50 protein-coding genes (3 of these 50 running past the window's edge) are annotated in these 57,671 nt (G+C 40.2%); 17 read left to right on the plus strand and 33 right to left on the minus strand.

The features are described from left to right. Positions 1-14: the start of a TonB family protein gene (locus tag AWN68_RS06330; protein ID WP_068412923.1), read on the minus strand. The gene continues 1,309 nt to the left of window position 1, outside the view; 14 of the gene's 1,323 nt are visible here — the first part of the coding sequence; it begins with the start codon at positions 12-14; the stop codon falls past the left edge of the window. Further along, positions 1-585 carry the 5' portion of an RNA polymerase sigma factor gene (locus AWN68_RS06335; protein WP_068412926.1) on the minus strand. 3 nt of this gene lie to the left of the window's left edge, so the window shows 585 of its 588 coding nt (coding positions 1-585); the start codon lies at positions 583-585; the stop codon falls past the left edge of the window. The genes AWN68_RS06330 and AWN68_RS06335 overlap by 17 nt, the downstream gene beginning before the upstream one ends. Before the next feature lie 95 nt (positions 586-680). On the opposite strand from AWN68_RS06335, the gene AWN68_RS06340 reads away from it, so the two are divergent. After that, positions 681-2,567, plus strand: coding sequence for a YfbK domain-containing protein (locus tag AWN68_RS06340; protein WP_068412928.1), 1,887 nt, complete (start codon positions 681-683; stop codon positions 2,565-2,567). 609 nt (positions 2,568-3,176) lie between these two features. Here the strand turns inward: AWN68_RS06340 and AWN68_RS06345 are convergent. Both AWN68_RS06345 and AWN68_RS06350 read right to left on the minus strand, forming a co-directional pair. Then, the gene (locus AWN68_RS06345; protein ID WP_157716109.1) at positions 3,177-3,728 is read right to left on the minus strand and encodes a DUF3347 domain-containing protein; all 552 of its coding nucleotides are present in this window, start codon (positions 3,726-3,728) and stop codon (positions 3,177-3,179) included. Between the two features lie 113 nt (positions 3,729-3,841). Continuing rightward, on the minus strand, positions 3,842-4,966 hold the full coding sequence (locus AWN68_RS06350) for a hypothetical protein (protein ID WP_157716110.1): 1,125 nt from the start codon (positions 4,964-4,966) through the stop codon (positions 3,842-3,844). Positions 4,967-6,207: 1,241 nt separating this feature from the next. Between AWN68_RS06350 and AWN68_RS06360 the strand changes: the two genes are divergently transcribed. Beyond that, positions 6,208-9,294 carry a VPS10 domain-containing protein gene (locus tag AWN68_RS06360; protein ID WP_084362787.1) on the plus strand — a complete coding sequence of 1,029 codons (3,087 nt, stop codon included), beginning with the start codon at positions 6,208-6,210 and terminating at the stop codon, positions 9,292-9,294. 108 nt (positions 9,295-9,402) lie between these two features. Here AWN68_RS06360 and AWN68_RS06365 read toward each other — a convergent pair whose 3' ends face one another. Together AWN68_RS06365 and AWN68_RS06370 are read right to left on the minus strand one after the other, a co-directional pair. Next, positions 9,403-9,792 (minus strand): hypothetical protein, encoded by a 390-nt coding sequence (locus AWN68_RS06365; protein ID WP_068412943.1) that lies wholly within the window; start codon positions 9,790-9,792, stop codon positions 9,403-9,405. A 622-nt stretch (positions 9,793-10,414) separates the two neighbouring features. Continuing rightward, on the minus strand, positions 10,415-12,868 hold the full coding sequence (locus AWN68_RS06370; RefSeq protein WP_068412946.1) for an ABC transporter permease: 2,454 nt from the start codon (positions 12,866-12,868) through the stop codon (positions 10,415-10,417). A gap of 472 nt (positions 12,869-13,340) precedes the next feature. Here AWN68_RS06370 and AWN68_RS06375 point away from each other — a divergent pair, with 472 nt between their 5' ends. Then, positions 13,341-14,138 carry an FKBP-type peptidyl-prolyl cis-trans isomerase gene (locus tag AWN68_RS06375; RefSeq protein WP_068412949.1) on the plus strand — a complete coding sequence of 266 codons (798 nt, stop codon included), beginning with the start codon at positions 13,341-13,343 and terminating at the stop codon, positions 14,136-14,138. Positions 14,139-14,258: 120 nt separating this feature from the next. Here AWN68_RS06375 and AWN68_RS06380 read toward each other — a convergent pair whose 3' ends face one another. After that, positions 14,259-14,783, minus strand: a complete 525-nt coding sequence (locus AWN68_RS06380) for a hypothetical protein (RefSeq protein WP_245657971.1) — start codon at positions 14,781-14,783, stop codon at positions 14,259-14,261. Between the two features lie 51 nt (positions 14,784-14,834). On the opposite strand from AWN68_RS06380, the gene AWN68_RS06385 reads away from it, so the two are divergent. Further along, the gene (locus AWN68_RS06385) at positions 14,835-15,311 is read left to right on the plus strand and encodes a DUF456 domain-containing protein (RefSeq protein WP_068412950.1); all 477 of its coding nucleotides are present in this window, start codon (positions 14,835-14,837) and stop codon (positions 15,309-15,311) included. A 52-nt stretch (positions 15,312-15,363) separates the two neighbouring features. On the opposite strand, the gene AWN68_RS06390 is transcribed toward AWN68_RS06385, so the two are convergent. The 23 genes from AWN68_RS06390 to AWN68_RS06500 form a co-directional block, all read right to left on the minus strand. Continuing rightward, positions 15,364-15,777, minus strand: coding sequence for a response regulator (locus tag AWN68_RS06390; protein WP_068412951.1), 414 nt, complete (start codon positions 15,775-15,777; stop codon positions 15,364-15,366). 38 nt (positions 15,778-15,815) lie between these two features. Further along, positions 15,816-19,676: a PAS domain S-box protein gene (locus AWN68_RS06395; RefSeq protein ID WP_068412955.1), complete on the minus strand. Its 3,861-nt coding sequence runs from the start codon at positions 19,674-19,676 to the stop codon at positions 15,816-15,818. Positions 19,677-20,129: 453 nt separating this feature from the next. Continuing rightward, on the minus strand, positions 20,130-22,043 hold the full coding sequence (locus AWN68_RS06400) for a M14 family metallopeptidase (protein ID WP_068412958.1): 1,914 nt from the start codon (positions 22,041-22,043) through the stop codon (positions 20,130-20,132). 80 nt (positions 22,044-22,123) lie between these two features. Further along, positions 22,124-22,420 carry a DNA-directed RNA polymerase subunit alpha C-terminal domain-containing protein gene (locus AWN68_RS06405; RefSeq protein ID WP_068412961.1) on the minus strand — a complete coding sequence of 99 codons (297 nt, stop codon included), beginning with the start codon at positions 22,418-22,420 and terminating at the stop codon, positions 22,124-22,126. 17 nt (positions 22,421-22,437) lie between these two features. Beyond that, positions 22,438-23,040 carry a hypothetical protein gene (locus AWN68_RS06410; protein ID WP_068412964.1) on the minus strand — a complete coding sequence of 201 codons (603 nt, stop codon included), beginning with the start codon at positions 23,038-23,040 and terminating at the stop codon, positions 22,438-22,440. Between the two features lie 11 nt (positions 23,041-23,051). Beyond that, positions 23,052-23,621 carry a hypothetical protein gene (locus AWN68_RS06415; protein WP_157716111.1) on the minus strand — a complete coding sequence of 190 codons (570 nt, stop codon included), beginning with the start codon at positions 23,619-23,621 and terminating at the stop codon, positions 23,052-23,054. 2 nt (positions 23,622-23,623) lie between these two features. Then, positions 23,624-26,407 carry a porin family protein gene (locus AWN68_RS06420; RefSeq protein WP_068412969.1) on the minus strand — a complete coding sequence of 928 codons (2,784 nt, stop codon included), beginning with the start codon at positions 26,405-26,407 and terminating at the stop codon, positions 23,624-23,626. A 42-nt stretch (positions 26,408-26,449) separates the two neighbouring features. Further along, positions 26,450-27,238 (minus strand): hypothetical protein, encoded by a 789-nt coding sequence (locus AWN68_RS06425; RefSeq protein WP_068412972.1) that lies wholly within the window; start codon positions 27,236-27,238, stop codon positions 26,450-26,452. A gap of 272 nt (positions 27,239-27,510) precedes the next feature. Then, positions 27,511-27,912 carry a response regulator gene (locus tag AWN68_RS06430; protein ID WP_068412975.1) on the minus strand — a complete coding sequence of 134 codons (402 nt, stop codon included), beginning with the start codon at positions 27,910-27,912 and terminating at the stop codon, positions 27,511-27,513. 21 nt (positions 27,913-27,933) lie between these two features. Then, on the minus strand, positions 27,934-29,574 hold the full coding sequence (locus tag AWN68_RS06435) for a PAS domain-containing sensor histidine kinase (protein WP_068412978.1): 1,641 nt from the start codon (positions 29,572-29,574) through the stop codon (positions 27,934-27,936). Positions 29,575-29,809: 235 nt separating this feature from the next. Next, complete coding sequence (locus AWN68_RS06440; protein ID WP_068412981.1) at positions 29,810-30,448, minus strand: hypothetical protein; 639 nt, start codon at positions 30,446-30,448, stop codon at positions 29,810-29,812. A 342-nt stretch (positions 30,449-30,790) separates the two neighbouring features. Next, a complete protein-coding gene (locus AWN68_RS06445) occupies positions 30,791-31,429 on the minus strand; it encodes a hypothetical protein (protein WP_068412984.1) in 639 nt (212 codons plus the stop codon). A gap of 258 nt (positions 31,430-31,687) precedes the next feature. Further along, complete coding sequence (locus AWN68_RS06450; RefSeq protein ID WP_068412987.1) at positions 31,688-32,410, minus strand: LytR/AlgR family response regulator transcription factor; 723 nt, start codon at positions 32,408-32,410, stop codon at positions 31,688-31,690. Further along, positions 32,407-32,739, minus strand: a complete 333-nt coding sequence (locus tag AWN68_RS06455; protein WP_068412989.1) for an Hpt domain-containing protein — start codon at positions 32,737-32,739, stop codon at positions 32,407-32,409. The genes AWN68_RS06450 and AWN68_RS06455 overlap by 4 nt, the downstream gene beginning before the upstream one ends. After that, entirely contained in the window at positions 32,732-33,898 is a 1,167-nt protein-coding gene (locus tag AWN68_RS06460) for an ATP-binding protein (RefSeq protein ID WP_068412992.1), read from the minus strand. The genes AWN68_RS06455 and AWN68_RS06460 overlap by 8 nt, the downstream gene beginning before the upstream one ends. Positions 33,899-33,903: 5 nt before the next feature. Continuing rightward, positions 33,904-35,001 (minus strand): FIST signal transduction protein, encoded by a 1,098-nt coding sequence (locus AWN68_RS06465; protein WP_068412995.1) that lies wholly within the window; start codon positions 34,999-35,001, stop codon positions 33,904-33,906. 11 nt (positions 35,002-35,012) lie between these two features. Beyond that, positions 35,013-36,980 (minus strand): PAS domain-containing sensor histidine kinase, encoded by a 1,968-nt coding sequence (locus AWN68_RS06470; protein ID WP_068412997.1) that lies wholly within the window; start codon positions 36,978-36,980, stop codon positions 35,013-35,015. Further along, positions 36,973-37,515, minus strand: a complete 543-nt coding sequence (locus tag AWN68_RS06475) for a heme NO-binding domain-containing protein (protein ID WP_068413000.1) — start codon at positions 37,513-37,515, stop codon at positions 36,973-36,975. Before AWN68_RS06475 ends, AWN68_RS06470 begins: the two co-directional genes overlap by 8 nt. Before the next feature lies 1 nt (position 37,516). After that, a complete protein-coding gene (locus AWN68_RS06480) occupies positions 37,517-37,936 on the minus strand; it encodes a response regulator (RefSeq protein WP_068413002.1) in 420 nt (139 codons plus the stop codon). Between the two features lie 139 nt (positions 37,937-38,075). Then, on the minus strand, positions 38,076-39,401 hold the full coding sequence (locus AWN68_RS06485) for an OmpA family protein (protein ID WP_068413005.1): 1,326 nt from the start codon (positions 39,399-39,401) through the stop codon (positions 38,076-38,078). Between the two features lie 283 nt (positions 39,402-39,684). After that, positions 39,685-40,086: a response regulator gene (locus AWN68_RS06490; protein ID WP_068413008.1), complete on the minus strand. Its 402-nt coding sequence runs from the start codon at positions 40,084-40,086 to the stop codon at positions 39,685-39,687. Between the two features lie 278 nt (positions 40,087-40,364). Beyond that, complete coding sequence (locus AWN68_RS06495) at positions 40,365-40,736, minus strand: VOC family protein (RefSeq protein WP_068413011.1); 372 nt, start codon at positions 40,734-40,736, stop codon at positions 40,365-40,367. A 145-nt stretch (positions 40,737-40,881) separates the two neighbouring features. Then, positions 40,882-43,401 (minus strand): cation-translocating P-type ATPase, encoded by a 2,520-nt coding sequence (locus AWN68_RS06500; RefSeq protein WP_068413013.1) that lies wholly within the window; start codon positions 43,399-43,401, stop codon positions 40,882-40,884. A gap of 241 nt (positions 43,402-43,642) precedes the next feature. On the opposite strand from AWN68_RS06500, the gene AWN68_RS06505 reads away from it, so the two are divergent. From AWN68_RS06505 to AWN68_RS06565, 13 genes are all read left to right on the plus strand, one after another. Next, positions 43,643-45,217 (plus strand): N-acyl-D-amino-acid deacylase family protein, encoded by a 1,575-nt coding sequence (locus AWN68_RS06505; protein WP_089082104.1) that lies wholly within the window; start codon positions 43,643-43,645, stop codon positions 45,215-45,217. Between the two features lie 3 nt (positions 45,218-45,220). Beyond that, positions 45,221-46,330 (plus strand): serine hydrolase domain-containing protein, encoded by a 1,110-nt coding sequence (locus tag AWN68_RS06510; RefSeq protein ID WP_084362784.1) that lies wholly within the window; start codon positions 45,221-45,223, stop codon positions 46,328-46,330. After that, on the plus strand, positions 46,330-46,929 hold the full coding sequence (locus AWN68_RS06515; RefSeq protein ID WP_172796043.1) for a hypothetical protein: 600 nt from the start codon (positions 46,330-46,332) through the stop codon (positions 46,927-46,929). Before AWN68_RS06510 ends, AWN68_RS06515 begins: the two co-directional genes overlap by 1 nt. Positions 46,930-47,078: 149 nt before the next feature. Beyond that, positions 47,079-48,392, plus strand: a complete 1,314-nt coding sequence (locus AWN68_RS06520; RefSeq protein ID WP_068413018.1) for a TolC family protein — start codon at positions 47,079-47,081, stop codon at positions 48,390-48,392. A gap of 3 nt (positions 48,393-48,395) precedes the next feature. Further along, positions 48,396-49,469 carry an efflux RND transporter periplasmic adaptor subunit gene (locus AWN68_RS06525; RefSeq protein ID WP_068413026.1) on the plus strand — a complete coding sequence of 358 codons (1,074 nt, stop codon included), beginning with the start codon at positions 48,396-48,398 and terminating at the stop codon, positions 49,467-49,469. A gap of 40 nt (positions 49,470-49,509) precedes the next feature. After that, the gene (locus tag AWN68_RS06530) at positions 49,510-52,716 is read left to right on the plus strand and encodes an efflux RND transporter permease subunit (protein ID WP_068413029.1); all 3,207 of its coding nucleotides are present in this window, start codon (positions 49,510-49,512) and stop codon (positions 52,714-52,716) included. 10 nt (positions 52,717-52,726) lie between these two features. Next, a complete protein-coding gene (locus AWN68_RS06535; RefSeq protein WP_068413032.1) occupies positions 52,727-53,038 on the plus strand; it encodes a hypothetical protein in 312 nt (103 codons plus the stop codon). An 11-nt stretch (positions 53,039-53,049) separates the two neighbouring features. Then, positions 53,050-53,253, plus strand: a complete 204-nt coding sequence (locus tag AWN68_RS06540) for a YgaP family membrane protein (RefSeq protein WP_068413034.1) — start codon at positions 53,050-53,052, stop codon at positions 53,251-53,253. Positions 53,254-53,295: 42 nt separating this feature from the next. Next, positions 53,296-53,994, plus strand: coding sequence for a Crp/Fnr family transcriptional regulator (locus tag AWN68_RS06545; RefSeq protein ID WP_245657972.1), 699 nt, complete (start codon positions 53,296-53,298; stop codon positions 53,992-53,994). Positions 53,995-54,008: 14 nt separating this feature from the next. Further along, positions 54,009-54,260: a hypothetical protein gene (locus AWN68_RS06550; RefSeq protein WP_068413036.1), complete on the plus strand. Its 252-nt coding sequence runs from the start codon at positions 54,009-54,011 to the stop codon at positions 54,258-54,260. 105 nt (positions 54,261-54,365) lie between these two features. Continuing rightward, a complete protein-coding gene (locus tag AWN68_RS06555) occupies positions 54,366-54,650 on the plus strand; it encodes a rhodanese-like domain-containing protein (RefSeq protein WP_068413038.1) in 285 nt (94 codons plus the stop codon). A gap of 5 nt (positions 54,651-54,655) precedes the next feature. Continuing rightward, positions 54,656-54,973, plus strand: coding sequence for a rhodanese-like domain-containing protein (locus AWN68_RS06560; protein ID WP_068413039.1), 318 nt, complete (start codon positions 54,656-54,658; stop codon positions 54,971-54,973). Between the two features lie 18 nt (positions 54,974-54,991). Beyond that, on the plus strand, positions 54,992-55,468 hold the full coding sequence (locus AWN68_RS06565) for a Dps family protein (protein WP_068413042.1): 477 nt from the start codon (positions 54,992-54,994) through the stop codon (positions 55,466-55,468). A gap of 82 nt (positions 55,469-55,550) precedes the next feature. Here AWN68_RS06565 and AWN68_RS06570 read toward each other — a convergent pair whose 3' ends face one another. The 3 genes from AWN68_RS06570 to AWN68_RS06580 all read right to left on the minus strand — a co-directional run. Next, complete coding sequence (locus tag AWN68_RS06570; protein WP_068413045.1) at positions 55,551-56,180, minus strand: hypothetical protein; 630 nt, start codon at positions 56,178-56,180, stop codon at positions 55,551-55,553. A gap of 112 nt (positions 56,181-56,292) precedes the next feature. Beyond that, complete coding sequence (gene arsB / locus AWN68_RS06575; RefSeq protein WP_068413046.1) at positions 56,293-57,327, minus strand: ACR3 family arsenite efflux transporter; 1,035 nt, start codon at positions 57,325-57,327, stop codon at positions 56,293-56,295. Next, positions 57,324-57,671, minus strand: partial view of a low molecular weight phosphatase family protein gene (locus tag AWN68_RS06580; RefSeq protein ID WP_068413049.1) — the 3' portion only. The gene runs 285 nt beyond the window's last position; 348 of the gene's 633 nt are visible here — the last part of the coding sequence; its start codon lies beyond the right edge, outside the window — the gene reads right to left on this strand; it ends in the stop codon at positions 57,324-57,326. The genes arsB and AWN68_RS06580 overlap by 4 nt, the downstream gene beginning before the upstream one ends.

Consider the following 57,671-nt stretch of genomic DNA (forward strand, 5'->3'; position numbering starts at 1 on the left):
TGCTTCTTGTTCACGAAGATTTTCTACACATATTTTTAAATTTCTACGTCCGTTCTGAATGTAGCTTTTTACTTTCTTCAAGTCAAAACCTGTTAGTTCTACCACCTCTAGGTAACTCTTCTTTTCAATATAGAAGAACTGTACGCAGACTTTTTGTTCTTCATTTAGTTGGCTAATGCAGTCTTCCAATTTGGTCAAATCACTTTCCAATGCATTCGGCTCGCTATCATGATGCACAGCCAAGGCAATTTCCATAACGGCTTCTCCATTTTCTACAGAATGCCCTTGCGACTTCTGTTTTCTGAGGAGCATTAAGCACTCATTTTTAGTGAGCACGTATAGCCAACTTTTAAAATTTTCTACTTTTTGGTTGTGCAACTGTGAAAGTAATTTCTCAAAAACCTGCATCACCATGTCTTGAGCTACATCACGGTCTTTCAAATACTTCAAACAAACCCCATACACCAAATTCATGTATCGCTTATACAGCTCACCAAGCCACCTATTGTCCTGGTTTTCTTGATAAGCGAAAATCAGCTCTAGGTCAGTTTTTTGGGCGATATCGGTTCGTTTTTTCGAGAACAACGGATTATAAATGAATTATTTTTCTCTGCTTTTATGGAATCTTCAGGCACCGTGCATCTCAAGGTTAAAGAAATTTTTACATAAACCTTTTAGCGATGAAGAATTTAATAATAGTAATGATGATGTTCACTGGCATATTCCATAACAGCCAGGCCAAAGATTTTCAAAAGGAAGTTACGGGCATTGTGAAAAGTGCCGACAATAATCTTCCGCTATCTCAAGTATCTGTATTGATTAAGGGGACTACTCAAGGTGTTTCTACAAACGCCAATGGCAAGTACAGTATTTCCGTACCCAATAACGAAACGGTATTGATTTTTATATACCTAGGCTACATCACCCAAGAAGTGAAAGTAGGAAAGCGATCCGTGATCAATGTTAGCCTCGATCAAGATGTGCAACTCATGTCGGAAATGATTGTGATAGGGCAAATGCAAGCAGAGCAGAAAAACAAAATAATGATTAGGGGTATAGCAGACCAAGAAGAAATGGAGATTGAGATTTTATCCCAAATGTACATGCAGCCCGAGAATAACTTTTCTACTGCTTACCAGTACCCAAAAGAATTAAGTCAGGAAGATTATGCTGAAATAAAAGAAAATGGCTTCAATACGCCATGGAAGAATCCTTTTTCCACCTTCTCAATTGATGTAGATGCGGCTTCGTATAGCAATGTGCGCAGGTTTATTAATGATGGAAAAATGCCTCCAAAGGATGCTGTGAAAATTGAAGAAATGATCAACTACTTCAATTACGATTATGAGGGGCCTAAAGGAAAGCATCCATTTGCGGTACAGCACGAAGTATCCGATGCACCATGGAATACCCAGCACAAACTCGTTCATATTGGAATTCAGGGCGAGAAGATTGACGTAGATAAATTACCGCCTGCCAACCTTGTTTTCTTGGTCGATGTATCGGGTTCGATGGGAGCAGATAATAAACTGCCTTTGCTCAAAAAATCATTAAAGCTTTTAGTCAACCAAATGCGCGATGAAGACCATGTGGCCATAGTGGTCTATGCTGGCGCAGCAGGAGAGGTGCTGCCGTCTACTTCGGGTAAAGAGAAAAACAAGATTATTGAAGCCTTGGATAAGCTGAATGCTGGTGGCTCAACGGCTGGCGGGGCTGGTATTGAATTGGCTTACAAAATCGCGAAGCAGAATTTTCTGAAAGAAGGAAACAACCGAGTGATTTTGGCCACTGATGGTGATTTTAATGTAGGTGCATCCAGCAATAAAGCCATGGAAGACTTGATTGAAGAAAAGCGCAATGAAGGTGTTTTCTTAACTGTTTTGGGCTACGGAATGGGCAATTACAAAGATTCTAAAATGGAGCTTTTGGCCGATAAAGGAAATGGCAACCATGCTTACATTGACAATATTTTAGAAGCCAAAAAAGTATTGGTGAACGAGTTTGGCGGTACGCTTTTCACCATTGCCAAGGATGTTAAAATTCAGGTAGAATTTAACCCTGCCACCGTGAAAGCTTATCGCTTGATTGGTTATGAAAATAGAAAGCTGAATGACGAAGACTTCAACAACGATAAAAAGGATGCGGGCGAATTAGGCGCTGGTCATACGGTAACGGCTTTATATGAAATCATTCCAGTAGGGGTGAACAGCCAGTTCAAGCCTTTGGACGATTTGAAATACCAAAATACAGAAGTGAAGAAAACCACAGGGAACACCACCGATTTAATGACGGTGAAATTACGATACAAAAAGCCTGATGGAGACACCAGTATTTTGCTGCAACAAGTGATTAAAAATGAATCAGTGAAACTGAGTGACAGCTCTGAAAACTTCCGTTGGTCGGCTGCAGTAGCCGGTTTCGGAATGATGCTTCGTAATTCAGAATACAAAAACAACCTGACTTTCAATGCGGTCATCCGTTTGGCCAAAGGAGCTAAAGGTCAAGATGAAGAAGGCTACCGCGCAGAATTCATCAGACTGGTGGAAATGGCTGGACTGTTGTTCTAAATAGACCACCGCTAAAAGGTTTCGCTAAGCAAAGCCCTGTCAGTTTTCCAAAACCTGACAGGGCTTTTTGATTCTTCTCCAACTTCCTATTTATAGCCATGAACAGACAGCCGCATTAGTTTATCTCGTCCTTACAGGACTTTCTTGAATATAAAGTCGAGTTTTCCGAAGTGTTTCACCCTTCTTTTTGATATTACGTCCTTTCAGGACTAAGAGTAGCTGAATGCTTGTGCAAAAACCAAGCCCCATCGGGGTGGCATATCTGTAGCATAGAGAAATATACACGGTACATTAAGCCCCAGCGGGGCGACCCATAGCGATTGTGTTATTTGCATTCCGATTTTATGAAGGGGTATCGGTTCAAGGACAGAGTCCTTGAATAATAGGGGTCACAGGTTCGGAGAACCTGCGACAGGAGAAAAAATGAATACTTGTGCAAAGTCCAAGCCCCATCGGGGCGGTATATTTGTAGCATGGAGAAACATATACGGTACATTAAGCCCCATCGGGGCGGATAACAAAGGAATGAGTTGCCCATTCCTTGTCAGCATAAAGTAAATTCAACCCTGAAAGGGTGATATGATTTCAATTCCAAAGTAGGAAAGAGGATTATAATCTCTCTGAATTAGGTCGCTTAGACTGATTTTTAACAATAGAAGCAGGTTCCTCCTTACCCATAACCTTGAACAGCTTTCCGTTAGAAATGCTTCCATCGTAAGGGCTATTCACACGAGCTTCATTAGCCAGCCAAACTTCGCTGCTGTCACTCATAGATCGAAAGGCAAAAACCTTCCCATTTACTGGGGGATGTTTTTCCAATAGCTTTAAAATTTCAATGCTTAACGTTGTAAACAGTTTGCGCTGTTTGTCTATCTCAGACTCTTTTTTGATGCTTTTAGCTAAGTCTGATAGGTTTGAAGATGACCCAATTGAAAGTTGAAATACATCAGCACTTTTTTGTGCCATTTTAGCATCTCCAGCTACTAATGCTCCTTTAATATCTAAATAGCGCTCGTAAATGAAGCTGATTTTGGGCTCTTTAAAATAGGGGTATACCGCGGAAGGCATACTGTCTTGAGTTTGCTCCCCCTTTTCCGGCTGACAAGCCAAGAATAAAAAGGCCAAAGCAATTAGTATGCTTGGCCTTTGAGTTTTTACCATTACCATAGGTTAATATACTTGAAAGATGCACCAAGAGCCTTTTCTTTCTCGCCCACTTTGCAATAAATTATCTGTGATGGAGCGAATGACTCTTGATACAGTCCTTTTAGCTTTTAATAGTAGAGGTATAAAGTTGACTCGCTATTGGTGGTTCTTTTGGTCACTTCACCGTTCGCGTTAAACTCGTAACTAAATTGGTAGAAAAGATCTACATCGTTCTCTTCAATGCGATACGAACCAGGCAACTTTGTTTGACTGCTGATAGTAGGAATTATTTCATTCACAGGAAACGGATTTACCTTGTCATAATAGTGGTCGTAAGTACGAGTAGAGGTCAATTTCAAATCACCGTTCTGAGCTGGGTAATAAGCGAGCTGCTTGTACAAGTTACCGTCTTGAAAATATAGGTAAACAAACATTAAGCTAAGTACATATGAACCATTAGATTGAAGATAATAATCTGCTCTACCAGCTACATTCCCCATAAAATCATAATCATATTCTGAATAAGATTTTTTCACACCGTATTCAATCTTCTCTGATCGAATGATTCTTCCATTTTCACTAATAAAATACTCGTCTTGGTCAGGGTAGTAGTTGATCTTTTCAATCATACCGTTCGCATCATAATAATAAGTGTCTGTACCAGCGCTTGCCCCAGGCGTCTCAGATGTCCAGTTTATTTTACTCACACGGCCTTGTTGATCATACACGAATGTTCTCTTGGTTTTCCAGCCGCCAGCAGCTGACTCATAAGACTGCGCTTTCCCAAAAAGCTCATCGTCCAGAATGGTGATTTCTATGCTATCTAAATCACCAGCAACCGCAGTGGTTCCATCAACAATGTTGAATTTAATCGACTTGTGACCAGACAATACATTGTTGTCTTGAGGAATTACACTGAATTCTGCCACTGTTTGGCCAGCAGAGATTACTAACTCCATCTCGTTTTGATTTAAACTAGGTAATGTTGAGAATAAGCCTTGACCAATGGCTTCTTCCAAGTTCAATACTAGGGTGTAATCCTGTTCGGCTTCGGACGAAAGTTGAATTCGAACGGTCAGGGCTCCATCGTTTTCCTTTAGGTTGACAATACTGTTTTCAAAATTTGCCTTAATCAAAGAAGAAGGCGGTGGTGTAGAATTAGAATCAATGTTAGGCTTAATTCCATCTTCTTCACAGGCGAGCAATCCAGCCATCACTATGACAGCTATGCTCAGTTTTAGAGTTTTATACATAAATTATTTTGAGTTTTTGTGCCTTCCGTTTGCTTGCATGCTTCTTTAAGAATTACATCCCTGAGAGGGTGATGATTTCATTAAACAAATTGAGCATGGCGCTAAACTTCCAACTGATTTCCCATTTACAACTCATGTGCCAATTTTTGTTAAAAAGTAGGCTTGGCAAGAAAAAAAATATTTAAAAACTGAAAATAATTTTCAAAAATCAGCGTGGAGGCATCATAAATGGCTTTTAATGATGAGTTCCTAAATTTGGCTAGGCGTTTAAGCAATCTCCCTTTCCAGTTATCTCGTCCTTATAGGGCTTCGATTGTGGTACATCCATGATTTCCGAAGGGTTACACCCTTCGTTTTGGTATTTCGCCCTTTCAGGGCAAAGAGTAGCTGCGCGCTTGTGCAAAACCCAAGCCCCATCGGGGCGGTATATTTGTATAACAAGGAAATATACACCAGTAATTAAGCCCCGTTGGGGCGACCCATAGCAATTGTGTTATTTGCCTTCTGGTTTTATGAAGGGGTATCGGTTCAAGGACAGAGTCCTTGAATAATAAGGGGCACAGGTTCGGAAAGCCTGCGACAGGAGGGGAAATGAATACTTGCGCAAAATCCAAGCCCCATCGGGGCGGCATATTTGTAGCATGGAGAAACATATACGGTACATTAAGCCCTATCGGGGCGACCCATAGCGATTGTGTTATTTGCATTCTGGTTTTATGAAGGGGTATCGGTTCAAGGACAGAGTCCTTGAATAATAGGGGTCACAGGTTCGGAGAACCTGCGACAGGAGGAAAAATGAATGCTTGTGCAAAATCCAAGCCCCGTTGGGGCGACACCTTTGTAGCCCCAACGGGGCGGAATATCACAGGAATGGACGCAGCCCGTTCCATGATCATTATAAAGTAAATCCAGCCCTGAAGGGGCGAGATAACGTTGGTTTATTCGTAATAAGGTTAGCTAAAATTTCAATAGCCCGCGTTAAGTCACCCTGTTCCGAAGCTTCGGAGGTCTTTTTCAGAAACACAAAGAGGTTTGTTTGTGGTACGTGAAAAGATTTCTCTGCAAGCTGCGAAATGACTTCGTAGAAAGCAGGAGTGGTAAATGATTCTCTAAGCGAGCTTTATAACCAATTGTTAAAGGAGTTGCCATTTCCTCACCAACCACTAATAAAATTCCACCCCACAAAAACTTTGAGATAGCCCTATCTTGAGCCATTGATAAATAACCAAAATCCTTTCTCAATGAAGCTCGGAAATCTATTTACACTTTTATTCTTATGCCTCTGTGTCGCTTCGGCCACAGCGCAAACCGACCTTTCCTTATTCAAAACCATGGAACCACGTTCTATCGGTCCGGCAGGAATGTCGGGTAGGGTCACTTCAATCGATGTAGTTCGGTCGAACAAAAACATTATTTATGCAGGAACTGCCTCTGGTGGTTTATGGAAATCTACCAGTCAAGGCACCTTATGGGAGCCGATTTTCGATGATCAGGACGTAGCCTCTATCGGAGTGGTGACTATCGATCCATCCAACCCTAGCGTAATTTGGGTAGGTACGGGCGAAGGAAATCCACGTAACTCTCTCAATTCTGGTTATGGCGTGTACCGCAGTTTAGATGCAGGCCGCACGTGGGAGCACATGGGCTTGGAGAAAACCAGCAATATCCATCGCCTTATTGTTCACCCTAACGACCCAAATACCATTTGGGTAGGTGCAATTGGTTCCCCTTGGGGCGAACACGAAGAACGCGGTGTTTTTAAATCTACCGATGGCGGAAAAAACTGGAAGAAAGTACTTTATGGAGGTCCGGGTGCGGGTATTGCCGATATGGTCATCGACCCCACCAATCCTAATAAAATTGTAGCGGCCATGTGGGAACACAGAAGGTGGCCTTATTTCTTTAACTCTGGCGGTCCAGCTTCGGGTATTTACATTACCTATGATGGTGGCGAAACCTGGAAAAGAAAAACCGCTGAAAACGGTTTGCCAAAAGGCGATTTAGGCCGAATAGGTTTGGCCATTGCGCCTTCTATGCCCGACAGAATTTATGCTTGGGTAGAATCAGCAGAAAACGCCATTTATCGATCAGACGATGGGGGAGAAAAATGGTATAGAATTTCGAATAAGAATGACAGAGGCATTGGTAGCCGTCCGTTTTACTATGCCGATATCTATGTAGACCCAAAAAACGAAAACAGAGTTTACTCGCTGCATACGCAAGTAACAGCCAGTGAAGATGGCGGTAAGAGCTTCCAAAACTTTGTGAACTCAGGCATTATCCATGTCGATCACCATGCTTGGTATGTTCATCCAGACGATCCTGATTTCTTGGTTTTAGGAAACGATGGTGGTTTAGTATTAAGCACTGACCGTGGTGGCAGATGGCAATATTCTGAGAACTTACCGATTGGGCAGTTCTACCATGTGAATTACGATATGGAATACCCATACAATGTAATGGGCGGAATGCAGGACAATGGCGCATGGTTAGGGCCAAGCCAATTGTTGAAAAACGGAGGCATTAGAAATGGTTATTGGGAAAGAATTGTAGGTGGCGATGGCTTCGATGTGGTGCCAGACCCTACTGATTTCCGCTATGGTTATTCATTGAGTCAGGGTGCCAACATTCAGCGTTACGATAGAGTAACAGGTGAAATGGTAGGCATTAGACCTGAGCATCCTGATGGCGTACAATTACGCTGGAACTGGAATGCAGGGGTGAATGTGAATCCGATTGATAAAAAGACAGTGTACATAGGAGCACAATTCCTTTTCAAGTCTACCGACAATGGTAGAAACTGGGATATCATTTCTCCAGATTTAACGACCAACAATCCTGAAAAGCAGAAACAAATTGATACGGGTGGCTTGAACTTCGATAATACGGGTGCAGAAATGCATACTACTATTACCGTAATTGAGCCGAGTCCATTGAAGCAAGGCGTGATTTGGGTAGGAACCGATGACGGTAATGTTCAGTTGACGCAAGATGGCGGTGGAAAATGGGAGAATAGCGCAGGAAAGTTCGAAGGTTTGCCAGACGCCACTTGGGTGCAGCAAATCAAGCCAAGTACTTACGATGCCGCTACAGCTGTAGTGGTGTTTGACGACCACAGAAGAAACAACTGGGAACCTTATGTATATCAAACTACCAATTACGGAAAATCGTGGAAGCGTATTGTGAAGAAGGATGCTGTATTCGGTTTTGCGCTTTCGTTTGTGCAAGACCCAATTGAGCCGAACTTGATGTTTTTAGGCACTGAAGGCGGACTTTACGTGAGTATGGATGGCTCGGCCACTTGGGCCAAATGGACGCACGGTTACCCAACCGTACCGACCATGGACCTTCAAATTCATCCAAGAGAGCATGATTTGATCATCGGTACTTTTGGTAGAGCATTATGGATTTTGGACGATATCCGTCCGCTGCGCGAAGCGACTAAAATGGGCATGAAAAAACTGATGGCTGAAAACCTTCACGTTTTCCCAATTCCTGATGCGACCAATGCGATCATTGGTCAGTATATGGGGTATAGAAGTACGGGTGATGGTCTTTTCATGGGCGAAAACAAGCCGTTTAGTGCAGGAATAAGCTACTATGCTAAAGAGGCAGGTCGTGTGAAAGTTGAAATTTCTGATGCACAGGGCAAAGTGGCAAGAACACTTTATGAGTCTGCGGACAAAGGTTTGAACCGTATGTACTGGGGTTTTGAAGGCGATGGTGTTCGTCAGCCAGGTTCAGGTCCGAGCAGAGAAGGCGCTGCACCACCACGCGGTTACGATGTATTGCCGGGCACTTATACCGTTAAAATGACTAAGGGGAATGCTTCGAGCAGCCAAACGATTAAGGTCATGAAAGATCCTCGTTCACCAGAATGGGACATGAACGAGATTGAGGCAAAACAGAAATTCATTCAAGAATACTATGATTTCTTAGCACCTGTTACCGAAGCGATTGATCGTTTGCAAGCCGCTACGAAAAGCGTTGGTTTGATAGATGGTTTTGCGGATGATAATGCAGCCTTGAAAGCGAAGAATGCTGAAATCAAGAAAAAGCTAACGGCTTTGAATCGACTGATTTATGCTGAAAGCACGCAAGGTTCACGAAATGACAAGAGCGTTCTCTCAAGTTATTTAGGAACTATTAGAGGTAAAATGGGTGGAAGTTATGATCCAGTAACGCAGGGCATGCGCTTTGCTTTGGCCAATGCAGAAAAGAAAGCCAACGAGGTAATTGGAGAAATCAATACTTTCTTCAAAACCGATTGGCCAGCCTATAAAGCTTATGTAGATGGACTGAAAATAGAGATACTACCAGGCTTTTAAGCTTAAAAGTACCTTAAGAACAAAAAACCCAAAGCAGTAATGCTTTGGGTTTTTTGTTGGTTAGTGTTGAGTGTAAAAGGTTGTTTATACTGTGTTGAGTATAGTCTTTTAATATCTCATTCGGATTTCCAGAACTTGGTCAGGGTCACGATAATTACCCATTTTGATAAATTTTTCGCAAGAACCAGTTACACCCCTAGTATCAGCCATAGTCACAGTGTAATTTAGTTTTTCTATTAATTTGCCTTCATGAAAAAATAGAGCTAAGAATTCATCTGCACCATAACCTGTTTTACAATAATGCCATTCTTCAACATTTTGTTTAAAGTCACTTTTTGCTGGGGGACCCATAATTTCTTCAACTTGTACTTTAGTCATGGCAGGGCTCAACTTATAAGAAACACTTAGGTTTTGTTGCATTTTGGAAGAAGCACAAGAAGTCAGGAAAGCAATTAAAATAATACCTACAGGGTATTTGAGTTTTGGAAATGCATTCATCTATCTATTTGTTTTAAAATTTACCCACATGATATACCTGCCACGTTTATGGCATATATATCTCATGTAATTTATTAAAACTTCCTTATATGATACTAATAGTGGTCGCTATGAGGAAGTTTTCTCCTTTCTTAAGATTGCTTCACGTAAACACTATCACTTCGATGTACACTTGCAGGTTCGCAATGACAGTCCGAAATGGCATTTACATATTTTATTACCTCGTCCTTACAGGACTTATGTGAGTCGTAGTCTTGACTACCGAAGGGCTGCACCCTTCGGTTTGATATCACGCCCTTACAGGGCTAAGAGAAGTAGAATGCTTGTGCAAAAGCAAAGCCCCATCGGGGCGGCCCCTTTGTAGCATAAAGAAATATCCACCCTACATTAAGCCCCAGTGGGGCGACACCTTTGTAGCCCCAACGGGGCGTAATATCATAGGAATGGGCACAGCCCATTCCATGTCAGTATAAAAATTAATCAAGCCCTGAAGGGGCGCAATAACCTTTTGGCACAGTTAAACTTGATCTATGGAACGTGAAAAGATTTCTCCGCAAGCTGCGAAATGACGGCTCGAAATAGGGTGGAGGTTTAAGTAATCAGTGAGGTTGCTTCAAGTGTGCTAATTCACTTCAAGTGAACTTACAGGGCTACTGACCACCGTTTTCCAGCATTGTTTCAGAATGATGACAATGCAAATCATAAGCATCATAAGGATGGGAAAAAGCACTAAGGTGGGGCTCAAGTTGATTCGTACGGCATAATTGGCCAGCCATTCTCTTGCACCATAGATTACAACAGGTAATGTCAATATACTTGCATAGAAAATGAGCACTAGAAAATCGTATAACAATAGCACCAATATCTGACCTGCATGGGCGCCCAAAACTTTGCGAATTCCGATTTCCTTGGTTCGTTTATATGCGGTAAATGAAGATAGGCCGAACATTCCCAAACTGGCAATCAGAATGGCGATCAACGAAAAGAAGAAGAACAAGCTAAGTATGTTTTCTTCCATGGCCAATTGGTCGTTGTATTGACGGTCCAAAAAATAGAAGTTGGGAAATTGAGAAGCCCAAGTAGATTCTAGGTGGTCTAAAGTGGCCATTATTTTTTCACTTGAACTTCCTTCCGATTTCACCGTCATCTGGAAAAAGGTAGGGTGGTTGATACCTGTAACATAGGCCTTAGGCGGCTCCATTGCCGAGTTGTTTTTAATCACCCCCGAAACATTCAAATATCCATTGTACTGACCCACTTGTTTCCCTAAAAGACTGTCAGGTTCTGTGAAACCAAGAGCCTGCATTGCTGATTCATTGATGATCACTTTGTCAAAGTCCACAGAAAACTGCGGGCTGAAGTTTCTTCCAGCCAGAAAAATTTGAACGGAATCTTTCCAATATTGATGGTCAATCACATAAAGCTGATAGTTGGCTTGGGTGGTGTCTTGCTGATGATCAACCAAATAGAAGGGCTTTACGCGTTGTGTCTTTTTGATCTGTCCATTGTAAAGGTTTGTCAAATTCACCTCCTTGATGCTATCACTGGATTGGGCTTGAATAAAGCGCTTAAACTTATCAATATAGGCCTGATTGGTGCCGCCAACTCCTGGGAACTTGGCCGTTACTTTTAGTTCTATGGATTGACTGTCGTGTGATTTGAGGAATTCTAATTGCTGATGAACAATATAAACGGCCGAAAGAAAGCCAATCCCCATGGCAATTTGGAAAACGAGCAGAAACCTAATGACTTTTGACCCTTTGGAAGAAAGCTTGGAATTAAGTACCTGAGCTTTCCCCCTTAAGGCCTCGATTGGTTTAAGGGCGGAAAGAAAAGTAGCAGGGTAGATTCCTGAAAGAATGGTACTGACTATGACCAAAACGAGCACAAAGACCAATCCTATTTTCAGCGTTTCCCATTCCATTGGTACTGGGTAATCTACCTTGGTATAGAGTTTCATCAAACGCAGTCCCACTATAAAATTGAAAAAGGCCAAAACTCCCGCTAAGAGATTAATCATGAAAGCTTCCCCTAAAAAGCTAAGCATTAACTGTTTCGGTGCAATGCCAAGTAGTTTTCTTACGCCTACTTCCTTCGCTCTATCAATGGAGTTGATAATGGCGCTATTTACATAGTTGGTGCAGGAAAGAATGAGAATGATGAGGCCAACCAGGCCTAAAAAAGTAAGAAATACAATATTGGCCCTGGGTGAAGGTTCGTTGGAACTTGTGGAGTTTAAATGAATTTCTTGAATGGGGAGAAAAGAAATCCGGCTCTCCAAAGTGTCTGTAATCAGGGGTGGGTAAACATGGTTGCTGGCCTTGGTTTGAATAGATTGTACACTGCTGTTGGGTTTCTCTAACAGGTAAGTATAAAGGATTGGGCTCTTTATTCCTGATGAAAAGCTGAGTCCTGATTCTGGTGAAGAAAGAGAGACGAGCATATTGGCTTGTAAATGACTTTTAATGGGGAAGTCTTTAAAAATTCCTGTGATGGTATACACGTTCTCATCAATTCCTTTACGCCCTGTTTTTAAGGTTTTACCCAAAATGGAAATACCTTTTTCCGAATCTTCCCTAAATAGCTTTTGCGCTCCCGATTCTGACACTAAAATGGTGTTTGGGTCAGAAAGTGCTTCTTTTCTATCGCCTTCAATCAGTTCAATAGAAAAGAGCTCAAGTAGGGAGTTCTCTGCAAAATAAACCCTTTCAACATAGAGAGGGTGAGAAGAACCGTCCGTTTGGGTTTGGCTAAAGAAGGCTGTTCCATTATCAGAAAAGGGCATTAAACGTGTGGTATTCTCTATTTCATTAAAGGTTTTTTCTAATTCCGGTCCGATAAAAGGGGCGGTAAGGGCATCTTTCTTTTCTAAAGAATTAAACCCGTAGGTATCCGTTTCAATCCGATATACATGATTTGAATTAGAGAAGCTATCGAAGGTATATTCAAAGTAGAGGTATTGAAAAATAAACAGGCAGGCCGCCATGCCTAAAGAGAGGCTCAAAATATTGAGGAAGGAAGCTCCTTTGTTCTCGCGAAGATTACGGTAGGAAACCAAAAGGAAATTCTTGAGCATAGTCTAAACTGAAGGTTTGCATGCTGATTTACAACATACATGCCATGAACGGAAACTTTATATGCATTGACTGAGAGCTGTTTACGAAAGATAGATACGGTCAGATACGAACAGGTGGTGTTCTATTTTGAGCACTCTTTATGAAAATTATAGTGCGGGGGGTGGAATCTATTATGGTCAGTGCCTTCAGCGTTCGTTTCCCTCTGGATTTAAAACTGTTGAAACGGTTGGTGTTGATTTAGCATTCCATAGCCCTATTTGTGTAAATGGCACCTTTCCTTCCTTGAGCCTGCCTGCCACCGGCAGGGCACGAAAGATCTAAAATATCAAGGTTGGGTGTAAATATGGTCTACCCAAGGACAGAGTCCTTGTTGAATAGTAGTCACAGGTTCGGAGAACCTGCGACAGTGATTGGCCAGATTATACACGTTGTTGTGTGCTGGTTTTCACTAAACTTTTTTCTTAACTTCAAATGAAATTATTTCTTACAAGGATGAAAATTTTTTGTTTTTTACTAATACTATTTTCAACTCACATTGTGTTCTCCCAGACAAATGATACCATTACAACGAAAACAGGATTAAAGTACTTTTTAACAAAACAAGGAAATGGAAAGGCGATTGATTCAGGATTAGTTGTTGTTCAACACTACACTGTTTGGTTATCCAATGGTGAAAAGCTTCAATCATCTAGAGATAAAAATACACCCGCGGGATCTGTATATCCTTCGGATAAAATAATAAAAGGAGCGAATGAAGCGATTTCACTTATGAAAGTAGGTGATAGAGGTAAGTTTATAATGCCCTACTATTTAGCATACGGTGAGAAGGGAAACTCTCTGGTTCCACCAAAAGAGACCTTGATATTTGATATAGAGGTTTTGGAAACGAAAAAAAGTTCTATTTCTAAGGAGCTTTTAGATGTGCTATATGATGATTCGTTTAAAGTAGATAGTATCCCAAAAACTCATGAAGCTATCGAAAAATACAAGTCTCTAAAACGAGATGGCTTTACAGATCTTTACATAGGCCCAAATGATATATACATTATTGGGTTTGGTTTATTAGAAAAATTCCCTAAAGATGCTCTGGAATTATTTAAATTTTGGGTTGAAGAAAACCCGAAGTCTTCGGATGCATATCTGCATTTGGGAAATGCATTTAATTATTCTGGAGAGCAAAAATTAGCTATTGAAAATTTTAAAAAATCTCTTGAGTTAAACCCTGATAATCTTGTTGCTCTTGAACAATTGAAAAAACTGGGAAATTGATGTAAATTTTTTTGAGTAATGTTTCAACTTGTATGCATCTCATGTGATTTATAAAAACTTCCTTATAGCGTCCAAATAATGCTAGCTATGAGGAAGTTTTCTGTGAGCCATCGGTTACCATTATTTCAGCTTCTCAAGCGCTTTCAGCGTTCGTTTTCCTCTGGACTTAAAGCCAGCTGAGCCATAGGGCATTTGATCTTCAATAAGGATTTGAAGTTCGCTCTTCAGTTCGGGTACCTTTTTGGTAATATTCAAAAGCACTGTCATGGAAAAGCACTTAATAGCAATGGCTTCACTTTTTGAGGCCAAATAGCCAAAGCAAATGTCGGCTACTTCGCCCCACAGGCTTTCTGGAATCTCCAGTTCCTGAAGCACACGGACGGTATTGCGCTTAATGGAGTCATGTAAATTGGCTTGCTTAAGGTTGAATATCATCGCTTTCAAATGAGGTTTAAGCATCTCAACCTTCTTTCTACCAATTTCGCCAACTACCCAAGCCGCTCTTTGAGTTACACGATATTCATCGTTAAGAAATAGATTCATCAGCGCATCAAACCGTTCCTGTTGTTCTGCGACATATGAAACGATCAGGTTCGTATTCTCTTTGGTGTGTTCTTTTAGAAGTTGTTTTCGAATGTCTATCATGACTTATACACCAAAATTAATCATCTTTAAATATTATTCACTTTTTTTACCATGGATATACTACTTATTGTTTTAGGTATCGTTTTTATGCTTGTGGGGATTGCAGGTTGTGTTTTGCCCATTCTTCCAGGCCCACCCATTAGTTTTTTAGGTTTACTTTTTCTCCATTTTACTGAACGTACTGATATTCCAGAAGACACTTTATGGACTTTGGCGTTAATTACTGTAGCAGTAACAGTACTCGATTATATTGTTCCCATTTATGGAACAAAACGGTTTGGGGGAACCAAAAAAGGAGTGTGGGGGAGTACAATAGGCTTGATTATAGGCATGTTCCTTTTTCCACCTTTTGGTATAATTATCGGCCCGCTGGTTGGTGCATTTGTGGGAGAAATGAGCGCTGGTCAAGATACAAACAAGGCCATGCGTTCGGCCTTAGGGTCATTTTTAGGTTTTCTAGCAGGGACATTGCTTAAGTTTATCGCCTGTTTTGTGATGGCTTACTACTTCATCATCTATCTGTTTTAAATCGTCCAAATTCTACCCCATTCATCGAAGAAGCGAAAAAACAGCCAAAAACTTATTTGGGCAGCCTTACCGTATTTTGCCAGTAGTCTCTAATGACTTCTGCGACCTTGTCGAGTCCAGTAATATCATTTGGCTTGATTATATAGGAGTTAGAATGTGCTTTATAAGACTTGATGATGTCTTCCTTTCTGGATGAAGTAGTCAACATTATTACAGGGATTTGCTTAATGCTGTCGTTCGCTTTTATCTTTTCTAGAGCTTCTAGTCCATCCATTACAGGCATGTTGATGTCGAGTAAAATTAGGTCAGGCAATATGGTATCCTCTTTTGTTAAATATTGAAGAGCCTCATGTCCATTATTAACTGCCGTTAGTGATCGTACTATTTCTACGTCTTCTAGCGCCAGTCGGATTAGCATTATATCAGACTCATTGTCTTCAACTAGAAGTATGTTCAGGCTATTCATTGAACTTGTCTTTGGTGTTAATAATGCTTCAATATATTTTATTTTTTTAAAGTAAACATAAAAATTGTTCCTTCTTTTATGTTTGGCTTAATCCAAATGTCCCCACCATATTTATTCACAATTTTTTTACAAGTGGCCAGCCCAATACCCGTTCCTGCATATTCTGAAGTAGAATGAAGCCTTTTAAAGACGGCAAATACTTTTTCGTAATGTTTGGGGGCAATTCCCAATCCATTGTCCGATATTATAAATAACCATTGGTCGGCCTCTTCTTTTGAATCAATTTTAATAATTGGATTATTTCCTTCTGGTTGGTACTTTAATCCATTGCTAATAAGGTTGGAAAACAGCTGAATCATTGCTGTTTCATCTGCTTTTATTACTGGCAGGGGTTGTACGTCAAATATGGCATCTCGGTACTTTTCTTCACTTTTTAATGAGAAAACAATTTCGTTAACCAGGGTCTCAAGATTAACCTCGTCTTGTTTGACGTTTCCAGCTTTTGAGAAATCGAGTATGCCTTCAATAAGCGCTTTCATTCGTAAGGCACCATCAACAGAAAATTGGATATACTGTTTTGCTTTATCATCCAGTTCATTGGCATATTTCTTTTTAAGGAGGGAAAGGAAGCTTGAAATGGTTCTAAGGGGCTCTTGTAAGTCATGGGCAGCTATGTAGGCAAACTGCTCCAATTCTTCATTTTTTAGGGCCAGTTCTTTTTGAGTGGCCTTTATTTGGCTAATGTCAACCCCCACCCCTAAATAGCCTATTGTTTTGTCATTTTCAGTAACGGCAGTAACCGATAATAGGACCGCGTAAGTACTGCCATCTTTCCGTTTATAGGTCCATTCTCTTGTTTCTGTTGCACCTCTTTTGGCCATTTCCACGAAAACGTCAAAACCTGCTATATTGCCTCCAAACTCCGATGAAAGTTCTTCACCACGTTGAACAATCTCATCCTCGATATGAATGATGGCTGGCGTTTGCTTTCCTACCATTTCCTCAGCTGAATATTGAAGAAACTCCTCAGCACCCTTATTGAAATGTGTTATAAGTCCCTTTGGGTCAGTGCCAATTATTGAAACAGATTGGGTGTTAAATATGGCCTTTAGTTCTTCATTGGCTTTGTTTAAGGTGTTTTCGACTGTTTTGATTTCATTAATGTCCTGAAAAATGCCATAGAGCCTTATGCACTTTCCTTTCTCAAACTCGGCCTGTCCAATAGAACGCACCCATACTGCATTTCCCTTGGCCGTAACAAGCTCAAATTCAGCATCGAAAGGAGTCCCTTTTTCTATCGCTTCACCAACTACTTTCTCTATCTTTTTTCTGCTTGCACCTAGTTTGTAAAAATTGATACCTGTGGTCAGGTCCGGAACAAAGTTGGGGGAGACTTCATGAATTTCCTTCGTGATTCGGCTCCATGAAACACTGTTGGTGACTAAGTCCACCTCCCATGTTCCAATGCGCGCTACTTCGTTGGTTTTGTCTAAGATTTCTTCAATTTTCCGTTTCTCTATTTCTTTTTGTTTTAAATGGGTAATGTCCGCTGTATAAATGATTAATCCGCCAATGGTGTCTTTGGTAACATACCAAGGACGAATATCCCATGTGATCCATTGTTTACTTCCATCTTCGCGTTCAAAAACGGCTTCGTCACATTGATTAGTGGCGCCTTTTAGGCATTCCTGATGATGCTTTTTCCAATCGTCACCAATTTCTGGGAAAATTTCATAATGCGATTTTCCAATAATTTTCTTCTCTGTAATGTTGTAGTCTTTGATCCATTGCTTTGATGCGGCCATATAACACATGTTCTTGTCAAACATAGCCAAAGCACTAGGGGCTTGTTCTACAAAGATTTGGTTACGTTGATTACTTCTTTCCATTTCTTCTTGGGCAAGCCTTTGAGCGGTAACATCCCAATTAGTACCCAGCATTCGGATTGGGTTTCCCGAATCGTCATGGTACACTTGACCTTTTGCTCTAATAAAATGAATAGATTGATCAGAAGGCCAGATGATTCGAAATTCGGTATCGAATTCCTTTTCACCAGCTATGGCCATTTGCATTTCTCTTATTGCTTGCTCAATATCATCCGGATGAACAACGCTTTCCCATGCATCTAGATCGGCTGAAAAGACATCTTTTTCTATACCGAAGACTTTGAACATAATCTCATCCCATATCAAAGAATTATTGACTAGATCATAATCCCAAATACCTATTGATGAATTATTAGTGGCCAGCTTTAAACGATTTGATAATTCCTTGAATTTAGACTCTGCCACTAGTCTTTCAGTAATGTCGACCATTGAAGAGATGAGGTATTCGGTTCCGCTAATGTTGACTTTTTCAATAGAAACAATAACGCTTACGGGGTTACCAAACTTATCATTTAATCTCGTTTCAAACCCCTTAAGTTTCATTTTATTTTCATTCAGGAGTGTTCTTAATACGTCACGATCTTCCTGAGTCATGAGGTTCAGCTCATAACTTGTTTTGCCAATTATACTTTTGTCGAAGTGGAATAAATTGAGAAAAGCGTCATTGGCATACCATATTTTACTGTCATGAAAAGTGGCAATGCTGGTGGCCACAGGGCTCATGTTGAAAAAGGTCATAAATTGTTCACGGGATTTCCGAATGTCTTCCTGAAGCTTTTGTTGTTTAGTTATGTCTCGGATGGCAGCAGAAACCCAAACCTTGTTTTGCATTTTGACCGGATTTAGCGATACCTCTACTGGTATTTCTGTGCCGTCTTTCTTTAATGCAAACAAACTCATTCCCGACCCCATGCTTCTTGCCTTTGGAGCATTATTGAAATCCTTTCGATGATTTACATGACCTCCTTGAAATCGTTTAGGCAAGAGCTTTTCAACGGGCTGATTAATTAGCTCTTCCTTTTTGTAGCCAAAAACTGTCTCTGTCTGTTCATTCACTACCTGAATGATTCCATTTTCATTGACGATGACAATGGGGTCGGGGGTGGCGTTTAAGAAAGCACTTACTTTTAACAAATCACCTTCAATCGCATACTTATTTGATTCAAGACGGTTGAGCATCCGCGAGGTTCTCCAAATTAAGAAAAGACTGATGAGTATAAAGGAAAGAGCGAAGAGTAGTGTGCCAAAATCTACAGAAATCGCTTGATTTCGATGGCTCTGTAGTCGTATATAGGTGAGCACGAGAATAATAATGGTCAATTGGGAAAAAAGGCTAATGGCCATTTTATTACCTAACTTTTTTCCTGTGAAGAGGTTTGTTATCCCAAGAGATGGATTGAGAAAAGACGCAGTAACAGACAAAATAAAAAAGATTAAAGCCGTGTGTATGGCCATTGAAGTAAGGAAGGACAACTTATATAAGTTTGGGACGCTGTATAGATAGCCCATGATTGCTATGAATGAGAGGAGCGTGACTATGTCTAACAGTACCTGCCCAATGATTCTTTGAGTTCTACTCCTTTTTTTTATAAGTAGAAACGATGAACTCAATAGAATAAAGCAAACCGCAGATAGCTGAGACATTCTCCCCGGGACTGGGTGGTTAGCAGCAATGGAGTCTAGGTCACTCACAAAGAGTTGGTCTATCCCTAAATTCACTTTAAACAACCCCTCTAGAAACGTTAGCCCTCCAATAACAAATACAGATAAAGCAAAAATGCTGGATAGGCTTACCCTTGCTTTATTCTTGCTTTGGGATATTAGGTATAAGGAAAACCCTGATAGGGCTAACCCCAGCGCTGTATTGAATTTCATCGTGGCATAGCTGGGTATTATGCTTTTTAGGATTTCAATATCTAAAAACCACCCGAGAATTACACTCGCAGCCATTAAAACAACAATGATGCTGATTGTAGCAATGATTTTCGTAGTCTTATTTGTTATGATGTTCATAGTCAAGTGTGTGTTAATACTACTATTACGTCTTTAAAAGGCTTCTGTAAAGATTAAGCACTTTATCCTAAAAGGGTTGCACCCTTTCAGGGCCTAGAGAGGGCGAGTGTTTTGTGTTTTTGATTCCAAAAGAGCATAATATCATAAGAGTATATAACTCATTCCTAGTTCAATATAAGTTTAATTAAGATACGTGTAATGTCGAGATGGCTTTATTTCCTCTGCTGTCACTCGGGGAGCACCTGTGTTTGATTTTACTTCGTTATGTAGTGTTTTATGGATGAGAGGTGATGAGGTTGTATTGACACTAGTTCCGCATTGCATGCTTAGAAGTAGAATTAATAAGTTTATGTGGGTTAATAGTTAAAGATGGGAGAAACATAAACAGCCCTAAAATCAATTGATTTTAGGGCTGTTTATTGAATCGTGTTTCTCCTTAGAGAATGGCTTTAATTACTTCTCAGGAGTTCCTATAGTCACTTCAGTTTCAATGTAGCCACCACGTGTAGAAAGGATTTTCACCTTCGCTTTAGCACCTTTGATTTTGTTCAGCTTAATTTCAAAAGTAGCCTCTTGGGTTTGTCCAGGTAGCGTTCTGTCCATGTACTGAGTTTTGTCGGATAGGCTAGGACTGATGATTTGCACCTGAGCGTCATCTCCGCCTTTGGTCAGTTTCGAGTCGAACTGCAACTGAACGCGGTCTTCACGAACGATTTTCACCAATTGTGCTTGCTTAAGTGCGGTTGGTAGTTCACCTGTATTGGTGAATTTCACCTTTACTACATAGGTGTCTTTGCCTTTGCTTTCCACACTTACATCGTCCAAAGTGATTTGAGGTAAATCCATGGCCATGGCCAAGTTGAAGAGCGCTTGCTTCTTCGCCCAGTTTTCTAGCTGCCACGGTGGCCCGTTTTGACCAAAGAATTTAGGGTGAAAACCACCAATTTCGGCTTTGCCCAAAGTAGGGTGATCGAATGGCTCCCATTCTTTAAAGCCACGACCTCCGTTTTCTTCATCGTCCCAGCGAAGCCCGTCATAATCGTCATAAATACCATCGTTGTCGTAATCCTTCATGGCGCCATTATTCCACAGCTCATCGCCATACCAAATGGATCCATAATAGAAATAACCGAAATCAGGGCCGTGTCCGAATAGGGGACTTGGTTTTAAAGGATCACCAGTAGAGGGGTTTACTTTGTAGCGTGTAGCATAAGTTTCAAAAACATCGCCCGCCCAAGGGTAGCCAGTAATGTCCATTCCAACTTGATCATACTTTAAATAGATATCTAAATCTTCAGGGTACATTCTCTCTTCACTTTTTGAAGTAGAAGGGGCCCTCAAGTGCATCGGTACTCTGGTGTCCATAGAGTTGGCTACCGAAATATTAGGGTGAGTTAGCATCCACATCACAATAGAGCGTGATTCAGGTTCAGACATTGGGAAAGCACCTGCTCCGTTTTGTGTATAGCCTCTGCCTGTTTCATCTTCACCTGTATCAGGTCGCCAGTTTTCAGGATAGTTTCTGTGTAAATCAAGTCCGCCTATGCCATCTTCATTGAAGCGTCCATCGCCATCGTTGTCAATGCCTTCACTGTAAACGAAGTAATCACCGTTTTGCGAACGCTTCATCAAACGTCCTTTCGGGTCTCTTGGGTCGATGATATGCGTGCCTATTTCGCCCTTTTTGGCTTTTACACGCACTTGGTACATGATACCATCACCGTCTAAATCTTCTTCGTCATCTTCATCAAGCAAACCATCGCGGTCGTTATCATGAGGTCTTACGGTAGAACGGTTTCTTTGGGCAGTGTTCAAATATAGATTCGAACCATCAGGGTTGTTTTGCGGTCTTAAGTAAATCGCCTTGGTATCAATTAATTTTGTAATTGCTGCATCACTACCGTAGCCTTCTAATAAATGATTGGTTAGCCAAAGAATGGATTCACTACTGGTGATTTCTCCACTGTGACGGCCACCTTCAAAATAGGCAGCAGGCTTATCGGTGTCTTTGCCAGTTTTCTTATTGGTCAGGGTCATTTGTAAAATTGGACGACCTTCAAAGCTGGTGCCTACTTGATATAAATCCACAATGTCTGGGTACTTTTCAGCCCATACCTTATACCAGTGATACATCACATTTACAGTATGGTAAGTGTCGAAGGTGAGCTGGCTTGTGGGTTCATATTGCACTTCAGCATGGCGAAACTGTTTGAAAAAGCTGACGCCATGCCTTTCACCTTTTATGGTGTATGTGGCGGTGTCTTTATCAGATTCTGGCCAGGTGACGGGGTTCAGCACTCTCACTTCTTGCGCAAAAAGCATGGGAGAGTAGAGTAATAAAAATAGCAGCGTGTGTTTCCTATTCATCTTCAAAAAGGTTGTTTGATTCGGAAGATAGAAAGAAAACCAAAGGGATGAGAATGCTTTTATTGGAGTGGCTACATTGTTTAGCCTTCAATTTTCAGTTTCAAGCCTCTTTTTCTAAGCTCTTTACTGATTTCTCTAAAGATTTTTGTCCCCATATTTTTGGCCTTTTTAATCTCGTTTTCGGAGAAGTCTTCTAATTGTGGCCAAGAATCAATTTCTAAGCCGAGTAAGAAATCCTTACAGCGAATAGAAACATCTGACTCCTTGATCTCAGTAGGTAACTTACTTTCTCGCTGTGTTTTTATCCTTTCGATATAGGATTTCAGCTTAGTGAGCTCTTCCATTGTAAAACGTTTAAAGAAAATGTCGTCAATCATGGTTCAGAATTTAAGAGTTAAAGAATGCTTCCAATAACTGTGTAGAAAATATCGAAATTGCTGGCTCCAGAGATGGCTAAAGCACTAGCTTTTACCTTGAATTGAATGGGGATATCTTGACGACAGCCGACAAATTCAAATACTTTAATGGCTGCATTTCCATTGTTGGGAATAGTAATATAACCGCCTCCGTTCTCAGGAGTTAGATCTCTAGGGCCTAAAGGCCGTACAAGTAGGTTGTCGTATAAAATGTTAACGGGGAATCTTACTCCACTATTCATAGTTGTTTTGGCCTGTATTTCTACATTTTGAGGCGCGTTTTGAGTGTGCATGTAGACTGAATATCGAAATATATTCAATGAACAGTTTAGTGCTGAGCTGGTTAAGGGGATGCCAAGGATAGGTGCCACCGTAGGGTCTAAAGTGAAAGAAATTAAACTGGCGTCTATATTTGATTCAAAACCAACAGTATTGGCGTCCTCACCAGCCTCCATCACCAAGTCATTGATGCTTTCTACGATATTAGGAAAACCGCTAACGTCTAAGGTGCCAGGTAAAAGCTGACCAAAAGACAAGCTAGAAAATGACAATAAAAGTATGATTGTATATATGTTTTTCATGATCCATTGATTTATTGAATACGATAGATTACTTCAAATCCCGCAGGAAGTGTTTTTGAATTACTAATGGTATAAGTGATGTGATAGCCTCTGTTTAAACCATCGCCTGTATAGCCATTTGCAAAGTCATACACAATAACCTGCTCGGTTTGACTAAGCCGGATTTTATTGGTGTTTGGGTTCTTAGGGTAATTCCCCCCAGTTCCTGTTTGTGTTATTTGAACTTCTATTTTCATTCCATTCGGAATGGGTTGATTGGTAGAGACATAGATCCTGGCCGGTTGATAATTTTGAGCTCGATGCGTAAAATTGATCCAAAGGTTGGACAGATCAGCACCACCACTGCTTGGTGGGGGAAGTCCTGCTTCCGTACCTGCACCAGCACCACCTCCAGCACCTGCTAAGGTTTCAGGCTCAATGTCAATGATGGCGATGGGCAACAATTCAATAGAGGCTCCAGTAGACTTTTGATCGCCACCGAGAACAATAAGATTGAGAATGTTAGTGTTTATCGTTTCTTGTGCCCAAGCCATTGATGAACTTAGGAGTAGAATGAATAGGATATGTATAGTACGTTTCATGATTAGTTTCCAATTTTAAAGTTGTTACTCTTGAATTTGATGTTACGTTCCTTCGCTTTCAAAGCAAATTCTACATTTGTCAATTCATCGTTTGTCGTTTGTATGGTTAGCTCTTTAGATACCGCTTCTAGTGTACCTTCAGACGTTAGTCTTACTAATGATAGTTTGTATGTACCGGGTACAATTTTTGAAAATTTAAAGTTTCCAGCTTTATCAGATTCAATATAGTAAGTGAAGTTGTTGTTTTCTAGTTTAAGATAACCATCCAATTGATATTCTTGATTGGCATTGGTTACTACCAACTTTCCTTTCAATTGCTTGGCCTTAACAAGGGTGATGTTGATCGCAGTTGTAATTTTCTCTGCAACATTTACCTCAATTGGTTTCTGTGCCAATGCTACAACTCCTAATGGCAGTGTAGACTCATCGATCAGTAGGTAGTTAAGCCCAACAGGAAGGTTGTTCAATTCAAACTCACCTTTTGAACTCGATCTTACTGAATTTCCAGCAGCTACTACTTGAATACCCTTAAGGTTTATCGAAGGGTCATTTGACTTAATGAATCCTTTAACTCCACCTTGCTTAAGTGTCTTTTTAAGTGGCGCACCAAACCTAAAAGTGTACTTAACAAAAGCAAAAAGCTCTTTTTGTGTTTCCGAGTTAGGGTTCATGTAATAGTTTACCCTGGCTTCAATTTGGTGATGCTTTCCAATACTTGCCAATACGTTGGCATTAATAAAGTCTCTTTTTCTGTAGCTTTCTTCAGGGCTAAAACCGCTGTTGTAACTCGCTCCAAATCTTAAATCTCTGCTTGCTCTGTAGTTAAACGCTCCTCCAAAAAGGTAGTAATCAGATACACTATTGTTAATGTTATACCTGTTTGTGCGGTTATGACTTACGTTAGTACGTAGCGATAATTTAGAAGTGGCCTTATAATTTACATTTAAAAACTCACCGTAAGTATCTCTCGCTTGCATGTTGTCGCTTATTAAGTTCTGCGTTTTCGCAATTCTACCGTTGAAATTCACGGTTAAATAGTTTCCAGTGTACTTGTATCTATAATCAATTCCTTTTTCTCTGTAATCGAAGCTTTGACGTTCGCTTTCATCTTTTCTCATTCTTTGTACTGCACGTAAGTTCACAAAGTGTTTGCTGTTGATTCGGTAACCGGCAGAAGCATAGTAGTTCTCGAAGGTAGGACGCACACCATAAAGGGTAGTGTCAACTCTTTCGTGCACTTTAGAATAACCCTGTCCAACACCCAAACTCCATTTTGATAAGTTGTAGCTTAATGAGTTAGCATACCTTAAGCTATTGTTCAAGGTACCGAAGTAGTTTTCGCCAGCCATGGTGGTGCTTCCATTGTAAAAAAGGTTTCCCATTTTATGAGATATGGCTACATCAGTAGCGTAATCCATAGTTTCACTGTTCATGCTTGTGGCCAATTCCATGCGTACTTGAGTTTTACTATCCTGGTAGTCCGCTTCAAATACGGCTATTGTACCATTGCCTTCGGCAGTATTGGCCACTTGCTGGTTGTAATACTGAGGCACTTCTTTAGAGCTTGAAAAAGACAATCCTAGTTTTAAGAATTCAGAAGCATTATACACTGCTTTACCACCGAAGATTGGCTCTTTTGTGTTGAATACTAATCTTGGCTTGGTGTAAAAGGCACTTAATACCCAGTTGTTAACTTTCTGATCTATACGGGCTCCAAAACCAAATCTTCCTAGTAAGCCTAACTGGTTGATGTTGAAAACATGATCTCCAATAAAAACAGTTGTGTTTTTGCGGTTGCGGTATATCAGGCTGTACTGATCGTTGATTCCAAAACGGCTTAAATGATTTTGATTAGGGCCACGGACAATGAAGTTTAAGTAATGATTTTGCTTTTGATCCAGAAAACCATTTCCTCTTAATTCTACATAGGCACTACTAAAACCTACATTCTTGTTTGAATAATTATTGTAGTAAAGACTGGCTTCCATTGGGTACCTTAAGTAGGCATCTTGCTTCGCTATTTTAGTAGGGAATACCTTAGTAGTAGCATAGGCTGTTTTAGAAACTTCAGTGGCTTTATTCAATACTTTCAAATCAGAAAGTAAGGACTGCACCGCATAAGTTTTGGCGTTTGTTTTTTGGTTCACCTTGATTACTATAGATGAATTAGCAGGGATTTCACGTATTAGGTCACCCTCTATATTGTTTCTAGAAGAAAGCTCTATTTTTTCATTCACATTACCCTTGTTCTTGATTTCGAAAGAAACCTCGATCAATTCGCCTGCTTGAGTGTATTGTGGAGTGGTTAAGCTTGTTACTTGTATGTCGTGATTTACACCTACTTTAAAGTCAATTTCTGTTCTTTCCGAATCCGATAAATCTTCGTTAAATAACTCTAAGTATGCTTTTTTCAATCCAGGTACTTCGTTTGTTGGAATAGAAAAGCTGTATAGTATGAAGCTCTTTTCCTGACTTTTAAGTTGTACTACTGAAGGTTGTGTTATTACATTCCAGTTGGCAGGTAATTCTAATTTTGAACTTAGGCTTGAAGTGGCACTGGTTAGGTTGGTGATTTCGAAAGCCAAAGTATGACGAGTTCCTGCCTTATAAGCTTCTGTTTTGTGCATTGCCTTGGCTTGAAATTTAGACTGGGCCATGCCTTGTAAAGAGCTTATCAATAAAGCCATTATAAAGAGCACTCTTGTCACGCGTTCTGAGGCTTCACCCAAAGTGTTTTTTAGATCATTTGAAGAATACATATTGAATGGGTTATGAGTGTTGAACATGACTGTAGTGTCTTTAAATTGGAGTTGATTTTTGGACTGGTCTTATTTTAAGTTTAAGGCCAAGTTGGTTCCTGTATAGTCTTCGCGGGCTTCAGCCAGCAGTAGACATTTGTAATCGCCAGGAGGTAGAGAGGAAATATCCACTACATATGTTTTGCAAACACCTGGGAAAACCATGTTTCGATCCGTTTCAAAAACTGACACTTTGTTTCCTGCAGCATCATAAACTTCTAGTGTTAAAAGCACACCTTCTATAAAGGCACCATCGTTTTTAACATTGATTTCTAATTTTTTAGGAGTGTCTTCAGTTTGGTTGAAGTTCACTTTTGAAAAGTCAATGTTTACATCATCAAAACCATTTACGTGAGTCAATAGGCCAATTGCATACCTTACTTTGGTGTCGAGGCCGATGTTGTTAGTTAATCTTTCTTTCTTCACTGGGTTTTCTACATAGACCATCAATACGCTCCAGTATGAACCTTTTAGTGTTTGGTTGGCTGGGATTCTGATGGTATAGCGATAGGTGTATTTTTCGTTTGGCGCTAACACCTTTTCCATTACCTCGCTTTCAAACCAATCGCTTGAAGACTGTGCGTGAGGAGCTTTTTCAGTAAACTTTCTATTGGCATCACAAGAAAAGAGCGCTTCGTTAATAGAGAATGTAACTCTTTGATCGATGGCTGATGAATTGAAAAGGATCACTTCGCCAGAAATGATGTCGCCAGAGTTACCAGTGTAGAAATGGGTCAAACCATTAATTACTGTTACACTGGCTGTTGCTAGCTGACTGCTGAATAAAAGTATTGCGAATATTGTAAGTAGCTTTTTCATGTTTTTCTAGTTCTGTGTTATTGTTTATGAACCAAAATTGCAGCTTCTGAGCTGTAAAAAACGCCAAGTGTCGGTCAATGGGAGATTGGTGTCGGTAAAATGCGAGAATGCATCTTTTAAGCTTTGCTCGAGGTTTTGGGGACTCTCGAAGGGGGTGTTTTATGTTGGTCTTTAAACCATTTTGCCTTTCATGTTATTGAAAGGTGCGCTGAATGGGGAAGGGGCTTTACACACCACCGATGCATTGATGGTGGATGTTATACGGTGTACGTTTATGCCGCCTTCGCTTTATTGAATAGCACATCCAGTTTTCCCATGGTCAAGGGCTTACTGATATAACCTGTTACATCGGTATGGGCCTTAGATTTATTGATGTCTGTATCATCTACCGAGGAAGAGAGCATGTAGATCTCAAACTTATCTTTCACTTCCTGGCTAAATGTGGCGAAGGCGTCTAGAAATTCCCACCCGCTCATTTCGGGCATATTAATATCCAATAGAAGTGTGGTTTTAGCGGGAAGTTCAGCTTGATTCGATATGAAGTCTAAAGCGTCTTGCGCAAAGTTGAATTCACTTACTACTGCTCCGTCAATTACTTTCGAAATAATGATTTTTGAAAGTAAGTTGTTTACTGGGTCGTCATCTATGGTGATAAAAGTGTTCTTGATTTCCATAATGTTTGATTTTAATAGTGATTATTGAGGTAGGCTGATGGTAAAAGTGGTTCCCATATTGGGTGCACTATCAATCTCTATCGAGCCTCCCATGGCTTCTATTTGAGCGTTAATCATATATAGGCCAATGCCTCTGCCTTCCACGTCTTGATGGAATCTTTTGTATAAACTGAAGATGTGCTCTCCATGCTTTTCCATATCTATCCCTCGTCCGTTGTCCTTAAATTCTAGTACTATGTTCCCCTTTTTTATGGAAGACCTTATTGATAATTTTAAAGCTTCACCTGGTTTTTTGTACTTAATACTATTGGTCAATAGGTTGGTGAATATGCTCACCATGTATGGCTTTATGGTAGTGATTTTATCTACCTCAGCGAAGTCTCCATCTATAAATTCAGTCTGCTTGGCTTCAACATTAGAAAGGTTTGCTTTGGTGTCTTCTAGTAAACTGGTGAATGACATTTCTACCTTTCCTTCATCTTGATCAGTTTTGATTTTCAGAATTGAATTAAGGTCCAATACCACACTGTCTAAATTATCGGCAGATTTCTTTAAGCCCTTTAGGTATTGATCATAACCCTCCATTGTGGGATCTAATTCTGGAATTAGGGTCGAAAGCCCAATAATGTTGGTTAAAGGAGCTCTTAAGTTATGTGACACAATAAATGCGAACTGCTCCAATGCTTTATTTCGTTGAATAAGGCTATTGGTCATGGCTTCTTTTTCAAGCATCCATTTTCTCTGTTCGGTAATGTCGTCTGCGGCTATCGTAATCCCGGTAACTACTTGGTCACTATTGATGATTGGAAACATTCTGAGTTTTAACCATCTGTCAGTACCATCCTTAAGCGGGAAATGTGTTTCGTAGCTCAAAGGTTTTTGTGTGGCCATTATTTCTTCGATAGCCTCCTTTACTATCGAGACTCTAGTGGCTGGGATAAGGTCAAAATAGCTGGCCCCGACTTTAATCGAGTTGTCTGAAGCCGAAACTATAAATTCATTGGCTTGATCGTTGAAGCTTACAATGTTAAACTCCTTGTTGATTAGCACATAACCAGTGTCTGTGTTTTCTAGAATGTTTCTAAAATTGGCTTGCGCCTGTTGAAGTTTTTTGAAGCTTTCTTTCTTTTCGCTTAAGTCTTGTGTGATGCCTATCATTCCAATAGGAGTGCCTTCCTGACCATATATGAATTCGCCATGCTGGTTTACGTACTTTACTTCTCCAGACTTGCAAACTACTCGGTGACCAACATTAAAACATTGTTTAGTCTCCAAGCCCTCAGCTATTGCTAGAGTCATCTGATCCAAATCTTCTGGATGAACATGGGCATAGAAAAAATCAATATTAGGTTTAACCTCGCCTGGCTCATAACCGTAGATTCTAAATACTTGATCGGACCATTCAACTGAATCGCTGATGAATTCTCCATTCAATGCGTACTTTACTTCCCAACAACCAGTTTTGGCCATGTTTTGTAAGGCAGACATTCTTTGAATGACTTTACTGGCCAGTTGTTGATCCATGGCTGATAGGTCTTCAGTATTCTTATTTCGTGCCAAAGAATTCATTGGGTGCTCAGTAGCTCCTTGCAATGACAACTGGCAATTCAGTAAATTCTGATTGCCCGCTTTATCGTTTGTTTCTACTGTGAGTGTTTCCATGTTTTATTCTTTTGAAGTTAGAATGATTAACTAATGATCAAATGTGGGACAGTGGGCAGACTATTATTGAGCATTGACGATCAATGGCAGTTTTGTGTAGATGAATTGTGTTAAACATCCTTTGAACACTTTTGGCATGTAAAAGCCTTTTTTGAAGCGTATATGGTTATTAATCAGACAAAAAGCCTCACAACAGTTAAGTCATGAGGCCTTGAGTAGAGCGTATTTTTAGTTCTTACAAATCAGAAAGTGTGTATCTGATAGTCGCTTGGTAAAGACCAGCTTTGTAACCAGAGAAGTTTCCGTTTTGCTCTAAAGTGTAAGTTAGTTTCACACCATAGTTTTGGTCACCAGTGTAAACACTTTCAATGCTGCTTACCAATAAAGCGTCAGTTCCAATTGGAGTAGAAGTGCCCAAAGCAACACCGGCAGTTACAACAGATCCTGCTGAATTGGCGTCACCACCATTTGCAATGATTACTGGAGTCTGTGGAGTAATTCTAAGATCAAGGCTACCAGGGAAAGTGCTTCCGTTTTCGAATTGGACATCAATTTGTCTCGTAACATCAAAACCAGAAGCAGCCTGTCCAACTACACTAGTGTAATTCAAGAACATGTTTCCATAACTCATGTCTTGAAAAGCATAAAGACCAGCTTCAGCATTTGTACCTACAAGGGTTACGTTTGACATGTCCATCATAATTGGTCCAGCTTCAGTGCCAGTGTTGGCATCAAAAATATCGATGATCGCCACTTCGGGAACGTTAACCTCCAATTGGTGTGAAGCAATCTTGGTGTCATTGTTGTCCTGAGCCATTAGACCTTGAGAGAACAGTGTTAGGGCAAGTGCAATTACTAAATTTGATTTTTTCATAATGTGTGTTTTTTATAAATGAATGTTTGTTTGATTAATTATGATTCAAACTTAGGGCAATGTGGCCAGTGGATTCTTTGTTTTAAGGCCAATGACAGGGGAGTGTCGGTGAAATGTAGGTATGAGGCTTTGGAATATTATTGGCTTTTAAGCAAAGTGCTTTGGCTGAGAATAAGTGTCCTGATTGTCGTAGGCCAAAACACTTGAATCCCGAAGGGTTAAGACTCCTGAGGCTATGGTTTGGGTTACAGGATTCTCTTAGAAGTAGATAAGAGACTGTTGCGCAGAAAAAAGGCCTCACAACAGTTAAGTCATGAGGCCTTGAAGAGGATGTTAGTCTTTTTATAGATCGGAAAGTGTGTATTTGATAGTCGCAAAATAAAGGCCCGCTTTGTAAGCTGAGAAGTTTCCGTTTTGCTCTAAAGTATAAGTTAATTTAACACCATAGTTTTGGTCTCCGGTGTAAACACTTTCAATGCTGCTTACTAGCAAAGCGTCAGTTCCAATTGGAGTAGAGGCACCTAGCGCTACACCACCCGCTACTACAGAACCAGCAGAATTAGCATCACCACCGTTGGCAATGATCACTGGAGTTTCAGGAGTAATTCTGAGGTCCATGCTGGCAGGGAATGTACTTCCGTTTTCGAATTGAACATCGATTTGTCTTGTAACATCGAAGCCTGAGGCAGCTTGTCCAACTACGCTTGTGTAATTCAAAAATATGTTTCTATAACTCAACTCTTGAAAAGCGTAAAGACCGGCTTCGGCATTTGTTCCAACAAGCGATACGTTGGTCATGTCTATCAAAAGGGGCCCCACTTCTGCTCCGGTGTTGGCATCAAAAATATCGAGGATTGCCACTTCGGGAACGTTAACCTCCAATTGGTGTGAAGCAATGTTTGTGTCATTGTTGTCCTGAGCCATCAGGCCTTGAGAGAATAATGTTAGTGCAAATGCAATTACTAAGTTTGACTTTTTCATAATGTTTGTTTTTTATAAATGAATATTTGTTTGATTAATTATGATTCAAACTTAGGGCAATGAGGCGGGTGAATTCTTTGTTTTAAGGCCAATGGCAGGGGAGTGTCGGTGAAATGCAGGACAAAGGCTTTGGAGTATTATTGGCTTTTAGTTTCCATAAGCCTAGAAGTATTGGGTAGGCTAGGGGGAATTAAAAAAGCTTCTGAACAAATGAATTGGACAGAAGCTTGATGAATATTTTATTAGTTAATAAGCGCTTTAGAGTAAGTTGAGTCTTCTCATTAATTCTGGTCTCTTAGACCTACTGATTGGAATCACATTTTTCTCAATTAGAATGGTGTTGTCTTCAATGTCGACAATTCGTGAAAGATTAATGATGTAAGATCTATGCACATGGAAGAAAGGATCATTCGGTAGCTTGTCCACAATCTTCTTCAAAGTTGAATGCACTTTATATTCTTTTTCATGAGTTTTAATCAATATATAGTCTCCTTCAGCCTTTATGACGTTGATGGAATCCGTTTCGATTTTGATCAAAGTTCGGTCAATATTGACATACAAGGTTTTTGCCGAATCACCCTGCTTTTCATTGTTTGAACTTTCTGTCGAAGCAACAGCTTTGGGGGCGGCAACAAATGATTTGGCTTTTACTATTGCCTTCTCAAAGCGGGGTCTTTCAATTGGTTTTACCAAATAGTCGATTACACTGTCATATTCAAATGCGGTAAGGGCTAGGCTTTGATCTGAAGTGGTAAGGATAATTCTTGGAGGGTTTTTTAGGGTTTGAATAAAATCGAATCCAGAAAAATCAGGCATGTGTATATCCAAGAATATGAGGTCAATATCGTTTTTGTTCAAGAATTTGATTGCACTCATGGCATTCGAAAATTGCTCGATCATATCTAAGTCAGGAACTTCAGAACAAAGCTGATTCAGAATCACTCTGGATGTCTCTTCGTCATCAATAATAATACAGGTCATATTCGGTGGTTCTCAATGTGATTTAAAAAAGTAATCATTTTTTTTAGAATTTGAACGAAAACCTTGTGTAAGTCTGTGCGATTATTTTTTAAGTTTTCCTCAAAGTCTTGTGCTATCAAGTAGCTTTCCTGCATTCCGAGCAGGCTAATTTTATGTTTGAGCTTATGAACGTTACTAGCCGCATCAGTCAATTTACCTGAGGTGATATTGTTTTCAAATTCCTTGATTTCAATGGGTAATTCTCTGGCTAAAACTTCCAAAAGTTTGTTCTCAAAAGCTAAATCACCATTCGAGAGTTGCTTAATATAGTTGAAGTTAGGTTTAGGCATCGTTTTTTAATGTAAAGTAAAATGTGGTTCCTTCATTTAATTTAGATTCTAACCAAATGTCTCCAGCATAGTAGCTTACGATTTTCTTTACTACCGAAAGCCCAATTCCTGTCGATTTTTGGTCTTCGTCTAAGCTTTGAAACACTTGAAAAATCTTGTCATAGTGAGTCTTGTCAATTCCTTTTCCGTTGTCCCTTACAAAAAACTCAAATCCATCTTCAATTTCTCGCGAACCAATTTCAACCAATGGGGCAGGCTTATCATTGTATTTTAGAGCATTTTCAATCAAGTTTTGAAATAGCTGTTGCAGCCTAAAGGCGTCACCATTGATCACGGGTAGATCACATATGATTTTGACTACCGAATGCTCTGGTAATACAATAGTTTCGATTGTTTTTGCCACCAAGTCATTGAGGTTGATGGGGTGCTTCTCATCAACTGTTTTATCTATGGTAGAATACCTCAGAATACCATCAATCAGGTTGTCCATTTTTTCAAGGTTGTCACCAATTAGATTGAAGGTTTCTATACCTGATGAATCTATAACTGATTTATAATCTTCTTTGATCCAGCTGGTTAAAGCTTCGATGTTTCGGATGGGCGACTTTAGGTCATGTGAAACTATATGGGCATAGTCGCTTAACTCTTGATTTTGTTTTTCTAAGCTGACCAGTAGTTCTTCTCTTTTAGAAAATATGAGAGCACCCTGTAAGGACAAGGTGAACTTATCGATAATTGGGCTCAGCTGATTAAGTTCAATTTGTGAGAATTCTTGCTTTCTTGAACTGTATAGGAATAGGAGGCCTTGGTCTTTAAGGTTAAATATGGCTACCGAGCCACCTTTTAATTTTAGTGGCGCTATCAGTTGAATGTCTTGGGTTATTGGGTGCGATATGTGTTTGTTTTGATAATGAATATCCTTTAAAATTACTTTGTCGCACTCTAAAAGTTTTGGGGTACGTGTAGTAGGAATGGAGTAGGAAACACGACAATGTTCCTCTGAATAAGAATAAATCCAACAGGCTTCCAGGTCTTTTCTCGACATAATCAGCTTGAGTAGGCTGTCACAGTTCTCCTTATAGTTAAAGGACTTGCCTATGGCCATAGAGAACTCATACAGCTGGAGAATATCGATGATGTTTTTATTGATGGGTACCATATCTTCTATTCAAACAAACCTATAACCACTGTTTTATTAAATAACTGAAGATAGCTATCTCCAAAAGAGGATATTTCACCTAAGGTAAGTGCCCCCTCTACCGGAATAGGCTGATTGTTTTTTACCAGTTTTTTAGAAATAGCTTTAAGTTCTAAATGATAATCGTCTTCCAAAAAGAGGATACGTGATATGCAATTACTGATATAAGCTTGCTTTGGAGATTCGAGCTGAGTGATTACCTGAGATGCAGCAGCTTCAGCAGCTTGTATTAATGTTTCGTTATCTCCATTGAGAACATCAAGAACAGTGTTTTCCATCACCTCACCGATACAAACAATTTCCCCCTTGTCGTTTAAGGTAAGCGGATCGCGAACCACATATTCGGAGTTGTCTTTTAGAATACCAAAAGGGTATGCTTTAGCAATTGATGGGAAGTTTTCACAACTGATCTCCTTTTGACTGTGCTCTTTGATGATGTTTTTATACACCTCAAAAGCGGGCTGCCAGTTAATTTCTTGGATTGTGTTTTTATCTGTTTTTGTGGCTACATATGGGCCCGCTATTCTCTTCCAGCCATGCTTTACACCCAAGGCAATTTTGGATTTGGCAATAAGACCAACTGCCGCATCTTGATGAATTCCTGATTTATCGAAGACACAGGGGATCTGTAGTAGACTTAAACTTCCTGTTCCAGCTCCAATGTAAGAGACTTTGTTACCATACGAGGTATACAATTCTGATAAATAAAGGGATAAGTAGGAGGTGAGACCATCGGCAAAAGTAAATAGGAAGTAGTTGTCATCTTCTTCCAAATCAATTTTTGGGATGTTGAAAGATTCCGTGTTTAAGTCCTTCACCAAATAGGTTTCCACTACATTAGAAAAGCCTGTCAGTATCATTCCTTCATCGTACACTTCTGTTCCAGAGATTACTTTTGGGAAGATTCCCCCAATGAACGGAATATCATGTTCAACCAAACAGCCGATCAAGGCATTAATGTCAATTGCAGAATGTTCGGCAACCGAAATAACAACGGTTTGTTGACCGAAGTTATTTATGATGCTTTCTGCAACTACTTTAGGATCAATTGTTTTTATATACATGTTGGGTTTTTCTATTTTTTGAACTTCAGGAAAAAGGTAGTTCCAACTCCTTCTTCGCTTTCTAAATATATTTCTCCTTCATATTGCTCCACTATTTTCTTTACAATGGATAAGCCAATGCCAGTAGAACCTTTTTTTGGATCAGTATTAAGGGATTGAAATATTCCAAAGATCTTTTCGTGATACTCCTTTGCTATACCCACTCCATTGTCTTTGATGGAATAAATCCAATACTTGCCAGCGTCTTGGTAGTCTATCTCCACGGTGCCCACTTCTTTATCGATGTAATTGATAGCGTTGCCTATTAAGTTCTGAAAGAGCTGCTGCACACGGGTAGGATCTGCATAAATACTCGGAAGGGGTTTGTTAACTGTCACAGTGATGTGATCTGGGATATAGAGTAGGGCGACTATATTCTCGATGGTTTCATCGATTGAAACAACCCTTTCTTCGTCTTTTGCTCGTTCAATGGCGGAATAGGTAAGGATTCCATTGATAAGGCTTTCCATCTTTTCCACTGTGAGTTCGATCAAATCTAGGTTTCGATGTCCTTGATCATGCATTATATCGTTGCAATCTTCTTTGATCCAACTGACCAATGCCGAAATGCTTCGGAGGGGAGATTTTAAGTCATGAGAAACCACGTGGGCATATTCCTGTAATTCGTTATTGCTTTTTTCTAGCCTTTTTAAAAGGTTTTCCTTTTGTTGCTCCGCCCTTTCTTGTTCCGAAATGTCTTCGATTACGATGACATGGTATTTTATTTTTCCTGTGCTATCTCTCACTACACTCAAATTCGATTTTGCAGAAATTGTGGTGCCGTCTTTTTTGATGTACCTTTTTTTAAGAATTACAGTATCCTGTTCTCCATTCTGAATTTTTTGCATTAAGCCTTTGGATGCTGCTAAGTCACCGGCATGTGTTATGTCTTCAAATCTAAGCGATTTTGACTCTTCATGGGTGTAACCTAATAAGTCTAGTAGGGCTTGGTTTACTTTGGTAAGCGCCCCATTATCAGACAATACAATCCCTAGTGGGGAGTTGTCAAAAATAACTTCGAGCTGTTCCCTTTGGTCTTCTATAAGCGCATTCCTACGCGCTTCTTCCGTAATGTTTTCTAAAATTGATAGTCGATATTTTGGCTTGCCGTGGTCATCAAAAATGGTGGTAATATTTACCCTTACTTTGATTAGCTCACCTTTTTTCGTTTTAATTTCTTGTGTGAAATCTATTCGATTTTTCTCACCAGAGTTCATCTGGGCTTGTATTTCCTGAATTTTCGAAACATCCTGAGGGAGAATGAATTCAATAGGGTCAATGTGTTGCAGTTCATTGACAGTGAAGCCCATCATGTCTTGAAATGCCTTGTTCGATTTAATGATTGTACCATTTTCTGTCAATACAATTCCAAAAGGTGAACTGTTAACGATTGTTGATAGTTCTGCCCTTTGTTCTTCTATCAGCACTCGGGCTTTATTTTCCTCAGTAATATCTCGGATAATGCCCTCGGCTGCTATGGCTACTTTTTTGTCATTATAAACTAAATTGGCATTTATGTGTACTAATTTGTAGGGTCCTTCTTTGGTATATACCCGTGCCACATAATCAGTAAAAGCTCCGTTTTTAATCAGGTCTTTGTAGCAATTCATTGCATAGGTGAAGTCGTCTCTGTAAATAAGATTTACAATGTTCAAAGACTCATTTTGAAGATCATAACCAAAGAGTTCAATGGCGGCTTCATTCATTTCTAGCGCATTTCCTGCCAAATCCATTTTTAAGTAGGCATCAGCTAAGCTGGAATAAACGCCATTCTCTTTCTTAGTAGGTTTGGGAGTTGAGGTAGTATTGGCAATTTTGAGTTTTTGGTTCAATTCATACAACTCAAGGGACTTTTCCTCAAGAATTTTTTCTGCTTCTTTTCTGGCTAGTTTTTCTCGACCTAAAGCTCTTTCCAATAAGGCTATTTGCTCATCAATCATTATGAATAATATAGAATTTTACTCTGGTTCCTTCTGGGTTTAGCTTCTCATAGGTAATGGTGCATTCTTGATGAAAATGCTCGAAAGTTTTCATCATTAAGGCCTCTGCTAATTTATATAGTGCACGCTGAGAAGAGTAAATCATTTCCATGGAGTTCGGGCTCGTCTTAGTAACCTCAAAGGTGGGTAATTCAGCACCTGGATATATTTTCCGTACTTGAACATGAATATGACCCTCTACAGAATTGAGGAAGTCCATGGGGGATTTATAAAGCTCAAAGATGTTGGGGTGTGCTTTTTTTAAGTGGTTGAAAAAATGAACTCCGAAAGCATGAATTAGATCATCAACAGGGATGTCTACTTCATCGCTTAGGTTTAAAATGAGTTGAAGCATTTCGTTAAAATCATAGGTGCCAATTGCAGTATATGCACCACCTGTTTTTAACTCAGCCCTTTCTATGATTTTATCCACGGTTGCAAGACCAAACTTGCTCTCCACCATTTCGAGGAATTCTGTAAATACTATGCCTTTCATATTATGTAGTTATGAGTTGATTTATTTCCCAATAAGACAATAACTTAGCTATTTTATCAACGTAATCATCGTATTTCAATGGTTTTAAAATATAGCCAGCAATTCCAATTCGGTAACATTCGAGCAGATCTTTTTGATTGTTTGAGGTAGTGAGTACAATAGTAGGAATGTACCTGAGCCTGTCGTCATCTTTTAAACGTTTCAAGAATTCAATTCCACTTATCCTTGGCATGTTGAGGTCTAGTAGAATGATTTGCGGAAGGAGGTCGGTGCCTTCTAGAATTTTCAAAGCTTCCTCTCCATTGTTGGCTTCTATAATTTTGTTTTCATAATCTAGTTTAGAAACAGTTCTGTTGAACTTCATTCTTTCAATCATGTCGTCCTCAATAAAAAGAATAGAAGGGGAGGTTTTTTTGGTCATTTTATTAAATGGTTTGATGCTTTTGTCTACGAATATCCTCAATAATTGCTTATTATTATCTTGGCTGCCGTTGAACGGGCGGGCTTCCTTCGGTGAAATGCACTTAACTATAGACGAATGGAAATAAGTGAGCAACCACTTATTTCTTGATTTTTATCTCGACCCTTCTGTTTAAGGCCCTTCCATCTTTAGTAATATTACTGGCCAAAGCTTTTTCTTCTCCATATCCAATCACTATGGCCCTACTTACATCTACACCTTTAGAAAGCAGGTAGTCACGTACTGCTTCAGCTCTTTTTTGTGATAGGGCGTAGTTCTTGTCCTGTTGACCTATGTTATCTGTATGGCCATGAATTGCCACTTTGAAAATTTTTAATTCGGACATTAGTTCAGCCAGCTCATCTAGCTTGGCTTGGGTTGGCATATTTATTTCTGCTTTGTTAAAGTCGAAATACACCTGGTAGAGCGGTAGTTTTATTTCTGGGCAACCACCTTCTTCCAATGATCCAGCATTGTTAGGGCATTTATCCAGTTTATCAATCAGTCCGTCTTTATCAGTGTCGGGGCAACCATTAATAGTACCGGCAATGTTAGGACAAGCATCTTCTGAATCTTTCACACCGTCACCATCGGTATCTGGGCAGCCTTCCATTTCAATTTTACCAGCTAGCATAGGGCAATTGTCATCTTTGTCTGGAACTTTGTCTCCATCCATGTCAGGACATCCGTTGATTGTACCAGCAATTAATGGGCATGCGTCAAAGCGATCTTCTACACCATCTTTATCCGTATCTTCATATGGGCAGCCTTGGTTTTCCATTGGGCCATAAACAGAGGGACATGCGTCTTCTTTGTCTATGATGCCATCCTTATCAGTGTCGGTATTGTTTTTTAGAGAGAAAGAGAAACCTGCCGAGAACCTTCTATGGCTTACCTTATTGCTTTCAATATTAGCAACCTTTACCATGAACTGCATGTTTTTTGTAAAACGGTATTTCAATCCCGCGGCCAATGGAAATACAACTCCAGCACCAGATTCTTTTTCAACTGCCGCTTCATTAAAATTGGCAATCCCAAAGCCCGCTTCAATAAAAGGAGTGAGTTTGGATTTTGTAGGTAATATGAAACCGTTGTTGAGTTTGAAGATTGCAGTAGCTTCTAAAGCAGCAATATTTACACGTATGTTGTTCATATTGCTCAAATCCAGAAGGCCATTATTATGGTCTGTAATTTTACCTACCGCTATTTTTCCTGAAAAATTAAAGCTTTTTGAAAGGTAATGTTCAATTCCGATACTGAAGGATGGTTTCTTGATTCTTAAGGCATCATCAAATGACTTCTTAAAAAAAGAGCCATACTGATTGTTGTCTGCAGTAATCACTAACCAAGCTTTGTCGCTTTCAAACTGCGCTTTGGTGGTGAATGAGATGAATAAAAATGTGAGTATAATGAGTATCCTGTTCATAGCTTTGGATTGATAATGTTCTCAAACTTAGGGCATATAAAAAGGCTCTGAAATCCACTTTAGATGAATTGCACTTAAGCTTCGGTGAAATTGATTTAAAGGTAGGTAAGGCTAAAAGTGAATTTTCAAATTTCTATTAAAAAAATAGCCTCGTCTTATTACAGACGAGGCCTTAGGTAGAGTGACACACAAACACACACGTTTTTCACCTACCTATATTTTTATTTCTTGGTTTTAGTATTGAATGAGTGATTTGCTTCCGTTTAAGGATAGGTTTTTTTGTTCATGCCGCTTTTAATCGTTTGAAAACGATGTCAAGGGAATTGCTGGTAAGGGGCTTTGCAATAAAATCAATTACAAAAGGGTAGAATTTAGCTTTATTTAAATCAGCCTTGTCGGTAGAGGAAGACAATAAATAGATGTCGAATTTTTGTTTGAGCTCAACGTTTAACTCATCGAATTGATCCAAGAAGTCCCATCCATCAAATTGAGGCATGTTAATATCCAGTAGTAGAATAATTTTCTGAAATCCAATACCTTCTTTGGTAATGTAGCTTATAGCATCCTGTACATTACCGAATGTAATCACTTCGGCATTATTCACGTTTTTAGTGATAATGACCTTTGAGAGGAATTGGTTGATAGGGTCGTCATCAACCGTGATAAATACGTTGTTGTTCTGCATCTTAATAATTATCCAAATTTTGGAATGGGCATAAATCCCTATTAGAAGTACAGCACAAAGTGTTTTTGGTAGTTTGGGGCGAGCGTTATAAACCTGAAGCCCTTGGTGTTTTTGTAACGAAAGCAAGTGTATCTTTCGTACAGTACAAAAGTACGTTAATAAATTTTTTAACCCATCTCTTTTTGATAATTATTATTGTAAGCTTAATAACATCGCTGGAGTGGCTGATTGTAAAAGGGATTGATAAGATGGTAAAGAACACCAACTAAGCGGTAGCCCTAAACATGCTGATCAATGAGTACGGCATTGCCATCAGGGTCGACAACCATCATACTGGCTGGACCAGAGGTACTCTCATCTGCTGCGCTTTGAAGTGTAATGCCTTTGCTTTTCAGCGCTTTTTGTATTTCGCGCACATCATCAAATGTCTCGAGTTTTTGCGCATTCTCATCCCAGCCTGGATTGAAAGTAAGAATATTGTTGGGGAACATGCCCTGGAAAAGCCCCACCAAAGCGTTACCATTTTTCATGATCAGGTAATTTTTCTCCATATCTCCAGCAAATACTGTAAAGCCAAGGGCTTCATAAAAATCTTTGGAAGCTTTAAGGTCTTTAACGCTAAGGCTGATAGAAAATGCACCAAGTTTCATAGTTGTAGGGTTTGTTGATTAATGAAGATAAGAGTTTTGGTTGGGATATGTGCAGAATCGGATATACTGTTTATAACCATTGAGTCGACTAGAAGAACATTTGGTGGCTTGTTGGTGAAGAACAGCAAAAGGGCGAATTAGAATACTAATCGATTTCGATGCTGGGAGTATTCCTTTTTAACCTTGCTTTTATTTTTACCAACTCATACCACATTACAGATATAAACCCTATTCCAATACAAATGGCCAGCTGAGAAAAGCTGAGTGTCTTAAATTCAAAGAAATTGGTCAAAGGAGATACAAAGAGTAGTAACCCCGTAATCACAATTGTGATGGAGATGATCAATAAAACTAAATTGTTTTTGTATTTCAACGTAGTCAAGACCGAATAGTAAAAAGATCGATTGACGAGTGTCAAAAAGATGTTTGCGGCTATTAATCCTGTAAAAACCATTGTTCTTGTGTGGGCCTCGTCAAAAGCCATATAAACCGAATACTGATAGACCACCAATGTTCCTACTGTAATTGCCAATCCTTGAATAATACTTGTCGTAAGTTCTTTCCAACTGAAGAAAGTAGTAGTGAATGGTCGTGGTTTTTGAGACATGGTATTCTTCTCCATAGGCTCATTTTCAAATATGATAGAGCAGGTGGGCCCCATGATTAACTCTAAGAATATGATGTGCACGGGGGAGAGGATATTAGGGTAGATCCACCCCAAAGCAAGCGGAATAAAAACAGTGAGGATAATCGGAATGTGAATGGATATAACGTATTGAATGGCCTTTTTTAGGTTGGTATAGATTTTTCTACCCATGGCTACAGCATCCACCATTTTTGATAAATCGTCTTCAATTAATATGAGTGAAGCTGCTTGTTTGGCAATTTCTGTTCCCTTTTTACCCATGGCAATACCAATATGGGCGGCTTTTAAAGCTGGTCCATCATTGACACCGTCTCCAGTCATGGCCACAATCTGATTATTGCTTTTTAAGGCATTGATGATCCTCAATTTAGCTTCTGGAAACATTCGAGTGAAGATATTCGTGTTCTTGACACTTTTTCCTAACTCTTCCTCAGATAGCTTCATCAATTCATCACCAGTAAGACTATGCTCATAACCTCTAAATGCTACTTGTTTTGCAATGGCTGTGGTGGTTGCGGCATTATCGCCAGTAATGATCTTGACTGAAATTCCAGCTTTGTAAAAGTCTTCGAATACTTTATTGATGTTCTTTTTTGGAGGGTCATAAAAAGCCACGATTCCTTTAAAGCTGAACTTAAGTTCTTGTTGAGTTTTGGGGTAATTGCTCCCTTTAAAATCACTTTGGCCAACCCCTAATACTCTGTAGCCTTCGTGCGTGATGGCCTGAATGGCTTTATCAATTTGACTTTTTTCTTCTGCTGTTAGATTAGATAAAGCCATTAATGCTTCTGGAGCCCCTTTGGCTGCTATAATTCTTTTGCCTAAGCTATTTTCAAAAACATGGGTCATCATCGGTGGTTTTCCACCCAATGGGTATTCGTGCACTAACTTAAAGTTTTGACGCTCATCTTCTTTATGCAGGTCTTCATATGCTTGGTGCAATGACACTTCCATAGCATCGAATGGAATAGGCTCACTGGCCCACATCGCTATTCTTATCAGTACTTTTTCGTCCTCATTAGCATGGTCTGGAAAGGAGATTCTTTGTGAATTCAGCGTAAATACCTTTGCCAAACTCATTTTGTTTTCGGTAATGGTTCCTGTTTTGTCAGTGCAGATGACAGTAGCGCTACCTAATGTCTCAACTGTTTTCATCTGCTTTACCACAATGCCCATTTTCATTAGTCGCCAAGCGCCAATGGCCATAAAGGTGGTAAAGGCCATTGGAATTTCTTCCGGTAAAATACTCATGGCCAAAGTCAGGGCCTTGAGTAGGCTATCTAATAAGTCGTATGAACGAAAATAATTGATTGCCCAGACCACCATGAAAACGATTACTCCGGCAATAACCATGTTTTTCACAAAGTTCGTTATCTGTAATTCCAGAGGCGTTTTTTCTTCTTTGATGCTTTCTAGGCTTTTGCCTATTTTACCTAATTTGGTTTCATTACCAATGTGGGTGATGGTAGCAATGGCTAAACCGCTAGCTACAGTCGTCCCCTTAAAAATCAGATTATCAGCTTTGCCTTTGTCTTTGAAAACGGACAGCGATTCTCCGGTAAGTATAGATTCATTAACAGAGAAATCATTGGAGTGAACAATGATTCCATCGGCTGTAATCGAGGTTCCTTCTTCTACTATTAAACTATCGCCCACCACCAGATCTTCACTTTCAATTTCTATTACCTCCCCATTTCTGATGACTTTACAATGGGGTTGTGAGAGCTTCTTTAACTTTTGTAATGCATTTCTACTTCTGGAATCTTGAAATAGCGAAATCACGGAAACTATAATGATGGCAGATGCAAGAAAGATGGCATCACCAGTTTTTCCACTAATCAAATAAATGAGGGATGCCGCAAACAGGAGGACAACCATTGGCTCTTTTACCAATTTCTTAATGGCATCAAAGACATTGTTTTCTTGCTTGTAGTCTAGTGTGTTTCCCCCAAAACTCTCCCTTGAACGAGCTACCTGCTCAGTAGTCAATCCTTCTATGTTGAAATTGTTTGCAGGCATCGTGATGTATTTTTGACTACTACGGGGCAGTTTTAGCGTTTGTGCGAACGTTAGGTAATGAAACAAAAAGTGGCATTATATTCTAATCCTTAACTGTAAATGTTTCTCACTAAGACAAAATAAAAACCCCGACATTTTATTGTAGAGGCTTGGATAGTGAATTTCATAATTCCCACACAACACTCTATCGCTGGACATATATCGCATAAGTTGACTATCTTCCTTTTTCAACTTTAAGTCTATGATCAAGAAAATATTTTTTACTGCCCTCGTGCTTTGTTTCATTGTTTCCTGCGGCTCCCCTGAATCTTACGATATCATTATAGAAAACGGAACTGTCTATGACGGCACCACCAACCAAGCCCAAAAGGCGGATGTGGGGATTAATGGAGATCAAATTGTGAAGATTGGCGATTTAAGCAAAGCCAAAGCCGCCAAACGCATTGATGCAACAGGTTTAGCCGTGTCGCCCGGTTTTATCGATATGCATGCCCATGTAGAAGCCATCATGCGTTTGCCCGCAGCGGAGAGCGCCATCAAACAAGGGGTAACCACCGTTTTGGGTGGTCCGGATGGTCGTGGTCCTTCGCCCATGAAGGATTACCTAGACAGTTTAGATGGATATGAGTTGGGCGTGAATGCTGCTTATTTGGTGGGGCATAATTCCATCAGAAGAGCGGTGATGCAAACCGAAAACCGTGAACCAACTCCTGAAGAGCTGGAAGAAATGAAGGGTAAAGTACAGGAGGCCATGGACAATGGGGCTTTTGGAATTTCTACAGGACTTAAATATGTACCGGGATCTTTCTCTAAAGTAGATGAAGTAATAGCACTGTCTAAAGTGGCGGGCGCAGCAGGTGGGATCTATACTTCACATTTGAGAGAAGAAGGTTTGGGATTGCTCGATGCCGTGCAAGAAGCAATTATGATTAGCCGCGAGGCCGATATTCCTGTGATTCTTACCCACCACAAAGCCATTGGCCGACCGATGTGGGGCGCCAGTGTAAAGACTTTAGCCATGATTGACTCTGCTCGAAGTATTGGGTTAGATATTATGGCCGATCAGTATCCATATACTGCCAGTTCAACAGGTATTTCAGTACTTATTCCTACCTGGGCAATGGCAGGAGGAACCTCGGCCTTGAAGAAAAGGCTAGAAGACCCTAAAACGAAAGAGAAAATCATTGAAGAAATCATGTTTAATATTGAGTTCGATAGAGGAGGAGCACAGTTGGATGTGGTGCAGTTTGCTTCTTTTAAATACAAACCAGAATTGAACGGAAAGACTTTAAAGGACTGGGCCATTGAAAGGGGTATGGAACCCACTTTTAGAAACGGTGCTGAATTGGTGATTGAAGCACAATTGAACGGTGGAGCTTCTTGCGTTTTCCATGCCATTAATGAAGAAGATGTAAAACGCATTATGCAGCATCCAATGGTGATGGTAGCTTCAGATGGCTCACTGTTAGAGCCCGGAGTTGGACATCCACATCCAAGAGGTTACGGAACATTTCCACGTGTTTTAGGCTACTATGTTAGAGAAGAAGGAGTGATTGACTTGCAGACGGCTTTACGTAAAATGACTTCGATGCCTGCCGATAGGCTAGGCCTAACAGACCGTGGTTATATCAAAGAAGGCATGAAAGCCGATATTACTGTTTTCAATCCTAAAACAGTAATCGACAAAGGCACTTTCGAAGATCCCCATCATTACCCTGAGGGGATTGATTATGTGATTGTGAACGGAAGGCTTACCATCGATCAAGGCGAACTGACCAATGAAAGAGCAGGCCGAGTAATCAGAAAAAACCAATAAACGATGAAACAAATTCAAACTTCCATATGGCGTAAATCAGCTTGGATGCTCTTAACGCTCTTTCTTTGGGTAAGCGTTTCCGCCCAAAGCCTTCAAGAACAAGCAGACCAGAAACTCAAGGCTTTTGTAGAAGCGACTCAAGTTCCGGGTTTAAGCATTTCTATTTCTCAAAAAGGGCTATTGGTGTTTTCTAAAGGCTATGGCTATTCTGACTTAGAGAATAAAACGCCTGTCGATCCTTCCAAAACTAAGTTCCGAATTGGGAGTGTTTCTAAAACACTCACGGCAGCTGGTTTGGCTTTGCTTTATCAAGATGGAAAAGTGGATTTAGATGTACCGATTCAAAAGTATGTTCCTGTTTGGCCAGAGAAGAAATATGAAATCACATTAAGACAACTGGGAGGGCACGTGGCTGGAATCCGTCATTACAAAGGCAACGAGTTTTTAAGTACAAAAAACTATCCGACTGTTACCGATGGCTTGGCCATTTTCATGAATGACCCGTTGATCAGCAAGCCCGGTACCACCTATTCTTATTCAAGTTATGGTTGGAACCTGATTTCTGCTGCCATGGAAACCGCCAATGCGGGCGAATTCTCTTTTCAAACTTCTGATTTTCTACAATTTATGCAGCAGCAAGTGTTCGACAAGTTAGGAATGGACAATACCGTGGCTGAATATGCCGACCGCCAAACCGCCAACCTGACCAAGTTCTATCAATTCAAAGATGGAAAGGTTGTGGCTGCACCTTATGTAGACAATAGCTACAAATGGGCCGGGGGAGGTTTTGTTGGGGCCACAGAAGACCTTTGCGTTTTCGGCCAAGCCCATATGGCAGCTGGATTCTTAAAACAAGAAGTGCTTGACGAGTTTATGACTTCGCAGAAAACTGCTAATGGAAAGGCAACCAATTACGGAATAGGCTGGTCCACTTATGCGCGTAACAGCGGCAATACATTTTATGGACACAGCGGAGGTTCAGTAGGTGGAATTACCTTTTTTATGATTCATAAGGAAACCCAAACCGTATTGGCCATTACTGGCAATATGGACCCGCTCAACTATAATGGTTTACAGTTCGAACTGATGGAAATGTTTGTGGAGGGGAAGTAGTGATGAAGCATTTTTTTAGTTTAATAGCTTCATTGATTATTTTTCAAGGTTCCGTATTTGGGCAATCGAATGATTTAGTTCAGCGTACTAATTTTGATGAGTTAATACATGAAAGAATCTATACGATAGAGATAAATGACAGACAATTACTGGAGTTGGTTAAAAGTATGAATCACAGCTATGAGGGTGTGTTGATCAATTCAGTTTTAAAGGTTAATAGAAAAGGAGAACCCATTAAATACATTAGGCAACGATTAGCTATTCCAGGCGATGATGTTGAGAAGATAATGAATGAGGCTTTCAAGCAAGGGGTTGAATCGATCCCTTCTTGCAGTGAGGTGGAAGGTTGTATTACGGGTTTTGATGGAACGAGCATTTCCTTTCATATTAAAACTACTGATGTGGATCGTGAATTCTCTTACTGGGAACCGGAGAATGATTATTATCAAAATCCAGATTTAAAAGAAATAGCTAAAATCCGTGGAATTTTGGAAACCATAAAAATGAAAATTGATCTTAATTATCTTTTTGATCAATTTATAGATTCTCTTCCGATCGGAATTTACCGCCATGGTGGAATTGTAGTGACTAAACGATAATTAGTACCCAAACTACTCCCTCAGAATACCATCGAATCCGCCATTCTTATCTAAAACATTAAAACCGATAGGTCGATTGGTGTGTAACAATGGTTACCAACTGCCATCCAGCGTCCACCTACCTTTGATCCAAATAAGGACAAAGCGTAATGAACAAAAAGGTTTTAATACTTCTCATAGCGGGTCAACTGATGGCTTTTACGGCCAAAAGTCAAGACACGCTACTCATATCAAAGGATGATCTGGTACAGCGTGTATTTCAGAATAATCTTCAATCAAAAATTGCCGAACAACAAACGGCCATGGCGAAAGGCGATTTGAATCAGTCGAAAGCACTGTTTCTGCCATCAATTTCTGCTACACAAACCTCCATGATGACCAACAATCCGCTCATGGCTTTCGGTTCTAAACTGAACCAAGAAAGGCTTACTGCTGCGGATTTCGATCCAAACCGATTGAATGATCCAGACAGGATTGAAAACTATTCGGTAGAGGTGCAGGTATTGCAGCCGCTACTCAATTTGGATGGCGTTTATCAGCGTCAGGCCGCGCAAATTCAAGTTGAAGCCTATGAATCGCAGGCTGCTCGAATTCAGGAACATATGGAAATGGAAGCCACTAAAGCTTATATGCAATTGCAATTGGCTTATGAGGCAGTGTCGGTTTTAGAACGCGCCAAATATACTGCCGACCAAGGGTTGAAGCTGATGAACGATTACTTCGATCAGGGCATGGCAAAGAGGGCCGATGTATTGGATGTGGCGGTCAGACAAATTGAGGTAGAAAACCAATTACGATACGCCAAAAGCAACATTAGAAATACTTCCGATGGACTGGCAACTCTGCTAGGAGCTGATATTGATGGAACGGTATACAAGCCGCAATCTACTATTTCTAGCCGTCTACAAACCGAAGACTTTTCCAACCTTTTATCGCAAGACAGAAAGGATTTGATAGCCATGAACAAAGCGCTTTTAGGGCATGAGAAAATGCTCAAATCGAATAAAATGAGCGCATTGCCTAGAATCAATGCATTTGGCAATTACCAAGTGTACGACAATAACGCTTTTGGTTTTGGTGCCGATGGTTATTTGGTAGGACTACAGATTTCATGGAATATTTTCGATGGAAACAAGAATGTGGGCAAAATTCAGAAAGCTCAAGCCATGGTGGAAAAAGCCAAGGTCGAAAAAGAAAATTACACACAGCAAGCCCAGTTCGAACTGAACAAAACGAATCGTCAATTGACGGATGCTGAAAACAAGGTGGAGCTATCACAAAAAGCTTTTGAGCAGAAAGCCGAAGCCTATCGCATCAGAAAAGACCGATTTATGGAAGGCTTGGAGAAAACAGCCGACTTGTTGATGGCCGAAACACAGATGTTTCAGAAGGAACTGGAGCACTTACAAGCCCTATTTGAATACAACTTAACGAAAGAATACTTAAGGTTTTTAACTAGATAAACGATGAAAACATACCAATATATACTTCTAACATTTGCGGCATTCCTAACGGTAGGTTGTGGCACAACGGAACAAAAAGAAATCACGGAACTTCCTTCAGTGCCTGTAAAAGTGGCCCAAGTAAATGCTTCTGAAGCGGCAGGTTATATAGCTGCCAGCGGAAAAATTGAAGCAGGTCAAAATGCAAACCTAAGCACCCGAATGATGGGTAATATTACTAAGATTCATGTAAAAGTGGGTGATAAAGTAAGCAAAGGGCAAACGCTCATTAATATTAGTAATGCCGATTTAATCGCCCAAAGAGCCCAAGTGGAAGCCTCAATCATTCAGGCTAAAAGTGGTTTAAAGAATGCAGAAACAGACTTCCAACGCTTTAAATCACTATTCGAAAAGGGGAGTGCTTCGCAGAAGGAATTAGACGACATGACTACGCGATTTGAAGTAGCTAAAGCCAATGTAGAAGCTGCTGAGCAAATGAAAAAAGGAGTGGAGGCACAATTTGCTTATACCAATATCAAAGCACCTTTCTCTGGTGTTGTGGTCAACTCATTTATCAAGGAAGGCATGATGGCCAACCCCGGTATGCCACTTATAGCTTTGGAAGATGCTGAAAACTATCAAGTAGTCGCTTCTATTTCTGAATCGGATATCTCGGGCATTACTGAAGACACAAAAGCAAAGATTTATGTGAAGTCGATTGAACAGGAATTCGAAGGGAAGATTATTGAGCTAAGTCCTTCGGCACAAAATACGGGTGGGCAGTACATGGTGAAAATTGCCATAAAGGAAGCTGACAAAGCACTCCGTTCGGGTATGTTCGTGAACGTGAAATTCGCTACAAATTCAACGGAAACCGAGCCTTCTCAAATTATGATACCAACCAGCGCATTGATCCAGAAAGGACAATTGACTGGGGTTTATGTAGTGACGGATGACAAAATCGCCATTCTAAGGTGGTTAAGATTGGGAAGAACCTACAACGATAAAGTAGAGGTGATTTCTGGACTTGGAGAAAACGAGCGCTTTATACTAAGCCATGAAGGCAAGCTGTACAACGGAGCTAAAGTTACATTTTAAGGCTTTTGAGTCCGATTGAAAACCATTTAACGAGACAGAAATGCAAGAAGGAATTTCAGGAAAAATAGCCAATCTATTCATCAACTCTAAGCTGACTGTACTGCTTATGGTGGCGCTGATGATCATTGGTGTATACAGTTCGTTTCTTATTCCGCGAGAAGAAGAACCGCAAATAATCGTACCCATGGCCGATATTATGATTGGCTACCCAGGGGCAAATCCTACGGAAATTGAAAACCGTGTAGTGAGGCCTTTGGAGAAAATCATCTCCAATATCAAAGGAGTAGAGCATGTTCACAGTATGTCGATGAATGGCCAGGCGGTGCTTATCGTTCAATTTTTTGTTGGCGAAGATGTAGAGCGTTCCTATGTGAAGCTTTACGATGAGCTCGAAAAAAACAAAGGCATGTTCCCAGAAGGCGTTTATCAGCCTTTGGTGAAAACAAGGTCCATTGACGATGTGCCGATGTTGGGCATCACACTCTGGAGTGAAAGCTACAGTGATTTTCAACTTAGACAAATGGCCGAAGAGCTAACCACTGAGATTGAAAAAGTGAATGATGTAGCCATAACCAGAGTAATTGGCGGACGAACCAGGCAATTAAAGATTGTGCTGGACAAAGATAAGATGGCTGAAAATGGTGTAGATCCATTGGGGATTATCCAGATTATTCAGGCCAGTAACAGCAGTGCTCAGTCGGGCAGTTTTGTTCAAAACGATCAAGAATTTCTGATTACAACGGGTAAGTTCCTTTCTTCTGTAGAAGAGGTAGAGCGTTTGGTAGTAGGGGTGAATAAAAACTTACCCGTTTATTTAAGTCAGGTGGCCGAAATCGTAGATGGGCCTTCATCATCTAGTAATTATGTGTCGTTTGGTTATGGTAAAGCCAACGAGGAATATGCTTCATTTCCTTCAGAATACCCAGCTATTACTATCTCTGTAGCCAAAGTGAAAGGTGCTGATGCCATGAAAGTAGCAGACAAAATCCTTAGTCAGGTGGAAGGCTTGAAAAAGAACTTGATTCCTAGCGATGTTGAAGTAGCGGTTACTAGGAACTACGGAGAAACAGCTTCGCACAAAGTAGGCGAACTACTGTTGCACTTGGGCGTAGCCATTATAGCCGTCACGGTGTTGGTAATGCTATCCATGGGCTGGAGAGGTGGATTGGTCGTGTTTTTGTCTGTTCCACTCACTTTTGCACTTACGCTTTTCAGTTACTACATGCTGGGCTACACGCTAAACCGAATCACGCTTTTCGCCTTGGTTTTTGTGGTGGGTATTGTGGTAGATGATAGTATTATCATTGCTGAAAACATGCACAGGCACTTTAAAGCGAAGAAACTACCGTTTAAGCAAGCGGCTATTTATGCCATCAATGAAGTAGGGAACCCTACCATTTTGGCCACATTCACAGTAATTGCCGCCATTTTACCAATGGCCTTTGTGTCGGGAATGATGGGGCCGTACATGAGTCCAATGCCAATTGGAGCGTCAATTGCCATGATTCTTTCATTGTTTATTGCCTTAACCATTACTCCATATTTAGGCTACCATTTTCTTCGTGAAAAAGAAAGCGGAGAAGAGAAGGAAGAAAAAGCATACGAAACTACCTTTATTTATAAGGCCTATAAAGCCATAGAATTTCCATTCTTAGAGAGTAAAACAAAAAGATGGACACTTTTGAGTGCCACGGTGGTATTACTCTTGGGTTCAATGTACTTGTTCTACAACCAGTCGGTAGTCGTTAAAATGCTGCCTTTCGATAATAAGAATGAGTTCCAAGTGGTAGTCGATATGCCAGAAGGCACCACCTTGGAGCGTACCGCGGCAGTTACCCAAGAAATTGCACAATACTTATCGGGTGTGCCCGAAGTGATCAGTTACCAGAACTACATTGGTAGCTCGGCACCCATCACTTTTAATGGTTTGGTGAGGCATTACGATTTACGCGGGGGAAGCAATATGGCCGACATCCAAGTAAATCTGTTGCATAAAGCTGATCGTGACTTGTCTAGTCATGACATTACCAAAATGCTTCGACCAGATATTCAGGCCATAGCCGCCAAGCATAATGCAAATGTGAAACTCGTAGAAGTGCCACCTGGCCCACCAGTACTTTCAACCTTAGTGACGGAGATTTATGGGCCTGATTATAATGAACAAATCAAGCTGGCTGCGCAGGTAAAAAACCTTCTGTTGAATACACAAGATGTGGTGGATGTGGATTGGAATGTGGAGGAAGGACAGACAGAATATAACCTAGTGGTGGACAGCGAAAAAGCCATGATGCATGGTGTAGTTCCTCAGCAAGTTGTGGGGAGTATCACTTACCTCATGCAAGAATATCCGGTGTCGAATTTCTATGACCAAGATTCCAATAACCCTGTGGGTATTGTACTTGCCTTAGATGATAAAGATAAATCTAGTCTGCAAGATATTCAGGGCCTTAAAATCAAAGGTCAGCAAGGAGACTTGGTTACTGTTGGCGATTTAGTCACGGTAAGAAAAGACACCCTCCAACCTACAATTTATCACAAAGACCAGAAGCGCGTGGTGTATGTGTTGGCCGATATGGCTGGAGACTTAGAGAGTCCTGCATACGCCATTTTAGGCATGACCGAGCAGATTCAAAACTTGACTGTGCCGAAAGGCTACTCTGTTAACGAAATGTACATGGGCCAACCTGAGGATGAATCAGACTATACTGTGAAATGGGATGGAGAATGGCAAATCACCATGGAAGTCTTTAGAGACTTAGGAACTGCCTTTTTGGTCGTGATAGTGATCATTTACATGCTGATTGTTGGCTGGTTCCAAAACTTTAAAACACCAATTGTAATGATGATCGCCATACCGCTTTCGTTGGTGGGGATTGTATTAGGTCACTGGGTGCTTGGGGCGTTCTTCACCGCTACATCATTTATCGGAATGATTGCTTTGGCTGGAATCATGGTAAGAAATTCGGTGCTGTTGATCGACTTTATAGAGATTAGATTGAACGAAGGAGCTTCTATAAAACAAGCCATCGTGGATGCCGGTGCGGTACGTACCAAACCCATTCTACTCACCACTGGTGCGGTAGTGATTGGTGCATCCATCATCCTGTTCGATCCTATATTTCAGGGACTGGCCATTTCATTGGTAGCAGGGGCAATTGTTTCCACTTTACTTACCCTGATTGTTGTTCCGCTCATTTACTATATGACCGAACGAAAAAAGTGGGAAGGTAAATCATCAAACCATTAACCATACGATCATGGAATTATTAATTATAACAGCTGCTAGGGCTTTTGAAAAAGACATCAAAGGCTTATTGAAAAAATCGGGAGTAAAAACCTTCTCTTATATGGATGTAACTGGTTATAAAGACCAGGAAGGTGAATCCATGTCTGCCAATTGGTTTGCTTCAAGCATTGGAGAACGGCAATCTGTTTTGTTCTATGCCTTTGTTCCAACATTTACGGTGGACGAGGTCATGTTGCAGATCAGAAACCTAAATGAAAGCCAAGAATCAGAGTCGAAAATTCATGTGGCGGTAATGGACATTAAAAGAATGAATAACATTTAATACGGAAGACTATGATAACAAAAGTAAAACATGGCATTGCAGGTGCCTTCATCTTAATAAGCCTATTACTATCCATTTATGTGAATCAAAATTGGTTGTGGTTTACTGCTTTCGTAGGTGCTAATTTGCTTCAATCATCATTGACCAATTGGTGTTTGATGGACATTATTCTGAAGAAGTTTGGTTTAAGAGACTCAGCAAAAACTTGCTGCTAAAAACAGTAATTTTTATTGAAAACGAGTTGATTCATTTGTCTTATGCCTCACAATTTTCGGGTTTTCGCCTTATCTTTAAATCAGCAGATAGCTGATTTATTGAATGACGATATGAATGAACTTTTAGATAAGATGTTGGCCAATTCTGGTCTTGAAGAGAAGCTTGCAGATGAAATTAGGACTGCAGGCAGACTAAAGAAAGTAAAGGCTGGAGAACTGATCTTTGGTTCTGACGAACGTGGTGGAGGAATGCCCATCGTTTTGCAAGGTTTGCTTAAGGTGATGCGCCAAGACGAACACCATAATGAAGTATTTCTTTACTATTTAGAAGGAGGAGAGACTTGTGCAATGTCCATTGCTTGCTGCTTGGAGGGTCGGAATACAGGCTTTCATGTAATGGCCGAAGAAGACTCCATCGTTTGGATGATTCCGAATAGCTATTTAGATGCATGGATGGTGAAATATTTGAGTTTTAGAAAGTTTGTTTTTAGCTCTTATCAAACTCGTTTTGATGAATTGCTTACCACTATCGATAGTGTAGTTTTTCATAACATGGATGAAAGGCTTTTGAAATATTTATTAGATACACAGCAGGCCACGGGCACTTTCAAAATTCAGAAAACGCACCAGCAAATTGCCAATGAGTTAAACACCTCCAGGGTAGTGGTATCTAGGTTGTTGAAAGGTTTGGAGGCTGATGGTAAGATTGAGCTGCATAGAAACTGTATAGAAATATTGTAAACGAAGGTTTATTCATGGGAAAAGGTCAGCACAACGGAACAGAAAAAAGTGGGAAAGGGAATCTTAAGTTGGCCATTCTTTTGGCGCTAACCCTCGGCTTAGCACCTTTCACGCCAGAACCTCATATCTTGGGTAAAATAAAATGGGTAATGGGGGGCGCCAATGGAATGCAAGTCATGGATTACTTTGATTTGGTTTTGCATGGTACCCCTTGGGTGTATTTGATCTTTGAGTTGATCAGGTATTTTAGAAAAATACCGCGGTAAATTTCACCATTGCCTTCCCGTTCTGTAACAAATGTAACTAAGCCCAAGGGCTAAAGATTGTACATTTGTTTCATTGAGAATAAGCGTTAGATAAAACAAGAAGAAATGAATATTGAAGAATTAGTAAACCAGGGCAAAGCTAGTATAGTGGATGTACGTTCACCAGAAGAATTTAGGGGAGGACACGTAGCCAATTCGGTGAATATTCCTTTGCAGGAAATACCGCAACGCATTGAAGAACTTAAAGCCATGAAAATGCCTTTGGTATTGTGTTGTGCGTCTGGAAACCGTAGCGGACAAGCAGAGCAGTTTCTGTCGGGTTATGGCATTCAATGTTATAATGGAGGAAGTTGGTTGGATGTGAATTATGTTCAGTCTAAAACCGTTTAAGCCTTATGTTAGATAGTTTAAAAAGATTGTTCGGTTTAGGACCAAAAGTCGATTTTAAGGAACTTGTTCAGCAGGGAGCTGTTGTTTTAGATGTACGCTCGAAGGGCGAATACACAGGTGGTCATATCAAGGGGTCGATGAATATTTCAGTCGATGCTTTGGGTTCGAATTTAAGCAGGTTGAAGAACAAAGATAAGCCTATAATTACCTGTTGTGCTTCGGGAATGAGAAGTGCTTCGGCCAAGAATATGTTGAAAGCCAATGGTTATACGCAAGTGTATAATGGAGGTGGCTGGGCGAGCCTTCAGCAAAAAATTAGATAGATATAAAACCTAGAAATTATGGACAACACAAACGCAATTGGAATTGAAAGTGTTAAGGCTGAAAAACTGGCTGAAAAGCTAAATGAGTTATTGGCCAATTACTCAATTTTTTATCAAAATACACGTGGTGCGCATTGGAACATCAAAGGCGAGAAGTTCTTTGAGCTTCATGTGAAATTCGAAGAGCTTTACAACGATTTAATACTTAAGATTGATGAGTTGGCAGAAAGAATCTTAACTTTGGGATTTACACCCGAACACAATTATTCAAAGTATGCGGCTGGCTCATCCATTAAAGAAAGTAGCGAAGTAACCAATGGGATAAGGGCAGTGGAGAATATTTTAAACTCCTTTAAAATGGTTATCATGCTTCAGCGCGAAATTCTTGTTTTGTCGGCTGACGCAGATGATGAAGGAACAAACGCTTTAATGAGTGATTATATCCGTGAACAAGAAAAATTAGTTTGGATGTACTCTTCTTTCTTGAACCGTTAAGAATGGTATAGAACGAAAAAGCAAAAGACTCCCTGATATCAAACGCTTTCAGGGAGTCTTTTTTTGTGCCACACTGACAGTGTTACTTATTGCTAAGGAGCGTCACTTTTCTGATCTCAAGCTTTCTCAACTTGTCCTGAATAAAAGTCGTAAACTCAAATTGAGTAATAGGGTCAACTTGTAGTTCCATCGTTACTTGACTTGGTTCAACGCCCTTGTCTTTCAATCGATTGATTTCATCAAATAATACAGTATCAAAACTTGCCATTGGTAAATGTTCACCTTTAAAATCTACGGTTCTATTTGCCTTAATATGCAGCTTGATTTTGGTGTATTCTTCAGAAAATAGTTGATAGTAGGTGAACAAAGCAATATTGGCTTGGTCGTCTATAGAGGCGTCTAGAATTTTTTGCTGTGCCTTCCAGTTTTTTATCGTTTTTGCATCTACATACTTGTCAATCCCAAATTCCGCAGGGCTCACATTCTCTAAGGCTGAAAGCTTATCGTAAATCAAGTCTGGCTTCGATAAATCAGCTGTTATTAGAATCCCTTTCTGCACCAATAGGGCTGAGAAGTTTTTGATAACTTCAGGTACATTAACCGACTTATCCTTATAAACTTCATTCAGTTTAAAAGTTAATGGAATTGACTTTTGAGCAATTACAAATACGAGAAGGATAGCTAGGAGGCTTAGGAGAATCGACTTTTTCATTATAAGGTTAGTTAATTAACTATTTTAATAGTTGAAAGTAGTGAATATTCTTAATCTTCCAAAGCATTAAAAAGATGCAATATCAATCTCTTCCATTCTTAATGAAGTTGATTTAGTAATATTTCTTCTTCAGCCAAAAGGAAACCCGAACCAATAGAATCAGTGCAGGCACTTCCACCAAAGGGCCAACAACTCCAGCAAATGCTTGTCCTGAGTTCAGTCCGAAGACAGCAATGGCTACTGCTATGGCCAGCTCGAAATTATTACCAGCTGCCGTAAACGAAATGGCTGCATTCTTATCGTATTCGGCTCCCATGGCTTTACTGAAGAAGAAACCGATAATAAACATGAGAGTAAAATAGATCAGTAATGGAACAGCAATCACCAAAACGTCCATAGGAATCTCAACGATCAATTCACCTTTGAGCGAGAACATTACCACGATGGTAAAGAGCAAGGCAATTAAGGTCAATGGCGAAATGGTTGGGATAAACTTGGTAGTATACCAATGCTCACCTTTGAGCTTTACCAAAATCAACCGACTTAACATTCCAGCTAAAAAGGGGATGCCCAAATAGATGGCAACACTTTCTGCAATGGTCACAATCGAGATGTCGACAATCGCACCTTCGAAACCAAAGTAGGGTGGAAGCACGGTAATGAAGAGCCATGCGTAAAAGCTATAAGCAAACACTTGGAAGATACTGTTCAATGCCACCAAACCAGCTCCGTATTCGCTACTGCCTTCGGCCAAATCGTTCCAAACTAACACCATGGCAATACATCGTGCTAAGCCAATCAAAATCAAACCAACCATGTATTCAGGGTAATCCTGAAGGAAGGTAATGGCCAAAATGAACATTAAAACAGGACCTACAATCCAGTTCAAAATCAAGGATATTGAAAGGATTTTTACATTCTTAAAAACCTTGGGTAGTAATCCATAATTCACTTTCGCCAATGGCGGGTACATCATCAAAATCAGTCCGATCGCAATTGGGATATTGGTCGATCCGCTGCTGTAGGAATTAATGACTTCCGGAATTGAGGGAACAAAATAACCCATTGCTACGCCTATCCCCATGGCAATAAAAATCCAGAGGGTGAGGTAGCTGTCTAGAAAGCCTAGTTTTTTTGGTTGACTCATGATTTTTCGATTTGTGAGAAAATGTAAAACATCTCGGTGGCTATTTGTCGACTGCGCTCTGCGTATTTAGCGGCTTCTTCCGAAGTGCCATCGTACAGTTTGGGGTCGTCATACTTCACTGGAATACGCTTTTCTGCTCCAGCAATAAACGGACAGTTGGCATCGGCATCTGAGCAAGTCATAATCGCTGCGAAGCCTTCAGTTGGATTAATGGCCTCGTCAAATTTTTTGGAGAACATCTCCAATGGCGCATGGTTTTCAGAAAAAGTAAGACTCACCTTAGGATTGCTTTCTCCTTCCAATTCGGCTTTAAAACCATTGTTGATCAACGCATTGATCGCGCT

This window comes from Roseivirga echinicomitans, assembly GCF_001592935.1.
GTDB lineage: Bacteria > Bacteroidota > Bacteroidia > Cytophagales > Cyclobacteriaceae > Roseivirga > Roseivirga echinicomitans.

Bases quoted from the DNA above. Each gene is read 5' to 3' on its own strand.
- AWN68_RS06420 (WP_068412969.1), bottom strand. From the start codon at position 26,407: ATGTTCAACACTCATAACCCATTCAATATGTATTCTTCAAATGATCTA.
- AWN68_RS06475 (WP_068413000.1), bottom strand. From the start codon at position 37,515: ATGAAAGGCATAGTATTTACAGAATTCCTCGAAATGGTGGAGAGCAAG.
- AWN68_RS06470 (WP_068412997.1), bottom strand. From the start codon at position 36,980: ATGATTGATGAGCAAATAGCCTTATTGGAAAGAGCTTTAGGTCGAGAA.
- AWN68_RS06360 (WP_084362787.1), top strand. From the start codon at position 6,208: ATGAAGCTCGGAAATCTATTTACACTTTTATTCTTATGCCTCTGTGTC.
- AWN68_RS06490 (WP_068413008.1), bottom strand. From the start codon at position 40,086: ATGCAGAACAACAACGTATTTATCACGGTTGATGACGACCCTATCAAC.
- AWN68_RS06345 (WP_157716109.1), bottom strand. From the start codon at position 3,728: ATGGTAAAAACTCAAAGGCCAAGCATACTAATTGCTTTGGCCTTTTTA.
- AWN68_RS06545 (WP_245657972.1), top strand. From the start codon at position 53,296: ATGCCTCACAATTTTCGGGTTTTCGCCTTATCTTTAAATCAGCAGATA.
- AWN68_RS06400 (WP_068412958.1), bottom strand. From the start codon at position 22,043: ATGAATAGGAAACACACGCTGCTATTTTTATTACTCTACTCTCCCATG.
- AWN68_RS06485 (WP_068413005.1), bottom strand. From the start codon at position 39,401: ATGAACAGGATACTCATTATACTCACATTTTTATTCATCTCATTCACC.
- AWN68_RS06375 (WP_068412949.1), top strand. From the start codon at position 13,341: ATGAAATTATTTCTTACAAGGATGAAAATTTTTTGTTTTTTACTAATA.
- AWN68_RS06440 (WP_068412981.1), bottom strand. From the start codon at position 30,448: ATGAAAAAATCAAATTTAGTAATTGCACTTGCCCTAACACTGTTCTCT.
- AWN68_RS06525 (WP_068413026.1), top strand. From the start codon at position 48,396: ATGAAAACATACCAATATATACTTCTAACATTTGCGGCATTCCTAACG.
- AWN68_RS06460 (WP_068412992.1), bottom strand. From the start codon at position 33,898: ATGGTACCCATCAATAAAAACATCATCGATATTCTCCAGCTGTATGAG.
- AWN68_RS06535 (WP_068413032.1), top strand. From the start codon at position 52,727: ATGGAATTATTAATTATAACAGCTGCTAGGGCTTTTGAAAAAGACATC.
- arsB (WP_068413046.1), bottom strand. From the start codon at position 57,327: ATGAGTCAACCAAAAAAACTAGGCTTTCTAGACAGCTACCTCACCCTC.
- AWN68_RS06520 (WP_068413018.1), top strand. From the start codon at position 47,079: ATGAACAAAAAGGTTTTAATACTTCTCATAGCGGGTCAACTGATGGCT.
- AWN68_RS06555 (WP_068413038.1), top strand. From the start codon at position 54,366: ATGAATATTGAAGAATTAGTAAACCAGGGCAAAGCTAGTATAGTGGAT.
- AWN68_RS06540 (WP_068413034.1), top strand. From the start codon at position 53,050: ATGATAACAAAAGTAAAACATGGCATTGCAGGTGCCTTCATCTTAATA.
- AWN68_RS06405 (WP_068412961.1), bottom strand. From the start codon at position 22,420: ATGATTGACGACATTTTCTTTAAACGTTTTACAATGGAAGAGCTCACT.
- AWN68_RS06395 (WP_068412955.1), bottom strand. From the start codon at position 19,676: ATGAACATCATAACAAATAAGACTACGAAAATCATTGCTACAATCAGC.
- AWN68_RS06505 (WP_089082104.1), top strand. From the start codon at position 43,643: ATGATCAAGAAAATATTTTTTACTGCCCTCGTGCTTTGTTTCATTGTT.
- AWN68_RS06350 (WP_157716110.1), bottom strand. From the start codon at position 4,966: ATGTATAAAACTCTAAAACTGAGCATAGCTGTCATAGTGATGGCTGGA.
- AWN68_RS06560 (WP_068413039.1), top strand. From the start codon at position 54,656: ATGTTAGATAGTTTAAAAAGATTGTTCGGTTTAGGACCAAAAGTCGAT.
- AWN68_RS06390 (WP_068412951.1), bottom strand. From the start codon at position 15,777: ATGAATAGCCTGAACATACTTCTAGTTGAAGACAATGAGTCTGATATA.
- AWN68_RS06340 (WP_068412928.1), top strand. From the start codon at position 681: ATGAAGAATTTAATAATAGTAATGATGATGTTCACTGGCATATTCCAT.
- AWN68_RS06385 (WP_068412950.1), top strand. From the start codon at position 14,835: ATGGATATACTACTTATTGTTTTAGGTATCGTTTTTATGCTTGTGGGG.
- AWN68_RS06445 (WP_068412984.1), bottom strand. From the start codon at position 31,429: ATGAAAAAGTCAAACTTAGTAATTGCATTTGCACTAACATTATTCTCT.
- AWN68_RS06410 (WP_068412964.1), bottom strand. From the start codon at position 23,040: ATGAAAAACATATATACAATCATACTTTTATTGTCATTTTCTAGCTTG.
- AWN68_RS06430 (WP_068412975.1), bottom strand. From the start codon at position 27,912: ATGGAAATCAAGAACACTTTTATCACCATAGATGACGACCCAGTAAAC.
- AWN68_RS06365 (WP_068412943.1), bottom strand. From the start codon at position 9,792: ATGAATGCATTTCCAAAACTCAAATACCCTGTAGGTATTATTTTAATT.
- AWN68_RS06465 (WP_068412995.1), bottom strand. From the start codon at position 35,001: ATGTATATAAAAACAATTGATCCTAAAGTAGTTGCAGAAAGCATCATA.
- AWN68_RS06415 (WP_157716111.1), bottom strand. From the start codon at position 23,621: ATGAAACGTACTATACATATCCTATTCATTCTACTCCTAAGTTCATCA.
- AWN68_RS06425 (WP_068412972.1), bottom strand. From the start codon at position 27,238: ATGAAAAAGCTACTTACAATATTCGCAATACTTTTATTCAGCAGTCAG.
- AWN68_RS06570 (WP_068413045.1), bottom strand. From the start codon at position 56,180: ATGAAAAAGTCGATTCTCCTAAGCCTCCTAGCTATCCTTCTCGTATTT.
- AWN68_RS06380 (WP_245657971.1), bottom strand. From the start codon at position 14,783: ATGATAGACATTCGAAAACAACTTCTAAAAGAACACACCAAAGAGAAT.
- AWN68_RS06495 (WP_068413011.1), bottom strand. From the start codon at position 40,736: ATGAAACTTGGTGCATTTTCTATCAGCCTTAGCGTTAAAGACCTTAAA.
- AWN68_RS06455 (WP_068412989.1), bottom strand. From the start codon at position 32,739: ATGCCTAAACCTAACTTCAACTATATTAAGCAACTCTCGAATGGTGAT.
- AWN68_RS06530 (WP_068413029.1), top strand. From the start codon at position 49,510: ATGCAAGAAGGAATTTCAGGAAAAATAGCCAATCTATTCATCAACTCT.
- AWN68_RS06435 (WP_068412978.1), bottom strand. From the start codon at position 29,574: ATGGAAACACTCACAGTAGAAACAAACGATAAAGCGGGCAATCAGAAT.
- AWN68_RS06510 (WP_084362784.1), top strand. From the start codon at position 45,221: ATGAAACAAATTCAAACTTCCATATGGCGTAAATCAGCTTGGATGCTC.
- AWN68_RS06370 (WP_068412946.1), bottom strand. From the start codon at position 12,868: ATGCTCAAGAATTTCCTTTTGGTTTCCTACCGTAATCTTCGCGAGAAC.
- AWN68_RS06550 (WP_068413036.1), top strand. From the start codon at position 54,009: ATGGGAAAAGGTCAGCACAACGGAACAGAAAAAAGTGGGAAAGGGAAT.
- AWN68_RS06480 (WP_068413002.1), bottom strand. From the start codon at position 37,936: ATGACCAAAAAAACCTCCCCTTCTATTCTTTTTATTGAGGACGACATG.
- AWN68_RS06450 (WP_068412987.1), bottom strand. From the start codon at position 32,410: ATGACCTGTATTATTATTGATGACGAAGAGACATCCAGAGTGATTCTG.
- AWN68_RS06500 (WP_068413013.1), bottom strand. From the start codon at position 43,401: ATGCCTGCAAACAATTTCAACATAGAAGGATTGACTACTGAGCAGGTA.
- AWN68_RS06565 (WP_068413042.1), top strand. From the start codon at position 54,992: ATGGACAACACAAACGCAATTGGAATTGAAAGTGTTAAGGCTGAAAAA.